This is a genomic window from Picosynechococcus sp. PCC 7002, assembly GCF_963860125.1.
Classification (GTDB): Bacteria; Cyanobacteriota; Cyanobacteriia; order Cyanobacteriales; family MRBY01; genus MRBY01.
The window spans coordinates 1430308-1487978 of sequence record NZ_CAWLFA010000001.1 but is presented as its reverse complement, the minus strand read 5'-3'; the positions used below and the strand labels follow the sequence as shown (position 1 = coordinate 1487978).

The 57671-nt window shown below is 50.3% G+C and carries 41 protein-coding genes, 2 tRNA genes and 3 rRNA genes (2 of these 46 only partly in view); 21 read left to right on the top strand and 25 right to left on the bottom strand.

From position 1 onward, the window contains the following. Positions 1-1980, bottom strand: partial view of an SGNH/GDSL hydrolase family protein gene (locus AACQ84_RS07215; protein ID WP_041443482.1) — the 5' portion only. 780 nt of this gene lie to the left of the window's left edge; only the first 1980 of its 2760 coding nucleotides appear in the window; its start codon is at positions 1978-1980; its stop codon lies beyond the left edge, outside the window. Positions 1981-2110: 130 nt separating this feature from the next. Here AACQ84_RS07215 and AACQ84_RS07210 point away from each other — a divergent pair, with 130 nt between their 5' ends. Together AACQ84_RS07210 and ppc are read left to right on the top strand one after the other, a co-directional pair. Beyond that, positions 2111-2299: a hypothetical protein gene (locus AACQ84_RS07210; RefSeq protein WP_143589350.1), complete on the top strand. Its 189-nt coding sequence runs from the start codon at positions 2111-2113 to the stop codon at positions 2297-2299. Positions 2300-2445: 146 nt separating this feature from the next. Beyond that, the gene (gene ppc / locus AACQ84_RS07205; RefSeq protein WP_012307028.1) at positions 2446-5433 is read left to right on the top strand and encodes a phosphoenolpyruvate carboxylase; all 2988 of its coding nucleotides are present in this window, start codon (positions 2446-2448) and stop codon (positions 5431-5433) included. Positions 5434-5511: 78 nt separating this feature from the next. Here the strand turns inward: ppc and AACQ84_RS07200 are convergent, their stop codons facing one another. Then, the gene (locus AACQ84_RS07200; protein ID WP_012307027.1) at positions 5512-5748 is read right to left on the bottom strand and encodes a NifU family protein; all 237 of its coding nucleotides are present in this window, start codon (positions 5746-5748) and stop codon (positions 5512-5514) included. A gap of 174 nt (positions 5749-5922) precedes the next feature. Here AACQ84_RS07200 and AACQ84_RS07195 point away from each other — a divergent pair, with 174 nt between their 5' ends. The 5 genes from AACQ84_RS07195 (at position 5923) to AACQ84_RS07175 (ending at position 11975) form a co-directional block, all read left to right on the top strand. Continuing rightward, positions 5923-6663 carry a HEAT repeat domain-containing protein gene (locus tag AACQ84_RS07195; RefSeq protein ID WP_012307026.1) on the top strand — a complete coding sequence of 247 codons (741 nt, stop codon included), beginning with the start codon at positions 5923-5925 and terminating at the stop codon, positions 6661-6663. A gap of 34 nt (positions 6664-6697) precedes the next feature. Beyond that, positions 6698-7327, top strand: coding sequence for a flavin prenyltransferase UbiX (locus tag AACQ84_RS07190; RefSeq protein ID WP_012307025.1), 630 nt, complete (start codon positions 6698-6700; stop codon positions 7325-7327). A gap of 171 nt (positions 7328-7498) precedes the next feature. Then, positions 7499-8623, top strand: a complete 1125-nt coding sequence (locus AACQ84_RS07185; protein ID WP_234991448.1) for a PQQ-dependent sugar dehydrogenase — start codon at positions 7499-7501, stop codon at positions 8621-8623. Positions 8624-8676: 53 nt separating this feature from the next. Then, positions 8677-9246, top strand: coding sequence for a Uma2 family endonuclease (locus AACQ84_RS07180; protein WP_012307023.1), 570 nt, complete (start codon positions 8677-8679; stop codon positions 9244-9246). Positions 9247-9326: 80 nt separating this feature from the next. Next, positions 9327-11975 carry a trans-splicing intein-formed DNA polymerase III subunit alpha N-terminal partner DnaE-N gene (locus AACQ84_RS07175; RefSeq protein WP_012307022.1) on the top strand — a complete coding sequence of 883 codons (2649 nt, stop codon included), beginning with the start codon at positions 9327-9329 and terminating at the stop codon, positions 11973-11975. Here the strand turns inward: AACQ84_RS07175 and AACQ84_RS07170 are convergent. Beyond that, entirely contained in the window at positions 11962-12924 is a 963-nt protein-coding gene (locus AACQ84_RS07170; protein ID WP_012307021.1) for a UPF0104 family protein, read from the bottom strand. The two genes, AACQ84_RS07175 and AACQ84_RS07170, sit on opposite strands and share 14 nt — an antisense overlap. A 140-nt stretch (positions 12925-13064) precedes the next feature. On the opposite strand from AACQ84_RS07170, the gene purD reads away from it, so the two are divergent. Together purD and nblS are read left to right on the top strand one after the other, a co-directional pair. Then, positions 13065-14339, top strand: a complete 1275-nt coding sequence (gene purD / locus AACQ84_RS07165) for a phosphoribosylamine--glycine ligase (protein WP_012307020.1) — start codon at positions 13065-13067, stop codon at positions 14337-14339. 70 nt (positions 14340-14409) lie between these two features. Beyond that, on the top strand, positions 14410-16428 hold the full coding sequence (gene nblS, locus AACQ84_RS07160) for a two-component system sensor histidine kinase NblS (RefSeq protein WP_012307019.1): 2019 nt from the start codon (positions 14410-14412) through the stop codon (positions 16426-16428). Here the strand turns inward: nblS and AACQ84_RS07155 are convergent. The 4 genes from AACQ84_RS07155 to AACQ84_RS07140 form a co-directional block, all read right to left on the bottom strand. Then, entirely contained in the window at positions 16425-16982 is a 558-nt protein-coding gene (locus AACQ84_RS07155; RefSeq protein WP_012307018.1) for a CAP domain-containing protein, read from the bottom strand. The genes nblS and AACQ84_RS07155 overlap by 4 nt on opposite strands. 26 nt (positions 16983-17008) lie before the next feature. Next, complete coding sequence (locus tag AACQ84_RS07150) at positions 17009-17488, bottom strand: Mov34/MPN/PAD-1 family protein (protein WP_012307017.1); 480 nt, start codon at positions 17486-17488, stop codon at positions 17009-17011. Between the two features lie 87 nt (positions 17489-17575). Continuing rightward, complete coding sequence (thrC, locus tag AACQ84_RS07145; RefSeq protein ID WP_045442698.1) at positions 17576-18685, bottom strand: threonine synthase; 1110 nt, start codon at positions 18683-18685, stop codon at positions 17576-17578. 165 nt (positions 18686-18850) lie between these two features. Beyond that, on the bottom strand, positions 18851-20491 hold the full coding sequence (locus AACQ84_RS07140; RefSeq protein WP_012307015.1) for a Ppx/GppA phosphatase family protein: 1641 nt from the start codon (positions 20489-20491) through the stop codon (positions 18851-18853). Between the two features lie 92 nt (positions 20492-20583). Between AACQ84_RS07140 and AACQ84_RS07135 the strand changes: the two genes are divergently transcribed. Then, the gene (locus tag AACQ84_RS07135) at positions 20584-21465 is read left to right on the top strand and encodes a 4-hydroxybenzoate solanesyltransferase (RefSeq protein ID WP_012307014.1); all 882 of its coding nucleotides are present in this window, start codon (positions 20584-20586) and stop codon (positions 21463-21465) included. Between the two features lie 160 nt (positions 21466-21625). On the opposite strand, the gene rrf is transcribed toward AACQ84_RS07135, so the two are convergent. The 10 genes from rrf to ruvB form a co-directional block, all read right to left on the bottom strand. Beyond that, a 5S ribosomal RNA gene (gene rrf / locus AACQ84_RS07130) occupies positions 21626-21743 on the bottom strand. Positions 21744-21822: 79 nt separating this feature from the next. Continuing rightward, a 23S ribosomal RNA gene (locus tag AACQ84_RS07125) occupies positions 21823-24634 on the bottom strand. Positions 24635-24841: 207 nt separating this feature from the next. After that, positions 24842-24917, bottom strand: a tRNA-Ala gene (locus AACQ84_RS07120). Between the two features lie 39 nt (positions 24918-24956). Next, positions 24957-25030 (bottom strand) — tRNA-Ile (locus tag AACQ84_RS07115). 121 nt (positions 25031-25151) lie between these two features. Further along, positions 25152-26641, bottom strand: a 16S ribosomal RNA gene (locus tag AACQ84_RS07110). Together the 16S, 23S and 5S rRNA genes with 2 tRNA genes alongside form the textbook arrangement of a ribosomal RNA operon. A gap of 507 nt (positions 26642-27148) precedes the next feature. After that, a complete protein-coding gene (gltX, locus tag AACQ84_RS07105) occupies positions 27149-28594 on the bottom strand; it encodes a glutamate--tRNA ligase (RefSeq protein ID WP_012307013.1) in 1446 nt (481 codons plus the stop codon). Positions 28595-28762: 168 nt separating this feature from the next. Next, entirely contained in the window at positions 28763-28975 is a 213-nt protein-coding gene (locus AACQ84_RS07100) for a photosystem I reaction center subunit IV (RefSeq protein WP_012307012.1), read from the bottom strand. A gap of 99 nt (positions 28976-29074) precedes the next feature. After that, the gene (locus AACQ84_RS07095) at positions 29075-29692 is read right to left on the bottom strand and encodes a DUF6391 domain-containing protein (RefSeq protein ID WP_012307011.1); all 618 of its coding nucleotides are present in this window, start codon (positions 29690-29692) and stop codon (positions 29075-29077) included. Between the two features lie 62 nt (positions 29693-29754). After that, positions 29755-31251, bottom strand: coding sequence for a site-2 protease family protein (locus AACQ84_RS07090; protein WP_012307010.1), 1497 nt, complete (start codon positions 31249-31251; stop codon positions 29755-29757). A 103-nt stretch (positions 31252-31354) separates the two neighbouring features. Next, entirely contained in the window at positions 31355-32446 is a 1092-nt protein-coding gene (gene ruvB, locus AACQ84_RS07085; protein ID WP_012307009.1) for a Holliday junction branch migration DNA helicase RuvB, read from the bottom strand. A 163-nt stretch (positions 32447-32609) separates the two neighbouring features. Here ruvB and AACQ84_RS07080 point away from each other — a divergent pair, with 163 nt between their 5' ends. Next, on the top strand, positions 32610-33839 hold the full coding sequence (locus tag AACQ84_RS07080) for a sugar phosphate nucleotidyltransferase (protein ID WP_012307008.1): 1230 nt from the start codon (positions 32610-32612) through the stop codon (positions 33837-33839). On the opposite strand, the gene AACQ84_RS07075 is transcribed toward AACQ84_RS07080, so the two are convergent. Continuing rightward, entirely contained in the window at positions 33816-35273 is a 1458-nt protein-coding gene (locus AACQ84_RS07075) for an ankyrin repeat domain-containing protein (RefSeq protein WP_041443481.1), read from the bottom strand. The genes AACQ84_RS07080 and AACQ84_RS07075 overlap by 24 nt on opposite strands. A 158-nt stretch (positions 35274-35431) precedes the next feature. Here AACQ84_RS07075 and AACQ84_RS07070 point away from each other — a divergent pair, with 158 nt between their 5' ends. Then, entirely contained in the window at positions 35432-35902 is a 471-nt protein-coding gene (locus tag AACQ84_RS07070) for a DUF4079 domain-containing protein (RefSeq protein WP_012307006.1), read from the top strand. Here AACQ84_RS07070 and AACQ84_RS07065 read toward each other — a convergent pair. Then, the gene (locus AACQ84_RS07065) at positions 35886-36662 is read right to left on the bottom strand and encodes a DUF1997 domain-containing protein (protein WP_143589351.1); all 777 of its coding nucleotides are present in this window, start codon (positions 36660-36662) and stop codon (positions 35886-35888) included. The two genes, AACQ84_RS07070 and AACQ84_RS07065, sit on opposite strands and share 17 nt — an antisense overlap. A 145-nt stretch (positions 36663-36807) precedes the next feature. Between AACQ84_RS07065 and AACQ84_RS07060 the strand changes: the two genes are divergently transcribed. Beyond that, positions 36808-37470, top strand: a complete 663-nt coding sequence (locus AACQ84_RS07060; RefSeq protein WP_012307004.1) for an SDR family oxidoreductase — start codon at positions 36808-36810, stop codon at positions 37468-37470. Positions 37471-37616: 146 nt separating this feature from the next. Then, entirely contained in the window at positions 37617-39620 is a 2004-nt protein-coding gene (locus tag AACQ84_RS07055; RefSeq protein ID WP_012307003.1) for a DICT sensory domain-containing protein, read from the top strand. A gap of 287 nt (positions 39621-39907) precedes the next feature. Here the strand turns inward: AACQ84_RS07055 and AACQ84_RS07050 are convergent, their stop codons facing one another. From AACQ84_RS07050 to AACQ84_RS07040, 3 genes are all read right to left on the bottom strand, one after another. Beyond that, a complete protein-coding gene (locus AACQ84_RS07050) occupies positions 39908-40489 on the bottom strand; it encodes a thioredoxin family protein (protein ID WP_012307002.1) in 582 nt (193 codons plus the stop codon). Positions 40490-40551: 62 nt separating this feature from the next. Beyond that, positions 40552-43611, bottom strand: coding sequence for a PAS domain S-box protein (locus AACQ84_RS07045; protein WP_012307001.1), 3060 nt, complete (start codon positions 43609-43611; stop codon positions 40552-40554). A gap of 129 nt (positions 43612-43740) precedes the next feature. Beyond that, positions 43741-45345, bottom strand: a complete 1605-nt coding sequence (locus AACQ84_RS07040; RefSeq protein ID WP_083764482.1) for an ABC transporter permease — start codon at positions 45343-45345, stop codon at positions 43741-43743. Between the two features lie 184 nt (positions 45346-45529). Between AACQ84_RS07040 and AACQ84_RS07035 the strand changes: the two genes are divergently transcribed. Continuing rightward, a complete protein-coding gene (locus AACQ84_RS07035; protein ID WP_041443478.1) occupies positions 45530-45772 on the top strand; it encodes a hypothetical protein in 243 nt (80 codons plus the stop codon). Between the two features lie 15 nt (positions 45773-45787). On the opposite strand, the gene AACQ84_RS07030 is transcribed toward AACQ84_RS07035, so the two are convergent. Both AACQ84_RS07030 and AACQ84_RS07025 read right to left on the bottom strand, forming a co-directional pair. Next, positions 45788-47563 (bottom strand): S8 family peptidase, encoded by a 1776-nt coding sequence (locus tag AACQ84_RS07030; RefSeq protein ID WP_012306998.1) that lies wholly within the window; start codon positions 47561-47563, stop codon positions 45788-45790. A gap of 85 nt (positions 47564-47648) precedes the next feature. Continuing rightward, positions 47649-48440 (bottom strand): YaaW family protein, encoded by a 792-nt coding sequence (locus tag AACQ84_RS07025; protein ID WP_030006575.1) that lies wholly within the window; start codon positions 48438-48440, stop codon positions 47649-47651. Between the two features lie 106 nt (positions 48441-48546). Between AACQ84_RS07025 and AACQ84_RS07020 the strand changes: the two genes are divergently transcribed. After that, the gene (locus tag AACQ84_RS07020; RefSeq protein ID WP_012306996.1) at positions 48547-49521 is read left to right on the top strand and encodes an NAD(P)/FAD-dependent oxidoreductase; all 975 of its coding nucleotides are present in this window, start codon (positions 48547-48549) and stop codon (positions 49519-49521) included. A gap of 11 nt (positions 49522-49532) precedes the next feature. On the opposite strand, the gene hmpF is transcribed toward AACQ84_RS07020, so the two are convergent. Continuing rightward, positions 49533-51194 carry a pilus motility taxis protein HmpF gene (gene hmpF / locus AACQ84_RS07015; RefSeq protein ID WP_012306995.1) on the bottom strand — a complete coding sequence of 554 codons (1662 nt, stop codon included), beginning with the start codon at positions 51192-51194 and terminating at the stop codon, positions 49533-49535. A 430-nt stretch (positions 51195-51624) separates the two neighbouring features. Between hmpF and AACQ84_RS07010 the strand changes: the two genes are divergently transcribed. From AACQ84_RS07010 to AACQ84_RS06990, 5 genes are all read left to right on the top strand, one after another. Continuing rightward, the gene (locus tag AACQ84_RS07010; RefSeq protein ID WP_012306994.1) at positions 51625-52812 is read left to right on the top strand and encodes a response regulator; all 1188 of its coding nucleotides are present in this window, start codon (positions 51625-51627) and stop codon (positions 52810-52812) included. A 258-nt stretch (positions 52813-53070) separates the two neighbouring features. Then, positions 53071-53466, top strand: a complete 396-nt coding sequence (locus AACQ84_RS07005) for a response regulator transcription factor (RefSeq protein WP_012306993.1) — start codon at positions 53071-53073, stop codon at positions 53464-53466. Between the two features lie 60 nt (positions 53467-53526). Then, positions 53527-54063, top strand: coding sequence for a chemotaxis protein CheW (locus AACQ84_RS07000; RefSeq protein ID WP_012306992.1), 537 nt, complete (start codon positions 53527-53529; stop codon positions 54061-54063). A gap of 140 nt (positions 54064-54203) precedes the next feature. Beyond that, complete coding sequence (locus AACQ84_RS06995; protein WP_012306991.1) at positions 54204-56912, top strand: methyl-accepting chemotaxis protein; 2709 nt, start codon at positions 54204-54206, stop codon at positions 56910-56912. Between the two features lie 105 nt (positions 56913-57017). Beyond that, on the top strand, positions 57018-57671 hold the 5' portion of the coding sequence (locus tag AACQ84_RS06990) for an MlaE family lipid ABC transporter permease subunit (protein ID WP_012306990.1). It continues 141 nt past the right edge of the window; 654 of the gene's 795 nt are visible here — the first part of the coding sequence; the start codon lies at positions 57018-57020; the stop codon falls past the right edge of the window.

Sequence of the window (57671 nt, the reverse complement as noted above, 5' to 3'; positions counted from 1 at the left end):
GGGCAGTTGCTCCGGAGGGAGAATTTGCCGCAGCAGTAGATCAAAGATCTGGACAGTGGCACCATTAATCCCGAAATTAAAAATATCAAGGGGCGGATGGCCTTTCTCGGTGAGGGCCATTTGCAGGGCCAGGGGATCGAGGCCACGCAGGGCACGGGAACTACCAATAATAAGAACGTCAGGTACACCATTTTTGGCGATGCGCTCTTGGTAGAGGGCGAGTTTTTCGTCTAGGAGCGGATTATCAAAGGAAGGATAGGGGCTAGTTAGGGGAGGGGCGATCGCCTTTGGGGCCGTGGTTGGCCAATTGGTGACTGGAAGCTGGGCATCTAAGACCTCTGAGCGGGTTGCTGGATCGGTTTGGGACAGGGACACAGATTGGGGTTGAGCCAGATCCCGCCGGAGCCATTGGCCCGCCAACCAATCGGTTTGGGCCGTGACTAAAATGCCGCCCAGCAGCCACAGGCAAGCCACTCGCCACCGCCGCTGCGGGGAAAAGACGTTTCGCTCGGATTCACCCTGGTGTAAAACCAGACCACAATTATCCGGTATTGGCTGCCAGAGGCGACTACGCTGGAGGAGATTACGGGCACCTTGGTTGAAGCGTTCTAGGGGAGAAAGACTGGGGTCAGTTTCGACGGGGGGAAGGGCGGTTTCCGTTGGCGTCTGTGGTGATGTCCTGGCTGGGGTAATGGTGTTGAATTTTAATGATTGTTGCCAGAGGGCTTTGCTTTGGCCCGAACGGCGGCCATAGACCTTTAGACGACTAAAGGGATGGGGTTCTAAATGCCGAAAAAGAGTGGCGATCGCCTTGAGCGTTGCCATTTGGGGTGGACAGGCGATCGCCTCCGTCATGATGTAGAGGGTGTCATCCTTTTGGCGGAGGGTAATGTGGATGCCGCCAGTGGCTAAACGTCTTGTCAGATCAGGATTCAGGCAACGTTGGAGCAAAAACCGCCACGCCTCCAAATCCCCCTGTTGGGCCAACTGTCCGGGAGAATCATGGTGTACCCCTGGCAACGACCATTCACTGCGCCAGAGTTCTTCATTGTGGGGAGCTGATTTCGCCCGGATTAGCGCGCGCTGTAACCCCTGGGGCGCGAGGACGTCGAGAATGTCTTGGATGGTCTTGAGAATGTGGGCCTGGGCTAGGGAAATATTGGGGGCCAGGATGCACTCCAGGGACAACACGGCATCGGTTACAGCCGCCCGAATGGTGAGGGGGTGGGCTTGGAATGACTGGGTCAAAATCTGGGAGATCGCCTCAGGATCTCCCCATTGGCCCCACTGCCGCAACATGACATCGGGGGGCGTCAGATCAACCCATAGCAACCATTCTGGCTTTTCTTCCCCACGAATTTGACAGCGGATTGCCCCATCGCGAAAACCTTTGATTTCCAGTTCCCGGAGTCGCTGCACCAGAGATTCTGTCAGCAAGCCATAGTCCGGGCTGTAGTCACATTCACAGGTAATCCAGAGACGCTGTTGCCCTTGGTGGGGGGCTGTATTCGCTAGGGTCTGGGTTTCAACCCGAATATTAATGCCCAATTGGCTGAGATTTTGACTTAAATATTGGGCGATCGCCTGGGGATAACCGAGGCGGGCCTGATTTTTTCGATTGAGCTGGAACGTCTCCGGGTTCGACGATGGGGACGACTGACCCAGGGGAATTAGGCTTAACCAGAGGCTTTTTTTCTCTTGGCGGAGGCGACCATAGACAATGAGACGGTGAATTGTGATTCCAGGGGTCGGCTCTAGGAGTTGCACAGGGGGAGGTTGACGGCGCATTCTCCGTAAAATGGCTTGGGTAATCTCTTCTTTTTCCGTGGGACAACTGGTTTCACAGAGGATGTGGAGCGTATTCCCCCGCAGTCGCACCCGCAACCGCAGATACCCTCCCAGGGGCACCGCCAGGCGAATGGCATCCTGGAGCCAGGGTGCTAAATGAAAGTGAAGATCCGTGGAGGTTGCAGTTGTCACAGTAACAATGGAGCGTTTTTAGGGTGGCCGGGTGGGGACAATTCACCCCTAAGATAAACGAAAGTCCCCAGAATTGTTCTCCCATAAATAGACTAGTAGGATAAGGATGCCCTGTCGTGTCTGTAGCCCGATGAAAGTTCAGTTACCTGTGCCCTCTAATCTCCTGGTTGGGTTATTAGCCCCAGCCTATTTATTGACCCACCGTTGGGGTGAAGATCTCGCCCAGACCCTAACGCAGGCAGGGGTTTGGAGTGAAGAAATTTTCCGGGGCGATCGCCTACCATCTTTACCCTTTCCCGATGTTGAGACGTCCGATTAGCCTGCACCGCCACCGCCACCCCCCAAAGGCGATCGCCCGTTCCGTGTTCCACTGCACTACCCCGATCGAACCTTAACCCTTACAATCATCAAGATCTTCTTTCACAGCAGACAGCCCATTTTCCTAGCCCCAAACGTCTAAGTACCATGAACCAAGTCATGCATCCCCCCAGTGCCGAAGCTGAACTTTTGTCCACTTCCCAATCTCTCCTCCGGCAACGCCTCACGCTGGTTGAAGACATTTGGCAGGCGGTGTTGCAGAAAGAATGTGGTCAAAAACTCGTCGAACGGCTCAATCATCTCCGGGCAACCCGAACCGCCGATGGCCAAAGCCTAAACTTCTCTCCAAGTAGTATTTCTGAGCTGATCGAAACCCTAGATCTAGAAGATGCGATCCGGGCAGCACGGGCTTTTGCCCTCTATTTCCAGCTGATCAATAGCGTCGAGCAACATTACGAACAGCGCGAACAACAACAATTTCGGCGGAACCTCGCCTCTGCCAATGCCAGCGAAGCCAACGGTAACAGCGTCCATACAGAAATTGCCCCCACCCAAGCCGGCACCTTTGATTGGTTGTTTCCCCATCTCAAGCACCAAAATATGCCGCCCCAGACGATCCAGCGTCTTCTCAATCAGTTGGATATTCGACTGGTATTTACGGCCCACCCCACGGAGATTGTCCGCCACACGATTCGCAATAAGCAGCGGCGGATTGCGGGGATCCTACGGCAACTGGATCAAACCGAAGAAGGGCTGAAAAGCTTGGGGACAAGCGATTCTTGGGAAATTGAAAATATTCAGCAGCAACTTACCGAAGAAATTCGGCTCTGGTGGCGCACCGATGAGCTGCACCAATTTAAACCCCAGGTGTTGGACGAAGTGGACTATGCGTTGCATTATTTTGAGGAAGTTCTGTTTGACACCCTGCCCGAATTATCGGTACGGCTCCAACAGGCCCTAAAGGCATCTTTCCCAACCCTCAAGGTGCCCACCACCAATTTTTGTAATTTTGGCTCTTGGGTCGGGGGCGATCGCGATGGCAACCCTTCTGTCACTCCTGACGTTACGTGGAAGACAGCTTGCTATCAACGGGGTTTGGTGCTGGAACGCTACATCGCCTCGGTGGAATCCCTCTCGGATGTGTTGAGCTTATCGCTGCACTGGAGTAATGTGCTGCCGGATCTGCTGGATTCGTTGGAGCAGGATCAAAATATTTTCCCCGACATCTACGAAACCCTGGCCATTCGTTACCGCCAAGAACCCTATCGTCTCAAGTTAGCCTACATTAAGCGGCGCTTGGAAAATACCTTGGAGCGCAACCGTCGTCTAGCGAATATGCCCGCCTGGGAAAATAAAGTAGAAGCGGCCGATGACAAGGTTTATATTTGTGGCCAGGAGTTTCTCGCTGACCTAAAACTGATCCGCGAAAGCCTGGTACAGACGGAAATCAACTGTGCGGCCCTGGATAAACTCATTTGCCAAGTCGAAATTTTTAGCTTTGTGCTCACTCGCCTTGATTTTCGCCAAGAATCAACGCGCCACTCCGATGCGATCGCCGAAATTGTTGACTACCTGGGAGTATTGCCCAAATCCTACAACGACCTAAGCGACGCAGAAAAAACCACTTGGCTAGTGCAGGAACTTAAAACCCGCCGTCCCTTGATTCCGAAGGAAATGCACTTTTCGGAAAGAACCGTCGAGACGATCCAAACGCTCCAGGTGCTGCGCCGTCTCCAGCAGGAATTTGGCATCGGCATTTGCCAGACCTACATCATCAGCATGACCAACGAAGTCAGTGATGTCTTAGAGGTGCTGCTCTTGGCCCAGGAAGCGGGTTTGTATGACCCCCTCACAGGGATGACCACCATCCGCATTGCCCCCCTCTTTGAGACGGTGGACGACCTGCGTAACGCCCCGGAAATCATGCAGGCGTTGTTTGAAATTCCCCTCTATCGCGCTTGTTTAGCTGGTGGCTATGAACCCCCCGCCGATGGCCGCTGTGATGAAACCTTTGGCGATCGCCTGGTGCCGAATCTCCAGGAAATTATGCTCGGCTATTCCGACAGCAACAAAGATTCCGGCTTCCTCAGTAGTAATTGGGAAATCCACAAAGCCCAGAAAAATCTCCAACAAGTGGCCGATCCCTACGGCATTGACCTCCGCATTTTCCATGGTCGCGGTGGTTCCGTTGGTCGGGGCGGCGGCCCTGCCTACGCCGCTATTTTGGCCCAACCGCCCAACACCATCAATGGCCGGATTAAAATCACCGAACAGGGGGAAGTGCTGGCGTCTAAATATTCCCTCCCAGACTTGGCGCTATATCACCTCGAAAGCGTTTCTACGGCGGTGATTCAATCGAGTTTGTTAGCCAGTGGCTTTGATGATATTCAGCCCTGGAACCGGATTATGGAAGACCTCTCCCAGCGATCGCGGGCGGCTTACCGGGCGTTAATTTACGAAGAACCCGACTTCCTCGACTTTTTCATGTCCGTGACGCCGATTCCGGAAATTAGCCAACTGCAAATCAGTTCCCGTCCGGCCCGTCGCAAAAAAGGCAATAAAGATTTGAGTAGTCTCCGGGCGATTCCCTGGGTCTTTAGCTGGACCCAAAGCCGCTTCCTCGTGCCCGCTTGGTATGGTGTGGGTACCGCGCTCCAGGGCTTTTTTGAAGAGGATCCCGTCGAGAACCTGAAGTTAATGCGCTATTTCTACAGTAAATGGCCCTTTTTCCGGATGGTGATCTCAAAGGTAGAGATGACCCTTTCTAAGGTGGACTTACAAATGGCGAGCCACTATGTCCACGAACTGGCGGAAAAAGAAGATATTCCCCGGTTTGAAAAGCTTCTAGAGCAGATTTCCCAGGAATACAACCTCACGAAGCGGCTAATCCTCGAAATTACCGAAAATGAAGCCCTCCTCGATGGCGATCGCCCCCTCCAGCGTTCTGTCCAACTGAGAAATGGCACCATTGTCCCCCTCGGTTTCCTGCAAGTCTCATTGCTCAAACGGCTACGTCAATACACCAGGGAAACCCAAGCCAGTATCGTTCACTTCCGCTACAGCAAAGAAGAACTCCTGCGGGGCGCCCTTTTAACCATCAATGGCATCGCCGCCGGAATGCGGAACACGGGTTGATCTCAAACAGCCCTGTAAACATAAAGTAGGGGTTCACCATGGCAAACCCCTACAACCCTAAAGAAAGTGAAAAACGATTTAGAAAACCTGTTCTACTTCTGCAATTTCCGGAATATTTTCCCGTAAACGCCGTTCGATGCCCATCCGTAGGGTCATGGTTGAACTGGGGCAAGACCCACAAGCGCCCTGGAGACGCAGTTTAACCACGGGGCCATCAATCTCTACCAACTCAACGTTGCCGCCGTCAGCTTTGAGGTAAGGACGTAATTCATCAAGGGTTGCTTCGACGTTTTCGGTCGTGAGTGCTAATGCCATAATTCTTTTGGTGAACGAAGGGATCGCCTTCTATTATAAAGTTTCCGTTTTATTCCTTTGCAAAGAAAATGCTCTCCAGTAGACTTTGAGGCGATAATGTTGGCGATCTCAAAGAGATCCGCTACCCACCCAACAGTTGCCCCTAGAACAACAACGGTAGTAGGGTAATTAATTATGCCAAGTCCAAACGACCTTAACCTAATTGACGAAACCTTGGGTGAACAGCCGCTTCAGGAAGGCACCCCAGACGGAGCAATGGCGGCAGAATCGATGCTCCAGATGCTTACTGCTGCCGATAAAAACCAACGCATGATCGCCGCCCGCTATTTTTGTGACCACCGGGATGCGCGCGCGGTAAATCCCCTCATTGAACTGCTCCAGGGAGATGTTTGTCCCCTCACCCGTGTCAGTGCTGCCTATGCCCTTGGTCGTAACGCCTCAGAAACAGCGGTACCGGCTCTCATCGATGTGCTTGCACAAGACTGGAATGGCTATGTACGCAAAGGGGTTGTTTGGGCCTTGGGGAATTGTGGCGATCGCCGCTCCGTTGATCCATTAGTCCATGCCCTCCAAACTGATATTTCTGCTGTCCGTTTATGGGCTGCCAGCAGCCTCGCCCAGGTGGCTAAACTCCAATACGAAGACATTTCCCGGGCAATTCCGCCCCTGATCCGGGGGTTGCGCCGCGATAAAATGGCCGCCATCCGCAGTAACTGTGCTTGGTCATTAGGGCAACTTTGTCGCGAAATGCCCTCCAATGTGATCTATGCCACCGCCGTTGATGCCCTCATTGAAGCCCTTGTCGAAGATGAAGATGTCGGCGTGAAAGAAGATGCCCGGGCCGCCCTGCTACGCATTGGCGATCCCAATGGCCTGCAAATGATCGAAGCGTTAGAATTTGAAGGTTTGATTTAAAAAAACTTTACAAACCTTACAGTCAAAATTTTCTATGGATCGACCCCTCACGGTAGGTATCAGTGGTGCATCGGGGCTTATCTATGCGGTGCGGACGCTCAAATATTTGCTTGAAGCCAACTTGACAGTGGATGTCGTCGCCTCAAAAGCATCCTTTATGGTGTGGCAAGCCGAAAATGGCATTACTATGCCCGCTGATCCCGATCACCAAGCTAAGTTTTGGCGTGACCAGGCAGGGGTTCCAGAAAAAGGCATTTTGCGCTGCCACCGCTGGGGTGATGTGGGAGCGGGCATTGCCAGTGGTTCTTACCGCACAAAAGGAATGCTGGTCATCCCCTGCAGTATGAGCACAGTTGCAAAAATTGCCAATGGCCTCAGCTCTGATCTCCTCGAACGGGCGGCAGATGTCTCTATTAAAGAAGGTCGTAAAGTGGTGGTTGTCCCCAGAGAAACGCCTTTTAGTTTGATTCACTTGCGGAATTTGACCCAACTGGCTGAGGTGGGCGTAAAAATTGTCCCGGCGATTCCGGCTTGGTATCACCAACCGCAAACGATTCATGATCTGGTGGATTTTGTTGTTGCTAGGGCCTTGGATCAGTTTGAAATTGACTGTGTCCCTCTGAAACGTTGGAAGGAAGAGGCCGCCAGCCAAAAATCAGAGTGATGATCTACCCTAGGGATATTTCTCGCGGAGTATCTATTACCCATGAACACTCGACTTAAGCTGCTACTGACGGCCCTATGGTGGAGTGCCTTGCCTCTGGTGGGTTGTTCGTCCCAATCCGTGTCGATGCCCGATGAAACTTCACCTCTAACCGAAACAACGCCGACGCTCATGAGTCCCCAGGCGGAGGATTTAGCGGTGGATGCCGTGACAGTGACGCCAATTGTTGAAGGTTTGGAACGTCCCTGGGGGGTTGCGTGGTTGCCCAATGGGGATATGTTGATCACAGAGCGGCCGGGACGGTTGCGCCTGGTGCGGGATGGGGTGTTAGAACCAGAGGCGATCGCCGGGGTTACAGAAGTCTCCGCCGCTGAAGCCCAACAACTTTTTGCTTCGAGACAAGGGGGATTGTTAGATATTGCCCTTCATCCAGACTTTGAACAAAACAATTGGGTTTACTTTACCTATGCCTTTGGCACCCAGGATGCAAACCGCACAAGGGTTGCCCGGGCCAAATTTAACGGGGAAAAATTGACGGATTGGGAAGTGATTTTTCAGGTGGCGCGCACCAAGCAAGGGGGTCAGCATTTCGGTTCTCGGCTGACTTGGCTCCCGGATCAAACCTTACTCATTTCCATTGGTGACGGCGGAAATCCGCCCCTAGAGCAGGATGGCGAGTTTATCCGCAACCAGGCCCAAAACCTCGATAGTCATCTGGGGAAGGTGGTTCGCATTAACGATGATGGTTCAATTCCTGATGACAATCCCTTTGTGAATGAGCCGGGCGCTTTACCGGAAATTTGGAGCTACGGCCACCGCAATATTCAGGGACTGGCCTTTGACCCAATTAATCAACGGGTTTGGGCGACGGAACACGGCTCTAGGGGCGGTGATGAAGTGAATCTGATCCAGGCAGAAGCCAATTACGGTTGGCCCAAGGTTTCTTTTAGTGCGGAATATGCGACGGGTCGCCCCGTGGCTCCCACAACGACAGCCCCAGGAATTACGGATCCCCAGCGGGTTTGGACACCTTCGATCGCCCCTTCTGGGTTAGCGATTTATACAGGCGATCGCCTTTTGGATTGGCAAGGGAATTTATTTGCAGGGGGCTTGGTTTCCCGGGATATTCGCCGCTTAGAAGTTGATGAACAGGGAAATGTGATCGCCGAGTCGCGGATTCCCATTGGCCAACGGGTGCGGGATGTGCGCCAAGGCCCCGACGGTTACCTCTACGTTCTGACGGATGCAAATTCGGGTCAACTGTTGCGCCTCGCGCCCCAGAGTGAAGGTTCATAACCATCCCTCGACTCTTTTGCCACAATGGAATGGTGCGCTGACTGAGATTTGCCATGATTGCCCTTTCTGACCACCAACCCCTCACTCCAGAAGAATATTTAGCCCTTGAGCAAACGAGCGAAATTAAGCATGAATATATCGATGGTGAAATTTACGCCATGGCTGGGGGCACGGGCAATCATAATCTGATCAGTAGTAACCTATTGATTCTCCTGAAAAATGGACTCCGGGCTGCGGGCTGTCGGACTTACATCTCGGATATGAAAGTTAATGTGGGCGATCGCCGTCGTTTTTTCTATCCAGATCTAGTTGTCACCTGTGACCAGCGAGACGAGCCACAACTCAGCTATATTCAATTCCCCACGGTGATTGTAGAAGTGCTTTCCCCCTCAACAGAATCCTTTGATCGGGGGCGCAAGTTCGAGTTTTACCGGGAAATTCCCAGTCTGCAAGAGTATCTCCTCATTAATGTGGATCAATACCTGGTGGAATGTTTTCGTCGCCAAAAAGCTGATATCTGGCTTCTACAAACCTATAAAGGTCTAGAGGCGATCGCCCACATCGAAGCCCTAAATCTGAATGCCCCCCTCCAGGAAATCTATGGTGATGTTCCCCTAGAATAATCCCGGCATTTCCCCCGTCATAGTGAAAGGCGATCGCCTAAAATGAGGGTCTACTTCCCCTACTAGAGTTCCCCCTCGCCATGTCTTTTGTCGGTCTCCACATCCACAGTGATTACAGTTTGCTCGATGGCGCGTCCCAGATTAAGCCCCTCATTAAGCGGGCTGAAGAACTGAAAATGCCGGCGATCGCCTTAACGGATCATGGGGTGATGTACGGGGCGATCGAACTGCTCAAAACCTGTCGCAATAAACGGATCAAGCCGATCATTGGCAACGAAATGTACGTGATCAACGGCGACATCGAAGACAAAACCCAACGGTTTAAGAAGTACCATCAGGTCGTTCTGGCGAAAAATACCCAGGGCTACAAAAACCTGGTGAAATTGACCACTATTTCGCACCTCAAGGGCTTTCAAGGCAAAGGGATTTTCGCCCGCCCCTGCATTAACAAAGAACTCATTGAGCAACACCACGAAGGGCTGATTATGACCAGTGCCTGTCTCGGTGGGGAAGTGCCCCAATGTATCCTCAAGGGCGAATATCAGCGGGCGCGGGAAGTGGCGAAGTGGTACAAAAATATTTTTGGCGATGACTATTACCTCGAAATCCAAGACCATGGCTCCCAGGAAGACCGCATCGTCAATGTGGAGATCGTCAAAATTGCCCAGGAACTCGACATTAAAATCATCGCCACCAACGACTCCCACTTCATTTCTTGCTACGACGTGGAGGCCCACGATGCCCTCCTGTGTATTCAAACCGCAAAATTAATCACCGAAGATAAGCGCCTCCGCTACAGCGGCACCGAATATCTCAAATCCGCCGATGAGATGCGTAAACTCTTTCGAGATCACCTCGACCCAGGGATTATTGACCAGGCGATCGCCAATACCCTCGAAGTTGCCGCCAAGGTCGAACCTTACAAAATCCTGGGGGAACCCCGCATTCCCGATTACCCCGTCCCCGAGGGCCACACCGCTGACAGTTACCTCGAAGCAGTCACCTGGGACGGACTCCTCAAACGCCTCAAATGCAAAACCCAGGCCGAAGTCGATCCCACCTACAAAGAACGCCTCGAATACGAACTGCAAATGATGCAGCAGATGGGCTTTTCCACGTACTTCCTCGTGGTATGGGATTACGTAAAATACGCCAGGGACAATGATATTCCCGTCGGGCCAGGGCGCGGTTCTGCGGCGGGTTCCCTCGTGGCCTATTCCCTGGGCATTACGAATATTGACCCCATTCACCACAGTCTGCTGTTCGAGCGGTTCCTCAACCCCGAACGAAAATCCATGCCGGACGTTGATACGGATTTTTGTATCGAGCGGCGGGACGAAATGATCAAGTATGTCACCGAAAAATATGGTGAAGACCGGGTCGCACAAATTATTACTTTTAACCGCATGACCTCCAAGGCCGTGCTCAAAGATGTGGCGCGGGTGCTGGATATTCCCTACGGAGAAGCGGACATGATGGCAAAAATGATCCCCGTGGCCCGGGGCAAACCGGCAAAGCTGAAGGTGATGATTTCCGACGATACGCCAGAACCAGAATTTAAACGTCGCTACGAAACCGATCCCCAAGTACGCCGCTGGGTCGATATGGCGATCCGCATCGAAGGAACAAACAAAACCTTTGGGGTTCATGCCGCCGGGGTGGTGATTTCTTCAACGCCCTTAGATGAAGCGGTACCGCTCCAGCGTAACAATGAAGGGGCGGTGATCACCCAATATTACATGGAAGATGTGGAGGCGATGGGGCTGCTGAAAATGGATTTTCTCGGCCTAAAAAATCTCACTACCATCAAAAAAGCGGCGGATTTGATCAAAGAATATCGCCACGTAGAACTGGATCTCGATCAGTTACCCCTCGATGAACGCAAGGCCCTAGAAATCATCAGTAAAGGCCATGCGAAAAAGTTACCGGGTGATATTGATAAAACCCATGATCTGTTTGGTCGGGGAGATCTAGAGGGGATTTTCCAGCTTGAATCTGACGGCATGAAAAAAATTGTCCAGGATTTGCGCCCTTCCGGCATTGAGGACATTTCCTCTGTCCTTGCCCTTTACCGACCTGGCCCCTTGGATGCGGGCTTAATTCCGATTTTTATCAACCGCAAACATGGCGTCGAAAAGATTGAATATCAGCACGAGCTTTTGCAGTCGATTTTGAATGAAACCTATGGGGTCTTGGTTTACCAAGAACAGATTATGAAAATGGCCCAGGATTTGGCGGGCTATTCCCTCGGGGAAGCGGATCTGCTGCGGCGGGCGATGGGGAAAAAGAAAATTGATGAAATGAAAAAACACGAGGCCAAGTTCGTGGAGGGGGCGGCGACCAATGGGGTTTCGGAGGCGATCGCCAGGGATTTGTTCGACCAGATGGTGAAATTTGCGGAATATTGCCTCGCCGGGGGCACACCTGTCGTCACCGTTGAATATGGGGTGCTGCCGATCCAAACTATCGTGGAACAGGAATTGCTCTGCCATGTGTACAGTGTTGATGCGCAAGGCTTGATTTATGCTCAACTCATTGAACAGTGGCACCAACGGGGCGATCGCCTTTTGTATGAATATGAACTGGAAAATGGCCAAATGATTCGGGCGACCCCAGACCATAGATTCCTGACCACCACCGGGGAACTGCTACCCATTGACGAGATTTTCACCCAAAATTTAGACCTAGCCGCCTGGGCAGTACCAGATTCCCTGCCTAGAACTGCTTAGGTTTACGGGTTTGGCGATATTCAAACAACAGTAAAGCGGCAACGGCGATCGCAAAAGGCAATAAATAGTACAGACCCCGAAAAACAATTAAGGTGGCTAAAATGACCTCCTCTGGCTGGGTGTCTTGCAAGAAAAAGAGAATCACCGTCTCGAAAATCCCCAAACCACCGGGAATTGTACTCACTAAGCCGGCAACCATCGCTAGTACATAAACTCCGAAAAAAACAGGATAATTGAGGGGGGGCGCCAACAGAGAATGCAGTGCTAGAGCGGCAAATCCCCAATCCAAACTAAATACAAAAACCTGCTGAAGAGAAAGTTTTAATGAAGGAAATTTAAACTGATAATTACGCCACTGCAATGGCTTTTTAAATACACAAGAACCCAACACATATAAAGCACTAATCCCTAAACAAAGAATGCCAAATCCCTGTAGTGATTGTGCAAAAAAAGGCAATTGAATGCCCGTTGGTAGGGGAAACTTAAAAATCGTAAAAATAATGCCACTAATGGGCAATAACCCGACCCACAAACTTAAATTGGTAAAGGCAATAACCTGAGCAATTTCTAAATGGGACACTTGCCACTGACGATAGAGGCGGTAGCGCAACATACTCCCCGACAGAAACGCAAAACCCACGTTTGGACTAATGGCATAGGTGATCAACCCTGTAAAGGCGATTTTATAGGTATCTAAAGTTTTTTGGAGATATCGAAATGCCAAAAGATCATAATTGGCGATCGCCCCGTAACTACACACCACAAAAAAGCTTGCTAGTCCTAACTGAGCTCCAGAAAGGTGATTCAAATTTTCCCAGACAAGGGGCCAATTAATACGTCGAAATTCCTGCCAAATCACCCCCACTGCCACCGCACAAATGACGAGACTTATGCCCGATAGAAAATGCTTTTTAAAAAATCTTTGACGGTCACTTTTACGATCTATCACTGGGCTAACCCAAAAATATTTTGCCAAAGTTCATTTTGTCTGCCCTCACCATTGCCAGAACTTTACCATAGCCTCCAATGGGGGAATCTCTTCCGATAGAATAAAAGATTGATCAATTAACAAAGGTTGAATTAGTAACAATGAATGTACTCGTGGTGGGTAACGGCGGCAGAGAGCATGCGATCGCCTGGAAACTGCTCCAATCTCCCAACGTCCAGAAAGTCGTTTGTACCCCCGGTAATGGCGGCACCGCTCTGTTAGAAAATTGCCAAAATCTACCTATTGCTGTGGATGACTTTGCGGGAATTGCCCAAGCCTGTACCGACCACGACATTGCTTTTGTTGCCGTCGGCCCAGAAGTCCCCCTGTCCCTCGGCCTTGCTGACTTTCTCTCAGAACGCAAGATTTCCGTATTCGGTCCGAAAAAAGATGGCGCAATCATTGAAGCCAGTAAAGCTTGGGCCAAGGACTTAATGAACGAAGCAGGGGTTCCCACTGCCGCCGCTGGCACTTTTAACAATCCCCAAGCCGCAAAGGACTACATCCAAACCCAAGGCGCGCCCATCGTTCCCATCGTTGTCAAAGCCGATAGTCTCGCTGCCGGAAAGGGGGTGATCGTCGCAGAAACCTTAGAAGAAGCCTTAAACGCCGTTGATCGCCTCTGGGCCGAAGGGTACAAAACCTTAGTCGTCGAAGAATTTCTCGTGGGTCAGGAAGTCTCTGTCCTCGCTCTCACCGATGGGAAGACGATCCGCCCCTTGCTGCCCTCCCAAGACCACAAACAAATTGGCGAAGGAGATACCGGGGAAAATACCGGGGGAATGGGGGTTTACGCCCCAACGCCCATCGCCACCACCGAGATCATGGCCCAAGTCCAAACCGATGTTCTGGAGGCCACTCTCAAAACTTTACAAAATCGCGGCATTGATTACCGGGGGATTCTCTACGCAGGTCTCATGGTTGCACCAAATGGCGAGGTTAAGGTGCTGGAATTTAACTGTCGCTTTGGCGATCCAGAAACCCAGGCGGTTTTACCCCTCCTCGAAACACCCCTTGATGAGATTATGCTCGCCTGCATTAATCAAACCCTGGCTGAACTGCCTCCTTTGCAGTGGTATGACGGTAGTGCAGTTTGCGTCGTGGCGGCGGCGGCGGGCTATCCCGGTGCCTATGAAAAGGGCAAGATTATCACAGGTATCCAAGCAGCTGAAGCTCTAGGTGCGACAGTTTTCCATGCAGGGACTAAATTAGAAGGAGATACCCTCGTCACCAATGGGGGTCGTGTCCTTGGCATTGTTTGCCGTGGTCACAGTTTTGATCAGGCGATCGCCAACGTATACCAGGCCGTTCCCAAAGTTCAGTTCCCAGGAATGTACTACCGTCGCGACATTGGACACCGCCTCAAAAAAGCGTAGCTTGCAACAAAACGTTACATTGTATTTAATAAAGCAAACTTGATCTGGTAAGTTCACCCCCGAAAACACCTTGCTAACCCTCATCACCAAACTCCGCAATATCCTTTCCCGCTGGTGGTCAGAATTCACATTGCAGACCAAACTGATGGCTGCAGCCACCCTCGCCGTGTCCCTGCTGATGAGTGGTTTTACCTTTTGGGCGGTGAACTCAATCCAGCAAGATGCCCGCCTGAATGACACCCGTTTCGGCAGCGATCTGGGCCTTTTACTGGCAGCAAACGTCGCGCCCCTTGTCGCCGACCACAATCTTTCCGACCTCGCCCTCTTCACCAATCGCTTTTACAACAGCACCGAAAACGTCCGCTACCTCATCTATGCCGATCCCAACGGCAAAATTGTCTACGGTATTCCCTACTCCGAAGCCGAAGTCCAAAACAGCCTCACCATCGAACGGCGCATTACTCCACCAGATGATTACAATCCCGCCGGATTTTTCCCCGTTGCCAAACAACATTTAACCCCCAACGGCGAAATTACAGATGTCTTCGTACCCCTCCACCAAAATGACGAATACCTAGGCATTCTTGTGGTGGGCATCAATCCCAATGCCACCGTTGTTGCTTCTTCTAATCTGACGCGGGATGTTACCCTCGCCGTGTTTGTCTTTATTTGGGTCATGGTCATCCTCGGTGGTGTCTTTAACGCCTTGACCATTACGCGCCCCATTAAAGAACTCCTCGATGGCGTAAAAAATATTGCCGCCGGAAATTTCGAGCAACGAATTGATCTTCCCTTTGGTGGGGAACTCGGTGAACTGATCGTAAACTTCAACGAAATGGCCGAACGGCTTGCTAGCTACGAAGAGCAAAATATCGAAGAACTCACCTCCGAAAAAGCCAAGCTCGAAACCCTCGTCACCACCATTGCCGACGGAGCAATCCTCCTCGACACAGACTTAAAAATTATTTTGGCCAACCCAACGGCCCGCAAGATTTTTCACTGGGACGAAAAATCAATCATTGGCACCACTGTCCTGCACCACTTACCCGCCTCTGTCACCACCCAAATTACCCGGCCGCTCCATCAGATTGCCGCTGGCGAAAACCTAGATTCAGACTTCCTGATTGAGCACCATGCTGTCCAAGGCAATGCCGAAGAAATTATTCGGGGAAATGAATTTAAAATCACCCTTGAAGATATGGTGGACAACGTGGCAGAAGCCACAACGATTCGGATTTTGCTCACTGAAGTGCTAGACAAGAGCAAAATCAATGTGCGGGGCATTGCGATTACCGTCCAAGACATTACCAAAGAAGCGGAGCTCAATAAGGCCAAAAGCCAATTTATCAGTAACGTTTCCCATGAATTGCGCACCCCACTCTTTAATATCAAGTCTTTTATTGAGACCCTCCATGAATATGGGGATGATTTGACAGAACAGCAGCGGCAAGATTTCCTCGAAACCGCCAATAACGAGACCGATCGCCTCACTCGTCTAGTGAATGATGTTTTAGATTTATCGCGCCTTGAATCTTCCCGCGTTTATCGCCTTGATGAAGTGGATATTTCCCAACCCATTGAGCAAACCCTGAGAACCCACCAACTTAACGCCCGGGATAAAGAAATCACCCTGACCCATGAGTTAGCAACTGATCTACCGATGATTTTGGGTCATTATGATTTGTTGTTACAGGTACTAACAAATCTCGTGGGGAATGCACTCAAATTCACCCAAGCAGGGGGCTGTGTCAGTGTGAGAGCCTATCCTGTTCCCCACGATCCAGAGCGGGTGCGCATTGAAATTTCAGATACAGGGATTGGCATTGACCCAGAGGATCAAGAGGCAATTTTTGACCGTTTCTTCCGGGTGGAAAATCGTGTGCATACCCTCGAAGGCACGGGGCTTGGGTTATCAATCGTGAAAAATATTATTGATAAACACAATAGTCGGATTCACCTCATCAGTGAAGTGGGCATTGGTACCACGTTTTGGTTTGAGCTGAACGTTGCCCAAGGGACGCCGGAATTACAGTTGCTCGACAACCCGCACCATGTCCAGGATCAATCGATAGAAGTCAGCAGTAATTAGCGGCGCTTGAGAAAAAGCTGCGTGAAATAGTAGACACCTTCTTCGTTTTTAACGACACCAATGCCTGTGAGATCGAAGTCGCCAATAATATTTTTGTGGTGGCCGGGACTGTCGATCCAACCTTCTACGGCCACGGTGGCAAGGTCATCATAGCCTTGGAGAAGCGCGAGATTTTCGGCAACACTAGCATATTTTAAAGCTTGTTTTTCAAGGCTAGCGGCCCGTTCGTCAAAACCATCATGGGAAAAACTGGCTTCGCCAGAGGCCATTTTGGCACTGTATTTGCGGGACTCATTCGTAATCCGGTAGTCCAACGTTAAAGGTTCTAGGCCCAGACTGACTCGATAGGCATTGATTTGGGTATGAATCTGCTGTTCGATGGTTTCGGTATTGGGATTTTTGACGGGTTGGGGGGTGAGGGGTTGTTCCTGTTGGGCGACCGGCTGATTCGCTGTCGAGGAAATGGTTGGTCGTTCTGTCTGCTGAAAGACGAAACGGGCACCGAAATAAAACAAGATGGGAACCACAAAACGTGACCAACGCTGGTGTCTCATGGGAAAGCCTCTGGGGAAAGTTAGCTCTATTGTAAGAATTCAGAATCTAAATGCTGAATCTGGATCGGTTCTTCTTGAAATTGGCGATCGCCATCGAGTTGCCAACTGCGATAGTCAGCGACGCGCCGCTGGTGGACAGAGAGAATGAGGTAAGAATAAATATCCCAGGCGATCGCCCGGTCATATTCAGAGGGAATTGCGGCATGGTCAGGGTGCGAATGGTAGATGCCGATGATCGCTAGGCCTTGGGCGCGGGCGTATTTCTGGGCTTTGAGAATTGCGGCAGGGGCGATCGCAAACCGGTCATGGCGCGACTGGGACTGGGGATTTTGGGGGAGCACTTCCGGCATTGCTTGGCTAAACGCCAGCGTCCAAGTATTTTCCGTGGGCCAGATTTCCCGGACTGTTTTATTTTGCCCCAGTAACAGACCACAACACTCTTCCGGATAGCAGGTCTGGGCGTGGGTGATGAGTTGTTCGATTTGAGAAGGAGTCAAGCTTAACATGATGACCTTGTTGCTTCGTTGCCGAAAAAAACGCCCAAATCCTTAGCAGATTCAGGCGCAGTTTTGTTGAAGTGATTGAATTACAGCCTAGAATCCCATTGCCTTAGCCACCGCTGCCATATTTGCAGGAATTCCGGTTTGCCCTTTTGATAAACTGTGGGCGATCGCCGCATCGGGATCCTTCAAACCATTACCTGTCAGAACACAAACTACCGTTGCTCCCGTTGGCACTTGATCTTTGACTTTCAAAAGTCCGGCCACCGAGGCTGCACTGGCAGGTTCACAGAAAATTCCTTCGTTAGCCCCAAGCTTGCGATAAGCCTCGATAATTTCTTCGTCGGTCACCGCATTAAAAGCCCCTTGGCTAGCCGCTTGCACCCCGTGGGCTTTGTCCCAGTTTACCGGGTTGCCAATGCGAATTGCCGTTGCCAGGGTTTCCGGGTTATGGACAGGCCCTCCCTGGATAAACGGTGCCGCACCAGACGCTTGGAAGCCCATCATGCGGGGGAGCTTCGTCGCTTTATTTAGTTCATGGTATTCACAAAATCCCATCCAATAGGCTGTGATATTCCCTGCATTGCCTACAGGAATACAAAGCCAATCCGGCGCTTCACCGAGGGCATCGACTACCTCAAATGCTGCGGTTTTTTGACCCTGGAGCCGGTAGGGATTCACAGAATTGACCAGTGTTACAGGGTAATTTTCCGACATTTGTCGCACGATGCTGAGGGCGTTATCAAAGTTGCCTTCAATGGCGATCACTTCAGCCCCGTATAACAAAGCCTGGGCTAATTTTCCTAGGGCCACATAACCATCGGGAATTAAGACAAACGCCCTTAGACCTGCCCGTCTAGCATAGGCAGCAGCAGCAGCAGATGTGTTACCAGTACTCGCACAAATTACGGCTTCGGCCCCTGCTTCCTTGGCTTTGGTAATTGCCATGGTCATGCCCCGGTCTTTAAAGCTCCCCGTGGGATTTAGGCCGTCATATTTGGCATAGACTTGCACCCCACGACCGATTTCTGCGGCAATACTGGGAATGGGAATCAGGGGAGTATTGCCTTCGTAGAGGGTCACCACGGGGGTGCTGTCGGTTACGGGGAGATATTGGCGATACGCGTTAATCAGACCCGGCCACTTAGCAGCATGGTGGGTCGGAAAGGGAGCAGAGGTCGGATCGGCTTTAGGAGTACTCAGAACCACAATTGTTCTCTTAAAGTTTAGAAAGTGTAGTCAAACAAACGAAATCTTCTCTAAAGGGTAGCAGTAAGGGGCTATCTGGGCTAGTCACAGGGGCGATCGCCGCCGCATTGGTACAGGGATTTTAAGAAAAGATTAACGTGGATTAACTATTCTAAGAGTTTAGGGGCATAGATGGGCGGCCACGGTCACTGCAAATTCTTCTTCAAAGATCTCCTTGTTATAGTTTAAACTCCAGAGCTCTAGTTCGCAGGCATCATCCCTATGGGTTGGGATTAGCTTGAGGGTGAGTAGGCGTTGTTTCGCATCAAAGTCACACTGAATTTCGGCGATCGCCCCTACCTGGCGTCGGTCAAGGGCCACCGCAAGCCGCATGATCGCACTCAACTCACTCACCATCTGTCGGTGTTCTTTGTGGATGAGATTTTGATAATTTTCGTGTTTTTTCTTCGGCTTGCTTTTGCGGTGGTAGCGGGCGAGGTTCGCGACGATTTCTAATTGGGTTTCATTAAAGCCGAGGAGCTCTGCATTACGAATCAGATAGTAGGAATGTTTATGGTGAGCCGCATGGCTAATGTAAAGGCCACAGTTATGGAGAATCGCCGCCGCCCAGAGCATCTCCCTCGCTTCGGTGTCCCATTGGTGCAGCCCCCCCTGGAGCTGATCAAAGAGACTCAGGGAAAATACGGCAGTGCGTTTACTGGCGACCAAATCAACGCGATATTTTTTGGCGATCGCCATCACACTCCGTTCCCGAATCGAACTTTGGTATTGCAGGCGACTTTCAATCAAACCATGGGAAAGCATCCAGTCGACGATCACCCCTTCCCGCAACGCCCGTTCACAGAGGGTAATTTTTTTCAGCTGCAATAGATCCATCGCTTCTTGGAGGATGATTGCCCCTGCCAGAATAATTTCTGCGCGCTTATCGGACATTCCTGGTAAATTTGAGCGCTCCCGACAATTAAGCTCCCGCATCTGTTGAATCAGTTTGCTCAAATCCTGACGCGAAAACGTATAGCCATGGAGGGGACTCGGCACATTTCCTAAATTGGCCATCGCGTGCATTGCTGCCAAGGTTTCAATGGTGCCAGAGGTCCCGATCATTTGTACCTGTTCTTCCGGGAAAAGATGCTCTTGTAGTTCTTCAATGGGACGCTCTAACATCCCCCGAATATAAGCTTGTAGGGCCGCAAATTCTCGGTTACTAATCGGATCAGTATTCACAAAGTCCTGGGTTAACCGCACCGCTCCCACCTTTGTGCTGCTAAGAAAGCGTGCTTCATGGCTTTCCACCAAGCTAATTTCTGTCGAACCGCCCCCAATATCAATCAAAACATGGGGTTGTTGGTTAAAGTCAACGGCTGATAAAACACCGAGGTAGATACGGCGCGCTTCTTCTTGGCCGGAGATTAGATCAACTTCTAACCCTAATTCTGCTTCAATCCGTTGTAAAAATTCTCGACCGTTGGGGGCTTCTCGCACGGCACTGGTTGCCACTGCTACTAAAGAATCCACCTGAAAACTCGTCGCTAGATCCTGACAACGACGGAGGGCATTTAAAGAACGATCCATGGCGGCTTCCGTCAGGTTTCCTGTGAGGCGATCGCGATGACCGAGGCGCACCGTATCTTTTTCCCGGGCCACAATTGTAAATGCGGGCAGGCTGGGTTGAATTTTGACAATCACCATGTGAATTGAGTTGGTGCCGATATCAATCGCTGCTAGGGTACAGTCCTCCCCTTGGGTGACATTCGCAAATTGAGTGGAATTCGTTTTAAGCTGATAGACGGAAGTAGCCATAGATTTATGTCTGTCATCTTTGCTGACTTCTCTATTATTAAGGATTACCTCCGATTTACTGATTTTTTATGACATCTCTTCGTTGAACATCTATGGTTTCTGAGCCTACCTGGAAAAAAATTATCTATTTATTACGCTGGGATAAACCGGCGGGTCGCTTAATTCTAATCATTCCTGCCCTATGGGCCGTCTTCTTAGCGGCTGAGGCCAAACCCGACTGGAAACTGGTCTTAGTGATTATCCTTGGAGCAATTACCACCAGTGCTGCGGGCTGCGTTGTGAATGATTTATGGGACCGGGATATTGATCCCCAAGTGGAACGCACAAAAGTTCGCCCCCTCGCTTCTAAAGCTCTCACGGTCAAAGTAGGAATTATTACGGCGATCGCCTTTTTTCTTTGTGCCGCTGGGTTAGCGTTTTATTTCAATCCCTGGACAAATCCCCTTAGTTTTTGGCTATGCGTCGCCGCAGTGCCCGTGATTATTGCTTATCCTCTAGCAAAACGTTTTTTCCCGGTACCGCAACTTGTTTTGGCGATCGCCTGGGGCTTTGCCGTTCTCATTAGTTGGAGTGCTGTGACCCAAAATTTAACTGCTGCAACCTGGCTGTTATGGGGTGCAACAGTTTTCTGGACTTTAGGTTTTGACACCATCTACGCTCTCTCCGACCGGGATGATGATTTGAAAATTGGCATTAATTCTAGCGCTATTTTTTTTGGTAAATTTGCCCCCGAAGCCGTCGGTATTTTCTTTGTCTTAACAGCGACTTGTCTTGCTATTCTAGGCAAAACATTGAATATTAATCTTTTGATTTACGGTATCGCCTGGGCGATCGCTGTCGGTCTTTGGTTTAAACAATATCTAAAAATTCGGAAACCCAATCTTCCCCGCAAAGCCTACAATCGACTCTTCGAAGAGAACGTTACGATTGGCTTTATTCTCCTCAGTGGAATGATTAGTAGCTTTATATTTTAGACCTCTCAGTTACTTAGAAAATATCACAAGCTGTCATGGTAGAAAGACAGCTTTACTGTAGTTCTACACGACAAATAAAGCCCTCAACCTGTAGATTGAGAGCTTTGATTAGAATATAAAGTTGAAGAATAAGATATTCAGTTTTTCATAAGAGAGAGAAGCTTGGCATTGAGCTATTTTCCCGGTAGGCTACCCCACAGGTATCGTCGCCGCTATAGCGTTTCACATCTGAGTTCGGGATGGAATCAGTGTGGTTCCACTATGCTAGAAACACCAAGCAGTGGTGTGGTCTCACACCCTCAAGACTGCACAAAATACTCATTAGTTCATCGAAATACTTAGTCTAACCATCTGTTTAAGGACAAGCCCTCGGTCTGTTAGGACATCTCGGCTCCATATGTTGCCACACTTCCACCTAATGCCTATTAACGGGTGTTCTTCCCGTGACCTTACTGGATTAACTCCATGAGAGCACTCATCTTGAGGTGGGCTTCCCACTTAGATGCTTTCAGCGGTTATCCGCTCCGCACTTGGCTACCCTGCGTTTACCGTTGGCACGATAACAGGTACACCAGCGGTGCGTCCTTCCCGGTCCTCTCGTACTAAGGAAGACTCCTCTCAATGCTCTTACGCCTGCACCGGATATGGACCGAACTGTCTCACGACGTTCTGAACCCAGCTCACGTACCGCTTTAATGGGCGAACAGCCCAACCCTTGGGACCTACTTCAGCCCCAGGTTGCGATGAGCCGACATCGAGGTGCCAAACCTCCCCGTCGATGTGAACTCTTGGGGGAGATCAGCCTGTTATCCCTAGAGTAACTTTTATCCGTTGAGCGACGGCCCTTCCACGCAGCGCCGTCGGATCACTAAAACCGACTTTCGTCCCTGCTTGACTTGTAGGTCTCGCAGTCAAGCTCCCTTCTGCTTTTGCACTCGATGGCTGATTTCCAACCAGCCTGAGGGAACCTTTGTGCGCCTCCGTTATCATTTAGGAGGCGACCGCCCCAGTCAAACTGCCCACCTGATACTGTCCTTTCACCGGCTTCACGGTTTAAAGTTAGAATTCTAGCCTTGTTAGAGTGGTATCTCACCAGTGACTCCATTACTCCCACAAGAGTAATCTCAACGTCTCCCACCTATCCTGCGCAAACAAAGCCCGAACCCAATACCAAGCTACAGTAAAGCTTCATAGGGTCTTTCTGTCCAGGTGCAGGTAGTCCGTATCTTCACAGACAATCCTATTTCGCCGAGCCTCTCTCCGAGACAGTGCCCAGATCGTTACGCCTTTCGTGCGGGTCGGAACTTACCCGACAAGGAATTTCGCTACCTTAGGACCGTTATAGTTACGGCCGCCGTTCACCGGGGCTTCGGTCGTCAGCTTCGCCTAAGCTAACCAACTTCCTTAACCTTCCGGCACTGGGCAGGCGTCAGCCCCTATACGTCCTCTTACGAGTTTGCAGAGACCTGTGTTTTTGGTAAACAGTCGCCTGGGCCTCTTCACTGCGACCAGCTCTCGCTGGCACTCCTTCTCCCAAAGTTACGGAGCAATTTTGCCGAGTTCCTTAGAGAGAGTTACCTCGCGCCCCTCGGTATACTCTACCACCCTACCTGTGTCGGTTTCGGGTACGGGTCCTGTGCTTTCAACACATAACTAGCTTTTCTAGGCACTATCCTTTACTACGCGGAGACCGTAGTCTCCTCCCAATCCATTCAGGGTGTAGCTATCTTTCATGCGTCATAGTTATGCTCCCACACAGGAGTTGAGGAATATTAACCTCATGTCCATCGACTACGCCTTTCGGCCTCGCCTTAGGTCCCGACTAACCCTCCGCGGACGAGCCTTCCGGAGGAACCCTTAGGGTTTCGGGGTATGTGATTCTCACACATATTTTCGCTACTTAAGCCGACATTCTCACTTCTATACAGTCCACATCTGCTCACCGCTAATGCTTCACACCATATAGAACGCTCCCCTACCACTCTTTCGAGTCCGCAGCTTCGGTAACTTGCTTAGCCCCGTTCATTTTCGGCGCAGGAGCGCTTGACCAGTGAGCTATTACGCACTCTTTCAAGGATTGCTGCTTCTAGGCAAACCTCCTGGTTGTCTATGCACTCCCACCTCCTTTATCACTTAGCAAGTATTTTGGGACCTTAGCTGGCGGTCTGGGCTGTTTCCCTCTCGACGATGAAGCTTATCCCCCACCGTCTTACTGGCTGAATTTTACATGGTATTCTTAGTTTGTCTCACTTTGGTACCGCTCTCGCAGCCCGCAGCGAAACAGTGCTTTACCCCCATGCAAGGAAACCAACCGCTGCGCCTAAACACATTTCGGGGAGAACCAGCTAGCTCCGGGTTCGATTGGCATTTCACCCCTAACCACAGCTCATCCGCTCCTTTTTCAACAGAAGTCGGTTCGGACCTCCACTTGGTATTACCCAAGCTTCATCCTGGCCATGGTTAGATCACCCGGGTTCGGGTCTACAAACTGTGACTAACGCCCTTTTCAGACTCGTTTTCACTTTGGCTTCGGCTTTTCACCTTAACCTGCCACAGCCTGTAAGTCGCCGGCTCATTCTTCAACAGGCACACGGTCAGACGTTAAATCGTCCTCCCATTGCTTGTAGGCTAACGGTTTCATGTTCTATTTCACTCCCCTCCCGGGGTTCTTTTCACCTTTCCCTCGCGGTACTTTTACACTATCGGTCACACAGTAGTATTTAGCCTTACGAGGTGGTCCTCGCTGATTCAACCGGAATTTCACGTGCTCCGGCCTACTCGGGATACAGTTAGGCTACTTCGATTTTCGACTACAGGACTTTCACCTTCTTTGGTGTAGCTTTCAACTACTTCGTCTAACCTCTATAGTCCACATCACTGTCCCACAACCCCAACCGCCTAAGCAGTTGGTTTAGGCTCTTCCCGCTTCGCTCGCCGCTACTAAGGGAATCGATTTTTCTTTCTCTTCCTTCAGCTACTAAGATGTTTCAATTCGCTGAGTTGGCTCATACCATCCTATATATTCAGATGGCTGTATTTAGGGTTGCCCCATTCGGAAACCTCCGGCTCAATGCTTGCTTCCAGCTCCCCGGAGTATATCGTCGGTAACCACGTCCTTCATCGCCTCTGTGTGCCTAGGTATCCACCGTTAGCCCTTTGTAGCTTGACCTTTTTTTCGAGGTCAGACTCTTGGCTATTTTTGGATTGTTTGTACTTTCGTACTTTCCTACCTAGCTATTATTTCGACTATCTAATATTTTTTTGTGCAGTTTTCAAGGTGCTTTGCTGAAATTTCTTTCAGCATTCAACAACATCTTTTGTCTTTTCTTTTAGACTGTGGTGTTGATGCTGAGTTTGTTTCATCATTTCGTGGTTTTGGTGGAGGTAAGCGGACTCGAACCGCTGACATCCTGCTTGCAAAGCAGGCGCTCTACCAACTGAGCTATACCCCCATTGATATCAACAATTGATGATTATCAACGGTTGATAAGTGGGCCATCCTGGACTTGAACCAGGGACCTCACCCTTATCAGGGGTGCGCTCTAACCACCTGAGCTAATAGCCCATGTCCACGAACCTAAATTTGAAAGTGACTCCCGTTTCTCCCCCTCGCACGACCTTCGAGATGACCTTACTGCGTTCTATTTGCTGATTGCTTTCAAACTTCAGTAGGTTAGGTCTCCCTAAAAGGAGGTGATCCAGCCACACCTTCCGGTACGGCTACCTTGTTACGACTTCACCCCAGTCACTAGCACTGCCTTCGGCGCCCTCCTCCGCGAACGGTTAGAGTAACGACTTCGGGCGTTGCCAGCTTCCATGGTGTGACGGGCGGTGTGTACAAGGCCCGGGAACGGATTCACCGCAGTATGCTGACCTGCGATTACTAGCGATTCCTCCTTCATGCAGGCGAGTTGCAGCCTGCAATCTGAACTGAGGCCGGGTTTGATGAGATTCGCTTGCCCTCGCGGGGTTGCTGCCCTTTGTCCCGACCATTGTAGTACGTGTGTAGCCCAAAATGTAAGGGGCATGATGACTTGACGTCATCCCCACCTTCCTCCGAGTTGTCCCCGGCAGTCTCCCTAGAGTGCCCAACTTAATGCTGGCAACTAAGGACGAGGGTTGCGCTCGTTGCGGGACTTAACCCAACATCTCACGACACGAGCTGACGACAGCCATGCACCACCTGTCTCCGTGCTCCCGAAGGCACTCTCGCATCTCTGCAAGATTCACGGGATGTCAAATCTTGGTAAGGTTCTTCGCGTTGCATCGAATTAAACCACATACTCCACCGCTTGTGCGGGCCCCCGTCAATTCCTTTGAGTTTCACACTTGCGTGCGTACTCCCCAGGCGGGATACTTAACGCGTTAGCTTCGGCACTGTCCGGGTCGATACAGACAACGCCTAGTATCCATCGTTTACGGCTAAGACTACAGGGGTATCTAATCCCTTTCGCTACCTTAGCTTTCGTCCCTCAGTGTCAGTTACGGTCCAGTAGAGCGCTTTCGCCACCGGTGTTCTTCCCAATATCTACGCATTTCACCGCTACACTGGGAATTCCCTCTACCCCTACCGTACTCAAGTCACACAGTTTCCACCGCCGATCCACAGTTAAGCTGTGGGCTTTGACAGCAGACTTGCATGACCACCTACGGACTCTTTACGCCCAATAATTCCGGATAACGCTTGCACCCTCCGTATTACCGCGGCTGCTGGCACGGAGTTAGCCGGTGCTTATTCCTCAAGTACCGTCATTTATTCTTCCTTGAGAAAAGAGGTTTACAATCCAAAGACCTTCCTCCCTCACGCGGTATTGCTCCGTCAGGCTTTCGCCCATTGCGGAAAATTCCCCACTGCTGCCTCCCGTAGGAGTCTGGGCCGTGTCTCAGTCCCAGTGTGGCTGCTCATCCTCTCAGACCAGCTACTGATCGTCGCCTTGGTGGTCCCTTACACCACCAACTAGCTAATCAGACGCGAGCTCATCTTCAGGCCAAAAAAGATTTCACCTCTCGGCATATCGGGTATTAGCAGTCGTTTCCAACTGTTGTCCCCGTCCTGAAGGCAGATTCTCACGCGTTACTCACCCGTCCGCCACTAAGCCCGAAGGCTTCGTTCGACTTGCATGTGTTAGGCATACCGCCAGCGTTCATCCTGAGCCAGGATCAAACTCTCCATATTAGACTCCTTACTCATTCCTTGGAATTTTCATTCGCCTTTATCAAGAGATGTTTTTTTAAGGCTCTCTTTATCCTTAACTAAGTTCCTTGGTATCGATTGTTTCAATCTCAACCAGCTCACTTGTTATAATCTTGTTTAAAACAAGGGGGCGGATAGTCACTTTCAAATTCTATTCTTTTGTCTCGGTTCGGGGCGGCGGTTCAGTGCGTCTCTCTCAACCGCGCTTAACTATATTAACCACACTCCCCAGAGATGTCAACACCTTTTTTGAAAAGTTTTTTCGGTATTTGGACAGGAAACTCCTGAAGTGCCCTCAGAGCAAGGGGTTTGGCGGCTGGAAAAAATTTGGAATTTCAAGTTCTTAAGCCCCTCAATCTGGATTTGACAACCACCTCCCTACGTTTGCTCTCGATTAGGTGAGGATTTAAAAAAAACCTCCTTCCTCATTTCACTGATGAGTACCAGAGGTCTTCTTGGATTTGAAAACCAAATCCCTACGATGGCGAGCTAGATCGAGGCGATCGCCTGATTGAGTCTTTCGATATCCCAACCTTTTTGGTGGAGGAGTACCCAGGATTGCATGAGATCGGGGCCTTGGAGTTCGCCCATCAGCCCGGCACGCATGGATTTCATGACGACACCTTTTTTGACGCCATGGGCTTTGGTGGCTTGGTTAATGAGTGCTTTTGCCTCATCGGGGGTGAAATTAGTACTGGCTTGGATGTTTTGGAGGATTTCCTGGAGAATCACTTTAACGCCTTCGGTTTGGAGTTGGGCCGTGGCTTTTTCGTCTAAGGTGATGCTGTCACCAAAAAGAAGTCGGGTTTCTTGGGTAACATCGGCCAAGCGGGTGAGGCTGGGCGCAACGAGGGCGACGAGGGACTCTAGCCAGGGGCGATCGCCTAGATAATCTCCGTAACCTGCTGCTTGTAAATAAGGGATAAGCAGATCAGTCAGGGCGGGGATCGGCATTTGGTGGAGGTACTGGGCATTAATCCAATCGAGCTTGTCCCAGTCAAATTTTGCGCCAGCTTTATTGACCCGCTCTAGGGAAAATTCCTTCGCAGCTTCTTCGAGGGTAAAAATTTCTTGGGTTGAGTCGGTCGGCGTCCAGCCCAAAAGACTCATATAGTTGGCGATCGCCTGGGGGAGAAATCCCATTTGGCGAAAATCATCAATAGATGTCACCCCATCCCGTTTCGACAATTTACGTCCCTCTTGATTGAGGATTAAGGGTGTGTGGGCAAACTGAGGTACTGCCGCGCCGAGGGCTTCATATAAAAGAATTTGTTTAGCGGTATTAGCGATGTGGTCTTCCCCTCGAATCACGTGGGAGATTTGCATATCAATATCATCAACCACCACCGCAAGATTATATAGAGGCTGACCAAAAGACTCATCCCCTTCAGGGGTGCGGGCAATCACCATGTCACCACCGAGATCACTACCTTTCCAAGTCATGGTGCCTCGGATCAGATCTTGCCAAACGATTTGCTGGGCATCGTCAATTTTGAAGCGAATCACGGGTTTACGACCTTGGGCTTCAAATTCAGCTCGCTGCGCCTCCGTTAAGTTGCGGTGACGATTGTCATAGCGGGGCGCTTGATTATTCGCTTTTTGTTGTTCCCGCATCGCCTCAAGTTCTGCGGGGGTACAGTAACAACGATAGGCAAGACCTTGATCTAAAAGGGTTTGGATTGCTGCTTTGTATTGATCCAGCCGTTGGGTTTGGAAAAAAGGGCCTTCATCCCAGTGCAAACCGAGCCATTGGAGACCCGTTTTAATGTTTTCGGTGTATTCGGGCTTAGACCGTTCCAAATCGGTATCTTCAACCCGGAGGACAAAGGTACCGCCATGGTGATGGGCAAAAAGCCAATTAAAGACAGCAGTTCTAGCTGTCCCGATGTGGAGATTTCCGGTGGGACTTGGGGCAATACGAACGCGAACAGTCACGGGGTTAATCCTTTGTTGTAGTGGTTTAATTTAATCTTTGTGGTGGCTATTTTCCCATTGTCCTTTAGGAATTTGAAGGGGCATATAAAAACACCGCCCCGCAAAGAGACGATGTTGGTTGTGTGTTTAATATCAAAAATGGGTTTTTAAAAAGAGAGACAGAGGGGCTTAGCCAACGACTTCGAGTTCATGCTCAGCGAAGTTGTTGGTGTTTAGACCACCAGCACTACCGCTAAAGCCGTTGTAGTTGACTTTGTTAAAGCGAACAATGACGGGATAGATAATACCGCTTTTATCAATGCTTGCTACTGTGCCGACATCGCCGTACCAGTAGGATTCTTTCCGGAGAATTTTAACTTTGGATCCGCGTTCGATAGCCATGCTTATGTTCCTTTAAAGCGATTACTAAAGAGTGTAGTTAGACTTAGATAACAGCCTACTATCGGATAGGGGTTTTCAGGCACTTGAAGTGTTTAAGTTTTATTGCGCGTCCTGCCACCGTAATCGGACAAAATGGCTTGGATTTCCACTCTCGTCCGTGTTTTCTTGGATTTCTTCGAGGGCGAGATTGAGGGGAATCGCGGTGGTGATGTGCTGTTGGGCATATTTACCGAGATCAGGGGCGATCGCCCAGGCTGTGGCAGCAGCAGTCCCCATACCAAAGAGTTGGGTGAGGGGATCTTTGGGGAGCAACCAAGCGGCTCCACCAGCTAATCCTGCTGTTAGTAGTAGAGTGACAGAGATATTGGTGCCGCAGCGAGGATGAATCGCTAAATTCCATTCCCCAGACCGGAGGCGATCGCCGGCTGTACTGACCGCCCGGTAAAGATCGGTTTTATCCACGCCACCAAATAAATAAAACCCTTGCCCCGTGGACATTCCACTTAATTCCGCGTAGTGGTGACGCCAGGCCGTTGGGTAGCGTTCTGCCAATTCTGTAAGCACCCAGACCGTTCCATGTTCGAGGGCATGGGCCTGGCGAATAAAGAGCAGCTCCCTCAGACCGGGCACAAAATCCAATTGCGCGATTAAATTTTGATCTTGACTGGCCTGCGGTGAAAACCAGTCACCATCCCAGAAAAAATTATGCGCTGTCATTGCTGTTGTTATCCTTTACTGAAAAAATTTTGTCCATCAAAGCTTGAATTTTCCCCAAGAGGTTATGCGCCGATCCCCAATTGTCCCGCCAAGCTGGGACTCAAGGGAATTAAAGTCACCAGCATCAAAAATAAAGCGACTAATCCCAGGATCGCCCGGGTATCGTTAGGTTCCAATAGTTCATTGAGGCTGGGGCGTTCTGCTTCCCGTTGTAAAAAAATAATAATCAAAGCCCAGTAGAGGGGAATGGGGTTTGCTGGGTTAAACAAAGCCACTAGCCCCAATACCACGAGGGTAGCAATGGTAGTACGACGAGCTGTTTTACGGCCATAAATAGCCTGGATAATGCGGCCTCCGTCTAAACAACCTGCGGGGAGTAAATTTAACGCTGTAATCACAAGGCCCAACCAGCCCAGAATCGTCAAGGGATGAATCGCCACAATCGCTTGTTGCAACCCATCGCCTAGGAAAATGCGCGCCAGGGTACCCACCAACACTGAACCCTGGAAAAATTGACTGGGAACTTTAAATAAACTATCCGGGTTAGAGAGTCCGAACCCCCCCAAGAGGAGCAAAAGGGAAATTAGCCCCCCTGCCGCTGGGCCAGCAAAGGCAATGTCAAAGAGTGCTGTCCGGTTCGGGAGCAGGGATTCAAAGCGGGTAATCGCCCCAAAAGAAGCAATCTGCCAGTTGGGGAGGAAAAAAGGAATGCTGAGTTTGACATTATATTTTCGGCTCGTGACCCAGTGGCCTAGTTCGTGAACGCCCAAGATGAGCCACATCCCTAGGCTGAGGGGCAAGACCTCGGTATAACGCTGCCAATTGCTAAAGAAATCAAAGCCTTTAAGGACACCAATCGCTTCTAGGGTCGTCGCCAGGGTGGCAACAAGTAAGACTAAAGCGACATTTTTCTGGGCGAGACTCGTGGTTTTTGGGTCGTTACTGCTCGGTAAGATGACAATCACTGGTTTGCCTTCTGGGTCTTCGACTAAGAAAAGGCGGTATTTATCCCCCAGGCGATCGCCTAATTTTTCCGTCAGCTTTTGGTGGGCCTCTTCGGGTTCCCCCCGCAAATTTCCCTTGAAAATGGCCCCTTCTTGGTAGGGAATTGCTTCTGTGGCAAAAAATGTGTCAATGCCAAAAATACCTTTAATGGTTTGGAGATCCTCTGGATTAATGGGTTGAATTTCGGGTTCGGTCGCCAGATCTGCTGGGGCTTGTGTCGAGGATTCTGTGGCTTGAGTTTCAGTTTGGAGGCGTTCTAGGGCCTGTTTGCGAATCATCTCCCCCTGGCCTGCCTCTCGGCGTAGATTACCTAAATAGATATAGGCTCCCGCCGAAGCCACCAAAATCAGCACCACACCAATGAGATCCAGGCTCACCCCTAAAAGAATGCAACTCAATAGCACCAACCAGGGAACCGTAATCGCGAGGGATTGTCCCCAGGCCAATAACCCTAAGCGTCCCGCTTTTTGCGATCGCCGATAGCCCCACAAAACCGTACCCAAAGCCGCGAAAATAAGCAGTATTAATGCTGAGGTTGCCGGGGAAAAATCCATAATAAAGTTGCGTTGATCGTCCAAATTTCAAGTGTTTTCCCTATTTTAGAAGGATTTCTCCAGAAAGAAATTTCGAGGCCGCCACCCGCAAGACTCGTTAAAACTAGGGTAAAAAGTCGAGTTGGGTGCTTTGTTCCACCGGGATTAAACCGAGATGCTGTCTCGCTTTTGCGCTCACTATCCGTCCCCGGGGCGTGCGATTTAAAAAGCCAATTTGGAGTAAGTAAGGTTCGTAGACCTCTTCAATGGTCTTGCTGTCCTCACCAGTAGCCGCGGCGATCGCCTCTAAACCCACCGGGCCACCCCCAAAATGATTGAGCATGGTTTCTAGGATTAGACGATCTGTCCAGTCCAATCCCAAAGCATCAACGTTGTACAGATCCAAAGCCGTTGCCGCCACCGTTTGGGAAATTTCTCCATAGCCTTTGACCTGGGCATAATCCCGGATTCGCCGTAACAGACGGTTGGCAATGCGAGGCGTCCCCCGCGCCCGACGGGCAATCTCTAAAGCGCCCTCTGGGGTAATGGGCTGCTCAAGGATCAAGGCACTGCGATGGACGATGGCAATCAATTCATCGACCTCATAAAAACGTAACCGTTGAATCAAGCCAAAGCGATCGCGCAGGGGAGATGTTAATGCCCCCACTTTGGTTGTCGCGCCAATCAAAGTAAAAGGCTTCAGGGGAATACTACGGGTTCTGGCACTGACTCCTTTGCCAATGGTGACATCTAAGCGGCCATCTTCCATCGCTGGATAGAGCAATTCTTCGGCCATACGATTGAGACGGTGGATTTCATCGATAAACAAAATGTCGCCAGCCTCTAGGCCCACCAAGAGGCCACTAATATCACGGGGGCGTTCCAGGGCCGGGGCAGCGGTAATTTTACAGTTCACCCCCATTTCTGCGGCTAAAATCAAGGACATGGTTGTCTTCCCTAACCCAGGGGGGCCATACAGCAACATGTGATCGAGGGGTTCGCGGCGGGCTTTGGCAGCGGCGATCGCAATACCCAATACTTCCTTGAGATCCTTTTGACCCAGGTAATCTCCCAGACGTTGGGGACGAATGCGATCCTCATTGGCCGATTGTTCCTGGTCTTCGGGCAGGGCTTGACTCGTGGTGAGGGCATCTCTACCCAAAGCCGGATCACGTTTAGGCGGGAGACCATGGCCTTGGTTGCGTTTAATCGCCATTGCTGTAGACAGAAAACAACTGTCACTCCATCCTAAACTGAATCTTTTGGGAAATGCGGGCATTTAGGGAAAGGAACACCTTTCGGTAAAATAAAGACCAAATCTTCCGAGGCTTTGCGCCATTTAGCCTGAAAACAGTCATTGTTCGAGGACAATACCATTCATGAAAGCCATGATTCTGGCAGCGGGTAAAGGAACCAGGGTTCGTCCGATTACCTACACCATCCCCAAGCCCCTCATTCCAATTCTGCAAAAACCCGTGATGGAATTTTTGCTGGATCTGCTCGCTCAACATGGCTTTGATCAGATTATGGTAAATGTGAGCCATCTCGCCCACGAAATTGAAGGCTACTTTAAGGATGGTCAACGCTACGGGGTACATCTGGCTTATTCCTTTGAAGGCAGTATCCAAGACGGAGAATTACAGGGGGCTGCCCTCGGTTCCGCCGGGGGGTTGCGGAAGATCCAAGATTTTCATCCATTTTTTGACGATACTTTTGTGGTGCTTTGTGGTGATGCTCTGATTGATCTAGACCTCACAGCAGCGGTGCGATGGCATCGCGAAAAGGGGGCGATCGCCACCGTAATCACCAAATCTGTCCCCAAAGAAGCGGTCTCTAGCTATGGCGTTGTGGTCACAGATGATGAAGACCGGATTCTCAGTTTCCAAGAAAAGCCCAGCGTTACCGAAGCTCTCAGCACGAAAATTAATACCGGGATCTATATTTTTGAGCCGGAAGTAATCGATTTTATTCCCCCCAACTGCGAATTCGACATTGGTGGTCAACTGTTTCCAAAGCTTGTGGCGGCCAATGCACCTTTTTACGCCCTAGATATGGACTTTGAGTGGGTAGATATTGGCAAAGTCCCTGACTATTGGCAGGCGATTCAGAGCGTGCTCCAGGGCAAGATCAAAAATGTGCCCATTCCCGGCATCGAAGTCAAACCAGGAGTTTATACGGGCCTGAATGTGGCCGTCAACTGGGATAAAGTCGAGATCCAAGGCCCTGTCTACATTGGCGGCATGACCCGCATTGAAGATGGGGCAAAAATTATTGGCCCGACCATGATTGGCCCCAGCTGTTGGATTTGTGCAGGCGCGACCGTTGAAAGTAGTGTAATTTTTGAATATTCCCGCTTGGGCTCAGGGGTACGCCTCAAAGATAAATTGGTCTTTGGGCGCTACTGTGTTGATAAAACGGGGGCAACCATTGATCTGCAAAAAGCAGCCCTGGACTGGTGGATTACGGATGTACGCCATGCGCATCCCCCCACGGCACCGGTGAAAAATCCCCATGTGGTCGAATCCTTGGAAATTGAAGAATTTTTAAATAGCTCTGGCCTAGCGGAGGACTGTCCCCAATCGCCATCATCTCGCCCCAGCAGCCTTTAAGAGCTTCACAACGGTCTTACATTGGTTAAACTGGGCAATTTTAAGGGCTGTGTCGCCCCGTTTGTTTTGGGCATTGAGATCTAAATCTGGACACCGTTCGAGGAGCAACTGAACAACGGCATGGTGATCCCGGTGGGCTGCCCACATTAAGGCTGTGGCTTGGTGTTTATCTTTGATATTGGCATCGGCTCCCGCCTTTAACAGCACTTCAATGACTGCTTGATAACCGCAATCGCCCGCTTCCATCAGGAGGGTTTTGCCGTTGGGGAGACGTTCATCAGGATTAGCTCCCCTCGCGAGGAAAAGTTCGAGGAGTTCCAGCTTGCCTTGGTTGAAGGCGATCAGGAGCGCATTTTCTCCTTCGTTTTGGTAGTGGAGGTCTGCACCTTGGTCGAGAAGAAGTTGGGCGATCGCCCTTTGCCCCTGGTAGGCAGCAACCAGGAGGGGGGTATCACCTTGGTGGTTGGCTAGGTTCACCGCAGCATTTTGGCGGAGTAAATATTCGACAATATCGTAGTGGCCTTCGAGGGTTGCTAAATGGAGAGTTGTGTCGCCTGCTGCATCGGTGCTATTGGGATTTAATTGATGCTTAAGCAAATATTGCACCAAGGCGAGATTGCCAGCAGCCCCCGCAAGAGGCAAAATATCCGGCTGAGTCAGGGTTGCCCCGGCCTGAACCAGACGTTGTGTGAGGGGCAAATTCCCCTGTTCGACGGCAAAAATAAGGGCCGTATCCCCATCGAGATCCGTGGCATTGACCGCCGCCCCAGCAGCCAACAGCATATCAACGACCTCATCGTAACCCGCAATAACTGCGTGCATGAGGGGGGTCTTCCCGTCACTACTGGGGAGATTCACATTTAACCCGGCCTTGAGTAGAACTTCTAAACTGGCGATCGCCCGCTCCGACACGGCCACCGTCATCGCCCCTAGGCCTTGGTAAGGGTTAGCCCGCTGGGCCAGGAGTATCTGCACCACCACCGGGTGTTGCCCTTGAATCGCTAAATTCAGCGCCGTATCCCCATCAAAATCTTCGTGGTTAATCTTTGCCCCGGCCTTCAACAAAATTTCTACGGTGGCGATCGCCCCCCGATAGGCCGCCACCATCAGCGCGGTACTGCCATCTTCATTGGTGGCATTGGGATTAGCGCCGGCCCCAATCAAAAAATGTAGGACTGCCGTTTGTCCTGCCGCCGCCGCCACCATCAGCGCCGTGAGGCCATATTTTCCTCGTAATTCTAAATCTGCGCCGTGGGTGAGGCAGAGTTTAACGAGATCCAAAGCCCCAACTTGGCAGGCATACATCAAAGGACTCGTGCGATCGCCATCCAAGATATTGACTGGTACCCCCTGGGTGAGCAAGACGGCCACTCGATCCACATTTTGGGCGCGAATTGCCTGAAATAACTGGGCGCGGTCCACGGGGGCTGTCATCGCGAAACATACAATAAAGGTTAATTTCTATTGTAGAAGTATCCCGGATCGATCCTGTCCCAAGCCGTCCCAGATTCTAGTTGATAATTTCCATTTACCAGGGGAATCGGTTAAGTTTTATAAAGATTTCAGCATCCTGAACGAAGGAGAAAACACCCATGAGTTTTGAAATTCCAGAGTCCGTCAAAGTCTGGTCCCAGTTTGGTCACCCCATTATGATGTGGGTCTTGTTTGGGCTTTGTATTTATGCGATGTACCTTGGCATTCAGATCCGTCGCATCCGGAGTGCCGACAAAGAAGTCCGCAAAGAATTGGTCAAAAAACAATTTAACTTCAAGCACCACCAGGTGGGTTCGGCCCTGCTGGCATTTATGGTTTTGGGCACCATTGGCGGGATGGCCGTCACCTACATCAACAACGGGAAATTATTCGTTGGCCCCCACCTCCTCGTCGGTTTAGGGATGACCGGTTTAATTGCCATCTCAGCCTCTTTAGTGCCTTTTATGCAACGGGGCAACGACTTGGCGCGGGTAACCCACATTGGCTTGAATACGTTGCTGGTGGCTCTGTTTGGTTGGCAGGCCGTGAGTGGTATGGATATTGTGACGAAAATCATTGGCCGTCTGTAGGTAGCGTCCAGGCAAAATTTTCGGGGGGGACAGGGGCACTGTCCTCTTTTTTGTGGGTTTCTGGATTGTCTTCGGGGGGACGAATGACGGTACAACCCCGGCCACTCTTGAGGGGTAAGGGGAGATTGAAACAGTCGTGGAAGTCTTGCTGAACTTTTGTGGTGAGGCGCGGTGAAACCTGGGAAACAATGGTTGCGAGGAGGCGATCGCCAGTGGTTTTCAGTAGACCCTGGGGCAACTTGTAGATAAACCGGGGAAACTGAACCAGCACCTGTAAATGCAGCTCCCAATTCACCTGGGTAATCACCGGCGGCATCGGGCGATCGCCGAGTAGTTTGCGTGCCTGGGCATCGTTGGCAAGTACCTGTTCCCAGGGGAGATGGTCGAGGCACATCAGCGCATCATAATCAATGGCGTAGCCCTGGGACTGGGCCTCAGGGAGGGGCACATTGTACATTCTGTAGGCATTTTCAACGGGAGGATCAAAAACCACCGCCAGTTTTGGTTCTACTTCATAGCCAAAATTGCCAAACTTGCCCACCGTCAGAATATATCCATTCTCGGTGAGGGGTTCTACCTGCATCGGTTTTGCACAACGGTGGAACCAACCGCCATGGCGATCTAGGTACGCCGCGACTTCCTCTAGGGGCGCGTACATTTGCATGATCCCTCGATAGTGGGTCTCAAAATGCATCGGTGGCGTTTCGGGGTTACCGTCACCAAAGGCCGTGAATAGACGAGACGATTCCGCAGGGTTCATAGCAGCAAAAGACAAGAAATAAACTTGTTGTCCCTAAAATCATGCCCGCTTTTCTGTAAAGTTGCACCCCAAGACCGAGGAATTCAGGGTAATAATTGTAAATCGAAGGCAAATTTCCGCCAGCGATTTTAGGAGGTTAACGAGGATGAAAGTTTTAGTGGTCGGGGCGACGGGGGAAACGGGACGGCGCGTTGTCGAAACCCTAATCGCCCAAAATATCCCGGTGCGGGCCATGGTGCGGAATCTCAACAAAGGCAAAGAAATTTTGCCCTCGGACGCGGAATTGGTCGTTGGTGATCTCCTCGATAAAAAATCCCTCCCAGGGGCGATCGCCGACTGTGACCACATCATTTGTACCGCTGCCGCTCGACCCAGTTTGAACCCTGCCGCTTTTTTTCAAGTGGATTATGTCGGCACCAAATCGCTGATCGATGCCGCCGTAGCCCAGGGGGTCGAACAGTTTATCCTCGTAACGTCCCTTTGTGTGTCTAAATTTTTCCACCCGCTGAATCTATTTGGTCTGGTGTTGTTCTGGAAAAAACAAACCGAGGCTTACCTCATCAACAGTTCCCTCAATTACACGATTGTCCGTCCCGGTGGCTTGAATGCCGAAGCTGTAGCGCCCCTGGTGCTCGCCCAGGCCGATACGCTGTTTGAAGGACGAATTCCCCGGCAGCAGGTGGCAGAATTATGCGTGGCCGCCCTTGATCATCCCCAGGCGAATCGGCAAATTATTGAAGCGATTACGGACAGTGACCGTGAGTCTCAGCCGATCCCTGACCTGATTCGTGCCTTGGGCTCTGCGTAATGGCAGTAGAATCATCACCATTCATTCAGTTGCCAAATCCCCTAGAAAAATTGATCAATATTGGGTGATCAAGGATAATCTAGGGAATTCCTCTGGTCCATCGTTCGTAGAAGGCGACTATTCCTTTCGGGAAAAAGCATTTCTTAATGAGTATTCAAACCTCGGTTGTCAAACAATTATTTGAAGCCGTTCCCCATGGGCGATCGCAACTCTATTTCAAATCTTCCCTAACGGCACTCTCCCACGCGATGGAAGATCAAATCCTTGCAGGTCAAGATTCCCCCTTGGTGATCGCCAGCTTCCAGCAAGAAAGATACTACCGCCAGGAAGCAACCCGTTATCGTCGCATTGCCGATAAATCCCAACAGGTTTACGTCCTCGCGGCCCCAGAAACAGAATTTGAAAACGCTTCTGATGCCTACGAGCGCATTGCCTTTACGCCAGATGATGCCCTAAGCGAAGAGTGGCACCTCGTGGTGATTGGGGAAAATTTTGCCAGTTGTCTCCTCTGCCGAGAAAAACACAACAATTCTGAAAAAGGAGATCATTTCGCCGATAATGCCCGTCGTTTTGAAGGCATTTGGACCGAAGACCGCAACATTACCGAAAAAGCAGCGGAAATCCTCCTCGATCGCATTGCCCAATATCGCCCGGAGCTCCAGGAAAAAGTTCAAGCGGCCAAGGAAACTTACCTCCAAAATGGTCACCAAGATCTAACGGAACATCAGCCTAGTTCCACCGCCGATCCCTTTGTGCAGCGCTTGGTGAACTATCTCCAGGCGGGTCAATACAAAATCCTTAAAGCCAACCGCTCCCTGGCAAACAAAGAACAAAAGGAGCGTTTAATTAATACGGTCACAGCAGCCATTCGGCGATCGCTCGACACCGAAGACATCTTGCAATTGGCCGTCGAAAAATTAGGAGAAGGTCTCGGAGTCTGTCGCTGCATTATTTACCGTTGCAAAGAGTCGGACGAACAAGCCCAGATCCAGCATGAATTTCTCCATGGGGATCAAATTTCTGTAAAAGGTCGCAATTGGCCCCTGAAGGATAATCCCCTCTTTCAAAAAGTTGTCTCCCTGGGGGAAGCCCTCGGCATTGATAATACCGAGCAAGATCCAGACTTTATCAAAGACCAGCTAGAAACCCTCACCCAAACCTGTTCCATTGTCTCCTGGCTACTGGTGCCGGTACTCTACCAAGGGCGACTGATCGGCATGATCGAGTTACATCACTGCCACCCAGAGGCAATCCACTGGCGACAGGAAGATATTGCCCTTGTCGGGGCGATCGCCATCCAAGTAGGTGTGGCCCTAATTCAGGCCGAAGCCTACAACAACCTCGAAGAACTCAACGAACAATTGGCGGCCCTTGACCGTACCCGTTCTAACCTTGTGGCGATCACAGGCCATGAACTCCGGACACCTTTATCGACGATTCAAGTCTGCCTAGAAAGCCTTGCCAATGAGCCGGATATGCCGGAGGAACTGCGCCAGGTGATGCTAGATACCGCCCTCCAGGATGCAGAACGTCTGCGCACCCTCGTCCAGGATTTTCTGACCCTGTCCCAGCTCGAAAGTGGTCGGGTGGAGTGGAATATTGAACCCCTGATGCTCTATGAATGTGTGGAGCTGGCCATGAGCCACGTGCGGGCCAAACGTTATCAAAGTGGCGGTCAACCCCTGCCCCAACTGATCAATCAGGTTTCACCCGATTTGCCCCTCGTCCAAGCTGACGGAGAATGGCTCGTGGAGGTCATCGCCAAGTTGCTGGACAATGCCTGTAAATTTAGCGATGCCAAGCAGGGTCAAGTGGCGATCGCCATCACCGCCGAAGATCCCCATAAACTCACCGTGAGCATTATCGATAATGGCCGGGGCATTGAACCTAAACGCCTCGAAACCGTCTTTGATCGCTTTTACCAAGAAGAAGGGGCATTGCGACGGAGCGCTGGCGGCACTGGCTTAGGATTAGCGATTTGTCGCCAGATTGTCACCGCCTGGGGGGGAGCGATCTGGGCAGAATCCGAAGGCAAAAATCAGGGGAGTCAATTTTCCTTTACGGTGCCGGTCTTTGAAGAACCCAGCCCACCGAAAACGAACCAGACCAGCAAAACAAAAACGAAAACGAAGCGTTCCCGGCGTCGCTAACAAACGCTCACAAAACTGAGCAATTCACCTTAAGCTTTGTGAATATTCCCAACTAAATATCAGCATGGGCCTACAGAGGACTAAGGGCGCAGGACAATAAAGATAGAGGGACACCACAGAATCCACAGACTCCCTATCTGAGCGAGAGATCCCTGAGTGAAGTCCCAAGGAGGCTTTATGTTAAGCACCTATTTATTTCCAGATGGCACCCTGTACATTTTAGTAAAACTGCTTGTCCTGGCCCTCGTCATTTTGCTATGGCTGACGGTCAAGTCGTCCCCTGTGGTTTAGCCAAAATAACTGGGGGCATTGCCTGGTTTCCATTTGATATTGCAACCAAGGCTAGGCTTTTGGTTCGGATCAGGGGTTTCTTTTGCCAAAACAGCGGCGATCGCCTGGCGAAGATCAGCTCCCGTCACGGGCTTGTCATTACCGGGGCGGGCGTCGTCCAATTGGCCCCGATAGACCAGCTTTAAGTCCTGGTCGAAAAGGAAAAAATCAGGGGTACAGGCCGCTTGATAACTTTTGGCGATCGCCTGGGACTCATCATAGAGAATCGGAAAATTTAATTGGAGTGCTGCCGCCATTTCCTTGAGCTTTTCTGGGCCATCATCCGGATAATTCTCTGCATCATTGGCACTAATGGCGACAATGCCTAGATCCTGGGGGACGAAATCTACTCCCAACCGGGCTAGCTCATCCTGGACATGGATCACAAACGGACAGTGACGACACATAAAAATCACGAGCAAACCCGCTTTCCCCCGGAAATCTCCAAGGCTAACGGTTTTTCCGGTGGTGACATCCGGTAGGGCAAAATCAGGAGCCGGAGCACCCAAGGGAAGCATGGTGGATTCAGTGCGAGCCATAAAAAATCACCTCAATAATTGTGTGTAAGTTACTGGGACTGACGCAAACCATCAAAATCAATTTAGCGATCGCCTTCATAAACCCAAGTGAGATGAAGATGGGTCTGAAGCATCTCCAATAAATTTGAAAAATCCAGTGGTTTTTCTAAAAAAGCGTCAAAATCCGAATTTATATTATGCCAACCATGATCCAAAACATCCCCGGACATGGCGAAGATAGGGATTGTCCTAAATTTTTCGAGTTGACGAATCTGGTGGGCCATGGCTTGACCGTCCATCCGGGGCATCACCATCTCTGAAATGATGAGATCCACTGGATGGGCTTCTGCCACCATCAAACCATCTTTTCCGTTTTCGGCTTCGAGAATCTTAAAACCCAAAGGCATCAAGAAGTGTTTAATCACAGAACGATTAACCCAACGGCTATCCACAATCAGAATGGTCTGCCGGCGGCCCACATAACCAATAATTTGTAAGTGATCACGGGTCGCTTGATCCTCAGCAACCAGGGGAGGACTAACAAGCACCTCCGATAGTTCCAGGTCAAAGGAAAAACAACTCCCTTTGTTCGGATAACTCGTTAACTGGAGTTCACCCCCCATCATCGCCACTAATTTTTGGCTGATCGCTAATCCTAAACCTGTACCGTGGGGCCGACTGCGGCGATCGCCTATCTGTTCGAAGGGTAAGAAAATTTTCTGATGGTTTTCGGGGTCAATGCCGCAGCCTGTATCCCGAACCGCGAAGTGTACTCTGTGCCAGTGGTGCTTAGGAGATTTGGGGGGAGTCTGCGGGGGCTGGCTTAATTGAACGTCTAAAACAACGCTTCCCTGGTGGGTAAATTTAATCGCATTGCCCAATAGATTCAGCAACACTTGCCGGAGACGTTGATCATCGACCAGTAAATAATCGGGAATATCTGGATCAATATCGTAATTAAGGAGGAGTTGTTTTTCTGTGGCCTTGATCTGACAGGTTTGGATAATATCCAGAATAAAGTAATGGAATTGTACCGCCGTTGGAATTAGTTCTAGGCGTTGGGCTTCAATTTTAGAAAAGTCAAGCACATCGGCAATCAGGCGAAGGAGATGTTGGCCGCATTGTTCAATAATGCTCAAGCTGCTTTTTTGCTCTGCACTCAAGGATTCATCAAACATTAGGATTTGCGCGTAGCCCAAAATGCCATTCAAGGGTGTGCGCAGTTCGTGGCTCATATTAGCGAGAAACAGACTTTTTGCTCGGTTTGCTTCTTCGGCTTGTTTTTTGGCCGCTTGGAGGGCGAGTTCATCTGCTTTGCGATCCGTGACATCCATCGCCATGGTAATTTGCAGTTTACGCCCATCCGGCAGAGTGCCAAGGGGAGCACTACTAAAATCCCAGATGCGTTTTTCACCGTCTTTAGTGAGGATGGCATATTCACCGTCATGGGTAGAATTTTGGATCTCATAAACTTTCTCGATCCCCTGTAGGGCCGTCAGATATGCTTCACCGTAGGCTTTTGCTGCCCAGGCTGCGATCGTGGGAATTTCCGTGATGTCATAGCCAGTTAACACCGTCCAAGTACGATTGAGCTGCAAAATTTCACCATCACTGGCGTAGAGCAGAATGGGAAAGGGTGCGTCTTGAATCGCTCGGTAGAGACGTTGTTCACTTTCACCGAGGGCGGCATTGGCTTGTTTTTGCTGGGTGATGTCTTGGACAAAGATAAAAAATCGGCTTTGATCTTCGCTGAGGTCAGTGGTCAAACTCAGTTGCATTTCTCGGATCTGACCTTTTTTGTGTCGCCACTGTTGATAGAGTTTAAGTCTGCGGCGATCGCCCCATTCTGTGAGCAGTTGTGCGGGATCGAGGTTGTCGGTAATGAGCAGATCAAAAATTGAGCGTTGCAGCAATTCATCGCAGTCATAGCCTGTCATTTCACCCAGGGCTACGTTAACTTCGAGAAAATAGCCCCGATCATCTAAAACGGCATAACCATCAATGGCAGTTTCAATGGCCGTTAAATAACGGGAGGCACTAGCGGCACGGATCTGTGCTTTTTCGATTTCTGCTTCCCTGGCGATCGCCTCCAACTTAAAGCGCTGTAACCGCAGCATTTGGTAGCCCACCCAAAAAACAACCCCGATCAGTAAGCCCGATAGACCACTAATGGCGATCGCCAACTGACGAAAAGGGGCATTAGCCTCCCGGAGATTGACCTTATAAATCACAATCCAAGGGGCCTGGGTCGTTTCAAAGGAAGCCCCCACAACGAGGATATCTCGGTAATCAGTACCCCGCACCAAACGCCGAGACTGCAAAATTGCTTGGGTTGCGAGGAGAGAATCTTGATCCAGGGAACGACTTAACCGTAATGGTGGATCACTGGCAAACCGTAGGGGATTGAGGTAACGAATATTATTGCCTTCACGACGCACCAATAAGGTTTCAGCGGTGGTACTAGCATTGGCCGCTCGGTCTAACAGACTATATAAAAAATTCTGGGGATCTTTTTCTAAATATGCCGCCCCAATAAAATTATTTTGCTCATCATAGATGTAGGCTAAAACACCATAAACGGGCAAATCTTGATTATTGACTTTTAGGAGATTCAAGTCGATCAAGCGCACTTCTCCCCCAAGACTGGTTTGGTGATCTGCCTCCCTAAAAACTGTATTAATTTCCTGGGGTAAGGGATTTTGCACCCCCGTTTGCCAAACAGTTTGTCCCTGGCGGTTAAAAAAAACGATGCGTCGGTAATCGTAACTGGTTTGCACATCGAGGGCCAATTGGGTTAAATTCGCCTGTTGCTGTTGGACGATGGCGGAATTCGGCTCATTCGTCGCAAAGGCTTTGAGAGCATTAATGGTCGTGGGCCTTGAGGCAAGCACCCGGGCATCGCCTTTGCGTTCTAATAACCATTGATCAATTTGGGTCGCCTGGAGTTTAGCCACTCCCAAGAGATTGTCCTGTAGATCGAGTAACAGTTTTTCACTGAACCAACGAAAGCTAACAATACCACCAGCAACGACACCAACAACGGCGATCGCCAACCCCCAAGATAAATACCGGACATTGAAGCGCGCTTTGTACGGACTTTGATGTGACTGGGAATTCGGCAGCTTGGGGGAATCCTGGAACATTTGTCTGGGAAGCCGACTAGGATAACGATGATTTTTGTAATGAATAAAATCAACCTTCTAGAAGTCACCTTACCCATTCTCACCCAGTTATTAAAGATTTGTAGCGAATTTCTTACATTTGTTATCCATTCACTCGTTACGGACGTGGGCAATGCGCCAACTGAGAAAAATCACCGGAATCAAGCCCACCGCCAAAATCGCCAGGGCGGGCACGGAAGCTTCAACTAACCGTTCATCGGAAGCATATTGATAAACCTTCACGGCCAGGGTATCGAAGTTAAAGGGACGAATCACCAGGGTTGCCGGGAGTTCCTTCATCACATCCACAAACACCAACATCGCAGCGGTTAACAAGCCACTCCACATCAGGGGAGTATGCACACTCACCAGGGTACGAATCGGGGTATAACCGAGGCTGCGGGAAGCATCGTCTAGGGTGGGCTTAATTTTGCCGAGGCTCGTTTCGACGGCCCCAAAGGACACCGCCAGAAAGCGCACCAAATAGGCAAAAACCAGGGCGGTAATGGTGCCACTCAGGAGTAAACCCGTGGAGATATTAAACTGGGCTTGGAAAAAATTGGCGATCGCATTGTCGAGTTTCCCCATGGGAATCAGAATCCCCACCGCAATCACCGAGCCGGGAATGGCATAACCTAGGGACGCAATCCGCACACCCAAGGCCATCCAGAGGCTGTGATTTAACCGCTGACCGTAGGCCAAAATCAAGGCGATCGCCACCGCTAAAATTGCCGTTACACTGGCTAAGACAAAACTATGCTGGGCAAAATCCCAGAACTGTGTCCGAAACCGCGCCTGGGGACGATTAAAGGCCATTTCCAAAAGAGTACCGACGGGCACAACAAACCCAAAAAAAACCGGAATCCCACAGGTCATCGTGGCGACCCCAGCCCGCCATCCTTGCAACTCATAGGCCTGGGGTTTGTCGTAGTTATTACTGGTTTGATAATACTGGGCTTGGTGCCGCGACCATTTTTCGAGAACCAATAACCCCGCAATAAACAGCATCAATACCGCCGCCAGTTGTGCTGCTGCCTGGGGTGCCCCCAACCCAAACCAAGTGCGATAGATCCCTGTGGTGAAGGTTTCGACGCCAAAATATTGCACGGTGCCAAAATCATTCAAGGTTTCCATCAGAGCCAGGGCCAGACCCGCCGTAATCGCTGGCCGAGCTAAGGGTAAGGCGATCGCCCAAAAACTTTTCCAGGGGCCGCAGCCTAAAGCGCGACTCGCCTCTAGGGTTGTGACGGACTGCTCTAAAAAAGCCACCCGCGCTAACAAGTAAACATAGGGGTAGAGCACCAAGATCAACATGATAATTGCCCCTCCCAGAGACCGAACCTCCGGAAACCAATAATCCTGGGCCGATTGCCAACCGAAGATCAGTCGCAAAAACCGCTGCACCCAGCCGAAGTAATCCAAAATATCCGTGTAAATATAGGCCAACAGGTAAGCCGGAGCGGCGAGGGGCAAGAGTAACAATACCTCCCAAAAACCTTGGCCCCGAAAGCGACACATCGTCACCAACCAAGCCGTGGCCACCCCGACAACTGTGACCCCCACGCCGACCCCAAGCATCAACCACAGGGAATTGAACACATAACGCCCCAGCACCGTGTCGACTAAGTGACGCCAAATCTCGCCAGAATCCGTGAAAACGCTCCCCAATACAGAAAAAATCGGTAGGGCAATCAAAGCGGCGATCGCCAAGGTCATCGGAGTCCAAAAATTAAGCTGTAAACGTTTCAAGGGATTCACAATCAGGAGAGGTACCAAAATCCCATTGTGGAGTGAAGGGGAAAACTAATGCAACTCATTTGCACCAAAGTTCCCCTCGCCGGGACGATAAAATAGGCAATATTAACCATCATTGCCCAAAGTAAACCCCAACCCATTGGTCATGAATCAACCTAATTTCCTCACCCCAGAAGAATCCCTCGATGTCGATGCTGCCCTCTTAAGCAGTCCAGAGAAATTTCTCGCTCGTCTGACCATTTCTTCCCAACGGTTACTGGGGATCATTGCTCAAGATCTCGACTGCCCCATCGAAAACCTGAGCCACAAAGAAATTATCCAGTGGTTTGAAAAGGACGCCAAAACACGCCAGGAAGAAGGCCCAGAAGCGGCTGTTTTAAAGTGGTAAATTTTGACAGATTTCTTAATTACTGGTTTTTAACGGTTCCGTCAGCATTAATTTCGCTAGGGCCACACACAGGAGTCCATTAATCCCTAAAAATGCCTGGGCTAAAATACCCGATCCCAAACCCCAAACCATCGGCCCGGCGATCGCACTGACCCAGAGGCAACTCGCCACCCCCAAACAGAGACCAACCCCAAAGCGTTTTCCCCCTTCGGTACCAGCCAACAGGAGTAACACCCCAAAGGGAATCAAAACACTAGCGAACAGCGGATTTAAAGCAGGATTTCCGTTGATGGCATTGCCCAATTCCGGGAGAGAGCTACCCAGAAGCCGAAAAGGGGCCTGGGGCAAATCAAAAATATAAATGCCCTTGAGGAAAAATAGCCCCGAACTGCCAAAAACCAAGCCACTACTTAGGGGCCATCCCCAACCAAAGGGCAAATAGTTCCGCAGCAGAAAAGCGAGAAGATAGGAACCCAAAACCATCGCTAACTTTGGCAGAAGGGCTACTGTTCCCCCATCAATCCAAAAACGAGGATTTAAATACCCATTGTCCCGGAGCCAACGGAAGAAATCTTTGACGGTGATTTTGCCTTTGAGAGCTTCTGTCACCGCCTGACCCGCATTGAGATACCCCGCACCGTAGTGATTCAGAGGATCCTCAGTAACCTTTTGGGCTGATTGGGTTAAAACCTGTAAAACTTCGGCTGGTTTAGTCACACCACTCGCTTTCACCATGGCCGCCACACCAGCCACATGGGGCGCAGCCATACTGGTGCCTTTGTAGTCGATAAATTCTGGTTTGCCTGTTTTAGGGTTTAGGGTTTCCTGGAGAATGCCTCCCGTTTCACTGCCCCCAGGGGCCGCAAGGTCAATCCCCGCCCCGTAATTGGAATAGGGCGCTTTTTTGCCAGCCGCATCGGTGGCCGCAACGCCGATCACTTTAGGGTAACGGGCCGGATAGGCAGCAGCATTTTTGTTGGCATTACCAGCGGCAGCGACAATCACCACATCTTTGCGGTAGGCATAGTCAATTGCTTCTTGCATCAGTTGACTGGCACCAGCTCCCCCAAGGCTGAGGTTAATCACATCGGCCCCTTGATCGGTGGCAAAACGAATTCCCTCGGCGATATCAGCAACGGTGCCACCACCATTAGCGGCGAGGACTTTAATGGGCATAATCTTTGCTTTATAGGCAATGCCAGCAACACCGTAGTTATTGTTCGTCGACTGGGCGATAGTGCCAGCAACGTGGGTGCCATGGCCCACATCATCTAAAGCTTCTGGGCGATCGCCTACGAAATCGTAGCCCCCAACAAAGGCGGTTTGTTCTAAATCTGGCACAGGGCTAACCCCAGTATCGATAACCGCCACGGTGATCCCTTCCCCTCGGGTTTCTGACCAGGCAGCTTCGACATTAATGCTGCGTAAATTCCATTGCTTTGGGTAATCTGGGTCGTTTGGCACCCCATAGGCCCGGTAAATGTAGTTGGGCTCGATGTATTCCGTTGCTTTTTTAATGGGGTCAGATTGGCGCAACCACTGGAGCATTTCTCGCTTGCCCTCGATGACGTAGATCTGGTCAGCAGCGGAAAATTCACTATTGAGCCGGGGGATGACGTTGAATTGTTGGGCGATCGCCTTTAACTGTGCCTCAACGACACTGGTTTCCACGGTTTCGCGAAAATCCAAGATTAAAGAATCGTATTCCCCTTGGGTCGCCAAGCTCGGCGATCGCCAAAGGCCAAACCCAAGACCAATACAGAACAGCAGCAAAATTAAAAATTTACGCATGGGGAAGTTTTGCCAAATCTATTGCCCCAGCCTAGCTCAAACTTCTGTGAAAACGGGCCAATGTAACAGAGTTAAACCAGGGGGTTTAAGCAACAACCAGGGGTTCTCTAGTGAGGCGAATTTGGGCCAAGGTGACAATCATCGGGATAATACGCCCGTAATTAGTGGCGATCGCCCGCCAACCGAGATCGACAAGAAACCAACTCCACAAGGCCGGGACAACAGCCCCCAACACACTACGGGTGAGGCCATAACGCAGGGCAGTTTGGGTCAACATCAAAGAACCCAGACGAGTTGTGGTTGTTTTTAGGGCTTGGCCCGTCGCAAAATGTAGCGCCAATTGCCGGGCAACCTGCTTCATTAAAAATGATTTCAGCACACTACTAATCACCAAGGTGCTACTGCCTTTGAGGAAAATTCTCAGGGGGTTATGTTGGAGTTGGACGGGCAAAGCTTCCGGTAAATCCGTTTGGGCCAGCGATCGCCTCACTCGATCAATCAAGGCGCGTTGTTCTTTTTGGGGGAGTTTATCCCAAGCGCGGCTGGTCAAGGCGAGGAAAATTTCTGCTTCAAGCTCAATGGTATCCAGGGCAGTCCCACAGGGAATATCGAGGAATTCTCCTACCTGAAACAGGATCTGGCGGTAGGTGAGGGTTTTGGTTTGGCGACGGAGCACCGTGACCCCATCGGCGGCTAAAAAACGGAAGCGGGTTTCGATGTGCTGAATTTGGCGATCGCGGTCTTGACTACGAATGGCGCTGGGTTGAGGCGTTTGCCAATAGTCGAGGGGATTAAATTTACGGCTAAAGAGCAGTTGAGTGAGGTGGTGCAGTTCCTCATCCGTTGCTAATTCCAGGGCTGTCCGTAGTTCATCCACAGCAAACATCATCTCCACGCTTGATGCTGCCTATTGTAATCTAGCTTTTCGCTGGTCAACTTTTTACAATGGGGCGCGGACAGAGAACGTCAGGAAATGTGATCAAATGTTGGATGTGGCGATTATTGGGGCAGGCTTAGCGGGGATTCATTGTGGCCGAAAAATTAAACAGGCAGGCCAACAGGTCGCACTTTTCGATAAATCCCGTGGTGTGGGTGGTCGCCTCGCAACCAGACGGATTGCAGCACAGCCCCTTGACCATGGTTTACCCTACTGGGAGATTTTAGGAGCCCATACAGCAGCTTTAACGGAAACTTTAGTTGCAGCCGATCTTTTAAAACCCTGGTCGGTGGCAACAAGCGATCGCCTTGATCCAGAGATTTGGCAAATCCTTGCGGGGGAACAACGGTGGATGGTGCCAGCGGGAATGACGGCGATCGCCAAATATTTAGCTCAAGATTTAACGATTCATCGGAGTCAACGCCTGATCCACCTCGAAGAACGTCCGGGCCATTGGCGACTGGCCTTTGAACAAGGGGAAACCGTCTGCGCGAGGCAGGTGGTTTTAGCGCTACCCCTGCCCCAGGTGATCACACTCACTTATTCTTTTATTACCGTGCGCGATCGCCTTGCGGAAATTTTTTACGCTCCAGCCCTCTCTCTCATGGTTGGTTATGACCAGTTTGATTGGAGATTTCCCTGGCAAGCACTCCGCCTCAGCCAACATCCCCGATGGCGCACAATTAGCTACGAAGGCCAAAAGCGATCGCCTGGGAATTTCACCCTAGTCTGTCAAACGACGGGAAATTTTGCCCAAAATTATTTAGAGACAGCGGATTTAACCACCGTCGCCATCACGCTATTGGATGAATTACAAAATCTTTTTACCTTACCGACACCCCAATGGTGGCAGATCCAGCGTTGGCGCTATGCTCTCCCTGCAATGAACTATGGCCAAGCCTATTATCGTTTTGCCACGGACTCTCCCCTGATCGCCTGTGGAGATTGGTGTTTGGGAAATGGTATCGAAGGGGCGATCGCCGCTGGTTTGGCCACTGGTGATGCGCTTTTATCAGCGTAAATTCTATAAGTTTATGGGGAGTGAGTCGCCTCAGTCATGGTTTGTTCGAGTTCCTGGGCGAGCTGTTGCTGTTGTTCGTTAACCTTTAGGAACTGGTGAATTAGATTTTCCAGGGTGCGTAGGGACTGGATAATTTGTTCTAAAGCGTCCTTGAGGGGGAGCAACTCTTCCTGATAGAGCTGAATTTTTCCCTGTAATTGCGCCTGTTCCCGCTGTTTGGCTTCGTATTCGGCTTGTTTTTGCTCTAGATCCTTTTGTTGTTGCGCTAACTCCCGTTCCTGGGGCATGAGAATATTTTCAAGCTGCTGAATCGTATGGTGCATCGCCTCAATTTCTGCTTCAAGCTTCTGCTTTTGGGTTTCGTCTTCCTCCTGATAATCTTCGAGGTAGGCGATCGCCGGACTCAGGTCAATATTTTGCTCTGCTTCTACTTCAATAATTCCTTGGCGACGCTTGAGAATGCGTAAATGCTGTTGTAATGCCCCTTGACGTTCCCGGAGGGTGCGTCGCTGACCCACTAAAGTCTGGTTGAGCATCCCTAATTTTTCTTCTTCGTCCCTGAGTTCTTCTTCTAGCTCTTGGAGTTCCATCACGTTGTCTGGTTCAACTGTCGCCAAAGACGCTTTAATTTCTCCTACCGCCTCATGTTGGAGGGTGAGTTCTTCTTCCTGGTCATTGACAAAGCGAACTAGCTTATCCAAATCGTCCCGCAGTTTCTCGACGGTGGTTTCGAGTTCTCCGAGGGGCATGGCTTCGATCGCCGCTAAATCCACCCCATAGTGCTCGATGCCCCCCATTCCGGCAGCGAGATTATTGAGCAAATCCTGCATATCTTCTTGGCGCTGACGTGACGTAGCCAATTGGTTGAGGATTTCGGCAATAGTCCAGCGCTTGGTTTCGGTCTGGACTTGGGTGGCGATCGCCGCGAGTTGGGTCTCTAGTTCCTGAAGCTGTTGGGGATATTGCGCGAAGGTTTGAAAAAGTTCTTCCTGTTGCGTGAGTTCGTCGAGCAACTCATTTAGTTGGGTACGTACTTCGTCTGTGGGGGCATTATTACTTTGGCACTGGACGAGAATTTGCTGAATTTTTGTGGCGATCGCCGGGCTTAATCCCTGCCCATCGGTTTCTTCCTGGAGATTGGCTAGCCGTTGTTGTTCTCCCCGGAGCTGCTGCCAGGCCCCTTCTAATTCTGCTTGCTTACGGGCAAATTCTGCTTTAATTTCGTCGGCCTCGGACTTAAGTTTTTCAAAGGCTAGTTTTTCATCCTGGAGCTTTTGCAGTTCGGCTTCGGTTTCTTCAATTTGGTCAAGGCGACTATTCATTTCCTCCTGGCGACGATTGAGTTCATCGGCTTGGTAGGTCAAGGATTGCCGCCATTGTTCAATTTCTTCCTCTTGGGATTTGGATTTGTCCATGAGGCGAGAAAAGTTCTGGAGCACCGTCAACAGTCGGTTTGTGGCGATTTCGGGGGAGCCTTGAATCGTCCGATTATTGCCAAGGTTGACGATCACGAGGGTTCCATCATTGAAATTACTCAATTCATCGGCAGGGACTAATTCTTCCCCAGGCACCGTGCTCCAACTGCGATCATTACGTTCACAGGCAAGCAATTTGATTTCGGTCTTGCTTCCCATGAATCCTTTCGTTTTTTTGACCTCTGCAAGGTATAGCACGTGAATGTATTCCCCCTGAAACTGCTAGTGCCTGAGCGAAGTGGTGATGAGTCATGGATAGAGTGTAGTGCGTAGGTGACCTAACTTTAAAGCCTTAGGCGATCGCCATTGGTTGGGACTGACCGGAGGACTGCCATCACGAAACATTTTTAGGATTACCCATGGTCAAGGGGGCACTTACGACTGGAGTTGACTCACCTTCAATGATTTTAGAAGATCATTGTACTGGCTTAATCTTCTTGGCTAGGAGTGTAATTTTTCGTGATTTTCTGACATAGCAACGAACGACTTGTCTTACCCTAAAGGGAAAATGATAGGCCAGTTAGTCTTGATACTTGTCCACGACAGTGAATTGCGCCTGGGATTAGTTAAGCTTTAAATCCAAGGGCGATCGCCCTGTTCCCATGATCCCAATGATCCCCAAAAAAGTATGCAAGGGAATCTCAATGAAATTGATCTCCGTAGTATTTTGCAGCTCCTTGAGCTGGGACAACGGACTGGGCAATTGTGGATCGAAGCTCGACCATCGGGGGCCGTTGATGATTTGAGTTGGCAGTTTCCACAAGCGCCGCGTTTCCAACACTCACTGCCTTTGTCCACCTGGTTAGTCTTTTTTGTGAATGGTCAAATTGTCTACGGGACTGATGACTATTCTCCCCAGATGTACCGTTTGCAGGATTACCTTGTCCATTACCATCTCACCCACAAGCTAGGGGATCTTGATCGGGGGGCGATCGCCGAAACCACAATCCCTGAATATGCAGCCCTATGGCGACTTTTAGAAACCCAAACAATTACCGTTGATCAAGCGCGGCATATCCTCCAGGCAATGGTGCAAGAAACTTTGTTTGATCTCTTGAGTCTCCACCAGGGTCACTTTAATTTTCAGTTGGGGACTCCCTTTGGGCCACAGCTAAGCACCTATGCAGTGACTTCATTGCTGTTTGAGACGGTTAAAAAAGTCCAGAAATGGAAGCAACTCTATCCCCAGATTCAATTTCCCCAACAACGTTTACTGCTGGCCCAACCCCAAAAACTTGCCGCCGCGCTACCGGCGATCGCCTACCAAAAATTAGCCCAGTGGACTACCGGAGAAACGACTCTCCGCCAACTGGCCCGTTACCTCAATCGTGACCTCGTTGCCCTTGCGAGGGCCTTGCTTCCCTATATCCAAAAGGGTTGGCTCCAAGTTCTAGATCCTCTCCCTCCCCAAAGTTTGTCACGTCCCAGTGAAATGTCGTCTCACCAGACCAGGCGAATTCTTTGCATTGATGATGACTTCACCATCGGTAAGGCCGTAGAGCAAATCCTCAGCACCCAGGGATATCAAGTGCACCTCGTCCAAAATCCCCTAGAGGCAATTCAAGCGGCCTTTGCTGAGGTGCCCCATTTAATTCTCTGTGATATTGCCATGCCCCACCTAGATGGCCATGAAATTTGTATGATGCTGCGTCACAGTAAGCGATTTCAAAACGTTCCTATCATTATGCTGACTGGACAAGAGCAGTTTATTAACCGAATTCAGGCAGATTTTGCTGGGGCAACGGATTATTTAACAAAACCCTTCGGCCAGCAGGAGTTGTTAACCCTGCTAGAAAAATATCTCCCAAACCATTAGCCAGTGCAGATCTCCCCAGGCGATCGCCCCCGGAGTGAAAAAACAAGCTATGATGGCGATGGCCTAACCCTTAGTCCCCATCGCACCCTTGCTGAATACCAAGATTCACGGCAATTCCCCAGAAATTTTTCAAGAAATAAACATTTTGTAATCCCCCTCCCTGATAAATTAAAGTCTGTCCGTCCCAGGGCATGTTTTTGACAATGTTGATGCTACGGTGATTATTACGCCGGTGATTTTATTGCTAGGACATTTGTAATGAGTAGAATTTTGGTTGTTGAGGATAGCCTCTCTCAACGGGAAATGATTTCAGAATTACTGAAAGGCAACGGCTTGACAGTGGATGTTGCCGGTGATGGTCTTGAGGCGTTAGAAACCCTCAGTCAAATGGCTAAAAATGCGGCTGAAACCCTGCCCAACTTAATTGTGCTCGACATTGTTATGCCACGGATGAACGGTTACGAACTCTGTCGTCGCCTCAAATCCGACCCAAAAATTCAAAATATCCCCATTGTGATGTGCTCTTCAAAGGGGGAAGAATTTGACCGGTACTGGGGCATGAAGCAGGGAGCCGACGCTTATATCGCGAAACCCTTTCAGCCAGCGGAGTTAATTGGCACCATCAAGCAACTCCTACGCAGCAATAAAAAATAAGTTAAGCCCTGGGGAGTAGCCGTTTTGGCGAAACCTGAATTGTCTGTTTTCTTTCGATCTATGTCTACACCTGATGACAGTTCCTTACCACAAAACCTGACGTCCTTAGAAACCCAGTTACAGGGTTTAGAAAGCCCGGAAGGGGAGTTACACCTCAAGTTTCAGCTTCCTTCAGGGACTGGGTTTGTGCTGCCGGCCTTTGGCATCCGTGAAGTGATGCAACAATCACCGGATCGGATTACCCCGATTCCCAATGTTTCGCCACTGCTGCTAGGGACGATCAATCTCCGGGGTCAGGTTATTTGGGTGGCAGATTTGGGGCAATTTTTAGGCGATAGTGCCCCCTTACGGACGGACCGTGCCGAAATTCCAGTGATTGCCATAGAGGATCAAGATATGCTCCTGGGTTTAGCCGTCGAAGAAATGCAAGGGATGCAGTGGCTTGCTGCGGAAACGTTGCAGATTCAGCTTAGTGATCTGTCGGATGTTATGGCCCCATTTGTCCGGGGGATTTGGACGGATGGTGATGATGCCAGTAAATCTTGGCATTTATTAGACCATGTGGCGATTTTAAAATCGGCCCGTTGGGCAACATAAGGGTGTTAATACTTACTGCGGTGGTGCTGTGATCTGCGAGAAAGTAGATTACATTAAAAATACGTTTTGCATCCGTTAAAAAGTTTGTGCAGCGCTCAGTAAGATAATCCTAAAAATGTGCCAGTCCAGGAGGGAACCCGATGCCGCCCAGCACCACTGATTATTCAAAGGAGTATGCTGAGGCCCAGAAGGCCTATTATCAGAATAATTTGCCTGAAGCAGAGGCGATCGCCAATCGGTTACTCAAAGATTACCCGGACGATCCCCATTTGCTCCTTTTAAGCGGCCATATTTCCCTTGGTTTACAAGATTTAGGGCGGGCCTCCGCGTTCTACCATCGGGTTTTAGATGTCACCAACCAGCGGGACTACCATGAATACGCTCGCCAAGGTTTGACCCAGGTCAATGCCTACAGCGATCAAGTCAATGGTCACCGGGAAACCAGCGGTGGACAGCCGACCCTCACCCAGCCAGAAGATTATCCGGTTGCAGCAGAATACAACTCCCCAGAAAACTTTGTCACAGCAGCAGGGGAACAATCAATTTCGGCGGATGATTATTCAGAACAATGGGCAGAACCAGAGTTGCCCCTGAGAAATTTCCCGGAAGATGAAGAAACTTTTTTAGTGCCCCACCCTGGCGATCGCTCCCCTGAACCAGGTTTAAATCAGTCCCTTAATGATCCTTTTTTCGAGGCAGAGGCTGGCGAATTCATTGAATTTAACGAAGACGAATTGGTTGAATTCGATAGTGCGGCTGGCCTAGAAGAAGACGGAGATTTCCTAGGGAGCGAAGATACGTCTCCTTTCGATTTAGATTGGTCACCGACCCATGAAAATGGCAGAATTTCAGCAGATCAAGACCATTTTGATGCAGTGGATACTGCACCACTCGGCTTTGAAAGTGAGTCCCCCACTTGGCTCGAAAATCCTCCTTTAGCCGATGCAGACGCATTGACATTTGATGAGCCAGCGCACCCAAGTTTTGCACCTGACTCCCTCTCCCCTGATGAGGCGGCAGATTTTGACGATGAAATTAGCTTGGGTAGCCTTGGGGCAGAACTATTTGATGAAGAACCAGAAGCGCCACCAAAACAGGATGAAGGGGGCTTTTTAGAGGAATTTGGCATTCTCAACGAACAGGATCTAGATGATTTTGGTGATCTCGGTTCGGATATTCTCGATGATGACCAAAAAATGCCGGATACAGGTCTGTTTGAAGCGCCCCTAGAAACACCGACGACCTCAGGGGAGTTTAATTTTGATGATTTTCCCGAAGAATTGGGCCTCACCGAAGACGACAGCCTATTTATCACCCTAGGGGAGGATAGTCTCTCTGGCGGTCTAGGGACAGATTTTACTGTTTCTGATAAACCCCAAGAAATTGTCGCGGAAAACCCCAAAGGTTATTTGGCTTGGTTTGAAAATGTGCCTCTCCAGAAAAAACAATTGTTCACTGCGACTGGCGCTGCTGCTGCATCGGTGATCGCCACTTTGATTGTGACAGTGAGCGTATTTCAAACCACCCCAGCCGAACAACGGCCCCAAACCCTCTGGCCCGTGGCCAAAACAGGTTTACTCACTAGCTTATTGGCCGGGGCAGCCAGCTTTGGTACGACCCTCTTTTTTGGGAAGTTAACAACTCGGCAGATCAAACGTAGCACTGACAACCTACAAAACCAGTTCGACGCGGTTTCCCAGGGGAATCTCAATGTCAAAGCAACGGTTTTTGCGGAGGATGAGTTTGGTGCCTTAGCCACGGGCTTTAATAAAATGGCCCGGGTTATTTTAAATACCACCAGTGAGGCCCAGCGGCGAGCCGAAGAAACAGAACAGTCCAAAGAAGACCTCCAGCGCCAGGTGATCCGCCTCCTTGATGATGTGGAAGGGGCCGCCCGGGGAGACTTTACCGTCCAAGCAGAGGTCACAGCCGATGTTTTAGGGGCCGTCGCCGACGCCTTTAACCTCACCATTCAAAATCTCCGGGAAATTGTTCAACAGGTTAAACAAGCGGCGCGCCAGGTGAATAAAAATGCTGCCGATAGTGAATCCTTTGCCCGGGGTCTATCCAGTGATGCTCTCCGTCAAGCTGAAGAATTGGCCGTTACCCTCAACTCGGTACAGATGATGACGGATTCAATTCAGCGGGTTGCTGAAAACGCCCGGGAAGCTGAAGAAGTCGCTCGTACCGCTTCGAGTACAGCCCTCAAGGGGGGGGAATCCGTAGAGCACACCGTAGCCGGGATTTTACAGATTCGAGAAACGGTGGCCGAAACAGCCCGTAAGGTAAAACGCCTGGCTGAGTCTTCCCAAGAAATTTCGAAAATTGTCGCGGTGGTCTCCCAGATTGCGTCCCGTACAAACCTCTTGGCGTTGAATGCATCCATTGAGGCGGCCCGGGCTGGGGAGTCAGGCAAAGGCTTTGCCATTGTGGCCGACGAAGTCCGTCAGTTGGCAGACCGTTCTGCAAAAGCCCTGAAAGAAATCGAGCAAATTGTTTTACAAATTCAAAGTGAAACAAGTTCGGTAATGACCGCAATGGAAGAGGGTACCCAGCAGGTTATTGACGGTACCAAACGGGCTGAACAAGCGAAGCAATCCCTAGAGGACATTATTCAGGTATCAAACCGTATTGATGCCCTCGTGCGCTCAATTACGGCGGATACCGTTGAACAGCGGGAGAATTCTCGTGCCGTGGCCCAGGTGATGCAATCGGTAGAGTTAACCGCTCAGGAAACTTCCCGAGAATCTCAACGGGTGGCCGGATCGTTACAGAAATTGGTGGGCATCGCCCGGGATCTGTTGGCTTCTGTGGAGCGATTCCGCATAGAATCCACGGATGAGGCGTAATATGATTGGGCAACGGCGTTCATGCCAATAAAATTTACATCAAGTTTGGCGATCGCCTTTTCCCTTTGCCTTTTTTTTATTTTCAGTTGTCCCATCCGATCACCTATGACCAGCCAACGCAGATCAAAAAGTTCCCTTGGGAAATGGTTTGAGCGGTTAGTTGCCGCAACCCTTCTAGGGGGGCAAGTCATCGTACATCTCCTGCGGGGGCGTTTCAACCGACGCATTACCATTGAACAGATGGCGGCGGTGGGGCCTGATTCCCTCCTCATTGCCCTAGTCACGGCTGGGTTTGTCGGCATGGTATTTACCATCCAGGTGGCGCGGGAATTTATTTACTTCGGCGCAGGCACGGCGGTGGGGGGCGTTTTAGGTCTTTCCTTGTCCCGGGAGTTAGCCCCTGTATTAACGGCGGTGGTGTTGGCGGGGCGTGTCGGCTCGGCCTTTGCAGCGGAGATTGGCACCATGCGCGTCACTGAACAAATCGATGCGTTGCATATTTTACGCACAGATCCCATTGATTATTTGGTCGTCCCCCGCTTCTTGGCCTGCTGTTTGATGTTGCCTTTATTGACTGTTTTATCGCTCCTCACGGGGATGGCTGGTGGGTTAATCATCGCCATAAATTTGTATCAAATTCCCCAGTCTATTTTTATCAACTCGGCCCAGAGTTTTTTAGAATATTGGGACATTATCAGTGCAATGATTAAATCTGTTGTTTTTGGGGGCTTAATTGCCGTCATTGGCTGCAGTTGGGGC

Excerpts from the sequence above, each read along its gene's own strand:
- AACQ84_RS07210 (WP_143589350.1), top strand. The coding sequence starts at position 2,111 with ATGAAAGTTCAGTTACCTGTGCCCTCTAATCTCCTGGTTGGGTTATTA.
- ppc (WP_012307028.1), top strand. The coding sequence starts at position 2,446 with ATGAACCAAGTCATGCATCCCCCCAGTGCCGAAGCTGAACTTTTGTCC.
- AACQ84_RS07200 (WP_012307027.1), bottom strand. The coding sequence starts at position 5,748 with ATGGCATTAGCACTCACGACCGAAAACGTCGAAGCAACCCTTGATGAA.
- AACQ84_RS07195 (WP_012307026.1), top strand. The coding sequence starts at position 5,923 with ATGCCAAGTCCAAACGACCTTAACCTAATTGACGAAACCTTGGGTGAA.
- AACQ84_RS07190 (WP_012307025.1), top strand. The coding sequence starts at position 6,698 with ATGGATCGACCCCTCACGGTAGGTATCAGTGGTGCATCGGGGCTTATC.
- AACQ84_RS07185 (WP_234991448.1), top strand. The coding sequence starts at position 7,499 with ATGAGTCCCCAGGCGGAGGATTTAGCGGTGGATGCCGTGACAGTGACG.
- AACQ84_RS07180 (WP_012307023.1), top strand. The coding sequence starts at position 8,677 with ATGATTGCCCTTTCTGACCACCAACCCCTCACTCCAGAAGAATATTTA.
- AACQ84_RS07175 (WP_012307022.1), top strand. The coding sequence starts at position 9,327 with ATGTCTTTTGTCGGTCTCCACATCCACAGTGATTACAGTTTGCTCGAT.
- purD (WP_012307020.1), top strand. The coding sequence starts at position 13,065 with ATGAATGTACTCGTGGTGGGTAACGGCGGCAGAGAGCATGCGATCGCC.
- AACQ84_RS07155 (WP_012307018.1), bottom strand. The coding sequence starts at position 16,982 with ATGAGACACCAGCGTTGGTCACGTTTTGTGGTTCCCATCTTGTTTTAT.
- AACQ84_RS07150 (WP_012307017.1), bottom strand. The coding sequence starts at position 17,488 with ATGTTAAGCTTGACTCCTTCTCAAATCGAACAACTCATCACCCACGCC.
- AACQ84_RS07140 (WP_012307015.1), bottom strand. The coding sequence starts at position 20,491 with ATGGCTACTTCCGTCTATCAGCTTAAAACGAATTCCACTCAATTTGCG.
- AACQ84_RS07135 (WP_012307014.1), top strand. The coding sequence starts at position 20,584 with ATGGTTTCTGAGCCTACCTGGAAAAAAATTATCTATTTATTACGCTGG.
- AACQ84_RS07100 (WP_012307012.1), bottom strand. The coding sequence starts at position 28,975 with ATGGCTATCGAACGCGGATCCAAAGTTAAAATTCTCCGGAAAGAATCC.
- AACQ84_RS07095 (WP_012307011.1), bottom strand. The coding sequence starts at position 29,692 with ATGACAGCGCATAATTTTTTCTGGGATGGTGACTGGTTTTCACCGCAG.
- AACQ84_RS07090 (WP_012307010.1), bottom strand. The coding sequence starts at position 31,251 with ATGGATTTTTCCCCGGCAACCTCAGCATTAATACTGCTTATTTTCGCG.
- ruvB (WP_012307009.1), bottom strand. The coding sequence starts at position 32,446 with ATGGCGATTAAACGCAACCAAGGCCATGGTCTCCCGCCTAAACGTGAT.
- AACQ84_RS07080 (WP_012307008.1), top strand. The coding sequence starts at position 32,610 with ATGAAAGCCATGATTCTGGCAGCGGGTAAAGGAACCAGGGTTCGTCCG.
- AACQ84_RS07075 (WP_041443481.1), bottom strand. The coding sequence starts at position 35,273 with ATGACAGCCCCCGTGGACCGCGCCCAGTTATTTCAGGCAATTCGCGCC.
- AACQ84_RS07070 (WP_012307006.1), top strand. The coding sequence starts at position 35,432 with ATGAGTTTTGAAATTCCAGAGTCCGTCAAAGTCTGGTCCCAGTTTGGT.
- AACQ84_RS07065 (WP_143589351.1), bottom strand. The coding sequence starts at position 36,662 with ATGAACCCTGCGGAATCGTCTCGTCTATTCACGGCCTTTGGTGACGGT.
- AACQ84_RS07060 (WP_012307004.1), top strand. The coding sequence starts at position 36,808 with ATGAAAGTTTTAGTGGTCGGGGCGACGGGGGAAACGGGACGGCGCGTT.
- AACQ84_RS07055 (WP_012307003.1), top strand. The coding sequence starts at position 37,617 with ATGAGTATTCAAACCTCGGTTGTCAAACAATTATTTGAAGCCGTTCCC.
- AACQ84_RS07050 (WP_012307002.1), bottom strand. The coding sequence starts at position 40,489 with ATGGCTCGCACTGAATCCACCATGCTTCCCTTGGGTGCTCCGGCTCCT.
- AACQ84_RS07045 (WP_012307001.1), bottom strand. The coding sequence starts at position 43,611 with ATGTTCCAGGATTCCCCCAAGCTGCCGAATTCCCAGTCACATCAAAGT.
- AACQ84_RS07040 (WP_083764482.1), bottom strand. The coding sequence starts at position 45,345 with ATGACCTTGGCGATCGCCGCTTTGATTGCCCTACCGATTTTTTCTGTA.
- AACQ84_RS07035 (WP_041443478.1), top strand. The coding sequence starts at position 45,530 with ATGAATCAACCTAATTTCCTCACCCCAGAAGAATCCCTCGATGTCGAT.
- AACQ84_RS07030 (WP_012306998.1), bottom strand. The coding sequence starts at position 47,563 with ATGCGTAAATTTTTAATTTTGCTGCTGTTCTGTATTGGTCTTGGGTTT.
- AACQ84_RS07020 (WP_012306996.1), top strand. The coding sequence starts at position 48,547 with ATGTTGGATGTGGCGATTATTGGGGCAGGCTTAGCGGGGATTCATTGT.
- AACQ84_RS07010 (WP_012306994.1), top strand. The coding sequence starts at position 51,625 with ATGCAAGGGAATCTCAATGAAATTGATCTCCGTAGTATTTTGCAGCTC.
- AACQ84_RS07005 (WP_012306993.1), top strand. The coding sequence starts at position 53,071 with ATGAGTAGAATTTTGGTTGTTGAGGATAGCCTCTCTCAACGGGAAATG.
- AACQ84_RS07000 (WP_012306992.1), top strand. The coding sequence starts at position 53,527 with ATGTCTACACCTGATGACAGTTCCTTACCACAAAACCTGACGTCCTTA.
- AACQ84_RS06995 (WP_012306991.1), top strand. The coding sequence starts at position 54,204 with ATGCCGCCCAGCACCACTGATTATTCAAAGGAGTATGCTGAGGCCCAG.